This is a genomic window from Geitlerinema sp. PCC 9228 (assembly GCF_001870905.1).
Lineage (GTDB): Bacteria > Cyanobacteriota > Cyanobacteriia > Cyanobacteriales > PCC-9228 > PCC-9228.
In genome coordinates, this window is record NZ_LNDC01000094.1 from 1 (window position 1) to 57,671 (window position 57,671).

45 protein-coding genes (1 of these 45 running past the window's edge) are annotated in these 57,671 nt (G+C 49.4%); 22 read left to right on the forward strand and 23 right to left on the reverse strand.

Translation table 11 applies throughout. The annotated features are described in order from the left end of the window. Window positions 1-163 precede the first annotated feature (163 nt). The 4 genes from AS151_RS07870 (at window position 164) to AS151_RS07885 (ending at window position 2,261) form a co-directional block, all read left to right on the forward strand. Window positions 164-922, forward strand: coding sequence for a DUF561 domain-containing protein (locus tag AS151_RS07870; protein WP_071516498.1), 759 nt, complete (start codon window positions 164-166; stop codon window positions 920-922). Between the two features lie 180 nt (window positions 923-1,102). Then, window positions 1,103-1,591 carry a hypothetical protein gene (locus AS151_RS07875; protein ID WP_139240571.1) on the forward strand — a complete coding sequence of 163 codons (489 nt, stop codon included), beginning with the start codon at window positions 1,103-1,105 and terminating at the stop codon, window positions 1,589-1,591. After that, on the forward strand, window positions 1,515-1,943 hold the full coding sequence (locus AS151_RS07880; RefSeq protein ID WP_071516500.1) for an NUDIX hydrolase: 429 nt from the start codon (window positions 1,515-1,517) through the stop codon (window positions 1,941-1,943). The genes AS151_RS07875 and AS151_RS07880 overlap by 77 nt, the downstream gene beginning before the upstream one ends. A gap of 108 nt (window positions 1,944-2,051) precedes the next feature. Beyond that, window positions 2,052-2,261 carry a hypothetical protein gene (locus tag AS151_RS07885; protein WP_071516501.1) on the forward strand — a complete coding sequence of 70 codons (210 nt, stop codon included), beginning with the start codon at window positions 2,052-2,054 and terminating at the stop codon, window positions 2,259-2,261. Window positions 2,262-2,382: 121 nt separating this feature from the next. On the opposite strand, the gene AS151_RS07890 is transcribed toward AS151_RS07885, so the two are convergent. From AS151_RS07890 to AS151_RS07910, 5 genes are all read right to left on the reverse strand, one after another. Beyond that, window positions 2,383-3,582 carry a succinate--CoA ligase subunit beta gene (locus tag AS151_RS07890; RefSeq protein WP_071516502.1) on the reverse strand — a complete coding sequence of 400 codons (1,200 nt, stop codon included), beginning with the start codon at window positions 3,580-3,582 and terminating at the stop codon, window positions 2,383-2,385. 121 nt (window positions 3,583-3,703) lie between these two features. Continuing rightward, window positions 3,704-5,047: a sodium-dependent transporter gene (locus tag AS151_RS07895; RefSeq protein WP_071516503.1), complete on the reverse strand. Its 1,344-nt coding sequence runs from the start codon at window positions 5,045-5,047 to the stop codon at window positions 3,704-3,706. A 158-nt stretch (window positions 5,048-5,205) separates the two neighbouring features. Then, window positions 5,206-5,916 (reverse strand): TrkA family potassium uptake protein, encoded by a 711-nt coding sequence (locus AS151_RS07900; RefSeq protein WP_071516592.1) that lies wholly within the window; start codon window positions 5,914-5,916, stop codon window positions 5,206-5,208. Window positions 5,917-5,949: 33 nt separating this feature from the next. Then, on the reverse strand, window positions 5,950-7,311 hold the full coding sequence (locus AS151_RS07905; RefSeq protein ID WP_071516504.1) for a TrkH family potassium uptake protein: 1,362 nt from the start codon (window positions 7,309-7,311) through the stop codon (window positions 5,950-5,952). Between the two features lie 66 nt (window positions 7,312-7,377). Further along, entirely contained in the window at window positions 7,378-8,043 is a 666-nt protein-coding gene (locus AS151_RS07910; RefSeq protein WP_071516593.1) for a TenA family protein, read from the reverse strand. Window positions 8,044-8,150: 107 nt separating this feature from the next. Here AS151_RS07910 and AS151_RS07915 point away from each other — a divergent pair, with 107 nt between their 5' ends. Further along, window positions 8,151-9,002 carry a methyltransferase domain-containing protein gene (locus tag AS151_RS07915; protein WP_071516505.1) on the forward strand — a complete coding sequence of 284 codons (852 nt, stop codon included), beginning with the start codon at window positions 8,151-8,153 and terminating at the stop codon, window positions 9,000-9,002. A 39-nt stretch (window positions 9,003-9,041) separates the two neighbouring features. Continuing rightward, a complete protein-coding gene (locus tag AS151_RS07920) occupies window positions 9,042-9,977 on the forward strand; it encodes a homogentisate phytyltransferase (RefSeq protein ID WP_071516506.1) in 936 nt (311 codons plus the stop codon). Here the strand turns inward: AS151_RS07920 and AS151_RS07925 are convergent. The 3 genes from AS151_RS07925 to AS151_RS07935 all read right to left on the reverse strand — a co-directional run bounded on the left by AS151_RS07925 (window position 9,974) and on the right by AS151_RS07935 (window position 16,437). Next, window positions 9,974-12,757 (reverse strand): PAS domain S-box protein, encoded by a 2,784-nt coding sequence (locus AS151_RS07925; RefSeq protein WP_071516507.1) that lies wholly within the window; start codon window positions 12,755-12,757, stop codon window positions 9,974-9,976. The two genes, AS151_RS07920 and AS151_RS07925, sit on opposite strands and share 4 nt — an antisense overlap. Before the next feature lie 432 nt (window positions 12,758-13,189). Next, the gene (locus tag AS151_RS07930; protein ID WP_071516508.1) at window positions 13,190-14,929 is read right to left on the reverse strand and encodes a hypothetical protein; all 1,740 of its coding nucleotides are present in this window, start codon (window positions 14,927-14,929) and stop codon (window positions 13,190-13,192) included. Between the two features lie 74 nt (window positions 14,930-15,003). Then, window positions 15,004-16,437, reverse strand: coding sequence for an MFS transporter (locus AS151_RS07935; RefSeq protein WP_139240572.1), 1,434 nt, complete (start codon window positions 16,435-16,437; stop codon window positions 15,004-15,006). Window positions 16,438-16,517: 80 nt separating this feature from the next. On the opposite strand from AS151_RS07935, the gene AS151_RS07945 reads away from it, so the two are divergent. After that, complete coding sequence (locus AS151_RS07945) at window positions 16,518-17,717, forward strand: DUF4336 domain-containing protein (RefSeq protein WP_071516511.1); 1,200 nt, start codon at window positions 16,518-16,520, stop codon at window positions 17,715-17,717. 480 nt (window positions 17,718-18,197) lie between these two features. On the opposite strand, the gene AS151_RS07950 is transcribed toward AS151_RS07945, so the two are convergent. After that, complete coding sequence (locus AS151_RS07950; protein ID WP_071516512.1) at window positions 18,198-23,135, reverse strand: choice-of-anchor I family protein; 4,938 nt, start codon at window positions 23,133-23,135, stop codon at window positions 18,198-18,200. A 286-nt stretch (window positions 23,136-23,421) separates the two neighbouring features. Between AS151_RS07950 and AS151_RS07955 the strand changes: the two genes are divergently transcribed. From AS151_RS07955 to AS151_RS07965, 3 genes are all read left to right on the forward strand, one after another. After that, the gene (locus AS151_RS07955; RefSeq protein ID WP_071516513.1) at window positions 23,422-23,940 is read left to right on the forward strand and encodes an ureidoglycolate lyase; all 519 of its coding nucleotides are present in this window, start codon (window positions 23,422-23,424) and stop codon (window positions 23,938-23,940) included. Between the two features lie 340 nt (window positions 23,941-24,280). Further along, a complete protein-coding gene (locus AS151_RS07960; RefSeq protein WP_071516514.1) occupies window positions 24,281-24,760 on the forward strand; it encodes a flavin reductase family protein in 480 nt (159 codons plus the stop codon). Window positions 24,761-24,796: 36 nt separating this feature from the next. After that, complete coding sequence (locus AS151_RS07965) at window positions 24,797-25,150, forward strand: phenylpyruvate tautomerase MIF-related protein (protein ID WP_071516515.1); 354 nt, start codon at window positions 24,797-24,799, stop codon at window positions 25,148-25,150. Here AS151_RS07965 and hrcA read toward each other — a convergent pair. Continuing rightward, window positions 25,147-26,223, reverse strand: coding sequence for a heat-inducible transcriptional repressor HrcA (hrcA, locus tag AS151_RS07970; RefSeq protein ID WP_071516516.1), 1,077 nt, complete (start codon window positions 26,221-26,223; stop codon window positions 25,147-25,149). The genes AS151_RS07965 and hrcA overlap by 4 nt on opposite strands. Window positions 26,224-26,842: 619 nt before the next feature. On the opposite strand from hrcA, the gene AS151_RS07975 reads away from it, so the two are divergent. The 7 genes from AS151_RS07975 to AS151_RS08005 all read left to right on the forward strand — a co-directional run bounded on the left by AS151_RS07975 (window position 26,843) and on the right by AS151_RS08005 (window position 37,188). Continuing rightward, window positions 26,843-28,153, forward strand: coding sequence for an FAD-dependent oxidoreductase (locus AS151_RS07975; RefSeq protein ID WP_071516517.1), 1,311 nt, complete (start codon window positions 26,843-26,845; stop codon window positions 28,151-28,153). A 152-nt stretch (window positions 28,154-28,305) separates the two neighbouring features. Further along, on the forward strand, window positions 28,306-28,602 hold the full coding sequence (locus tag AS151_RS07980; protein ID WP_071516518.1) for a metalloregulator ArsR/SmtB family transcription factor: 297 nt from the start codon (window positions 28,306-28,308) through the stop codon (window positions 28,600-28,602). A gap of 200 nt (window positions 28,603-28,802) precedes the next feature. Continuing rightward, the gene (locus tag AS151_RS07985) at window positions 28,803-30,158 is read left to right on the forward strand and encodes an efflux RND transporter periplasmic adaptor subunit (RefSeq protein WP_071516519.1); all 1,356 of its coding nucleotides are present in this window, start codon (window positions 28,803-28,805) and stop codon (window positions 30,156-30,158) included. Between the two features lie 112 nt (window positions 30,159-30,270). Continuing rightward, window positions 30,271-30,888, forward strand: coding sequence for a DUF3365 domain-containing protein (locus tag AS151_RS07990; RefSeq protein WP_071516520.1), 618 nt, complete (start codon window positions 30,271-30,273; stop codon window positions 30,886-30,888). Between the two features lie 1,237 nt (window positions 30,889-32,125). Continuing rightward, window positions 32,126-34,768: a PAS domain-containing protein gene (locus AS151_RS07995; protein WP_071516521.1), complete on the forward strand. Its 2,643-nt coding sequence runs from the start codon at window positions 32,126-32,128 to the stop codon at window positions 34,766-34,768. After that, window positions 34,765-36,273, forward strand: coding sequence for a cryptochrome/photolyase family protein (locus AS151_RS08000; protein ID WP_071516522.1), 1,509 nt, complete (start codon window positions 34,765-34,767; stop codon window positions 36,271-36,273). Before AS151_RS07995 ends, AS151_RS08000 begins: the two co-directional genes overlap by 4 nt. A 690-nt stretch (window positions 36,274-36,963) precedes the next feature. Continuing rightward, window positions 36,964-37,188 carry a DUF2811 domain-containing protein gene (locus tag AS151_RS08005; protein WP_139240573.1) on the forward strand — a complete coding sequence of 75 codons (225 nt, stop codon included), beginning with the start codon at window positions 36,964-36,966 and terminating at the stop codon, window positions 37,186-37,188. Here AS151_RS08005 and AS151_RS22030 read toward each other — a convergent pair. Next, window positions 37,173-37,343 (reverse strand): hypothetical protein, encoded by a 171-nt coding sequence (locus AS151_RS22030; RefSeq protein ID WP_170861345.1) that lies wholly within the window; start codon window positions 37,341-37,343, stop codon window positions 37,173-37,175. The two genes, AS151_RS08005 and AS151_RS22030, sit on opposite strands and share 16 nt — an antisense overlap. Window positions 37,344-37,478: 135 nt before the next feature. Here AS151_RS22030 and hemG point away from each other — a divergent pair, with 135 nt between their 5' ends. After that, window positions 37,479-38,975 (forward strand): protoporphyrinogen oxidase, encoded by a 1,497-nt coding sequence (gene hemG / locus AS151_RS08010; protein ID WP_071516524.1) that lies wholly within the window; start codon window positions 37,479-37,481, stop codon window positions 38,973-38,975. Here the strand turns inward: hemG and modA are convergent. Both modA and AS151_RS08020 read right to left on the reverse strand, forming a co-directional pair. After that, window positions 38,960-39,772, reverse strand: a complete 813-nt coding sequence (modA, locus tag AS151_RS08015) for a molybdate ABC transporter substrate-binding protein (protein WP_071516525.1) — start codon at window positions 39,770-39,772, stop codon at window positions 38,960-38,962. The two genes, hemG and modA, sit on opposite strands and share 16 nt — an antisense overlap. After that, the gene (locus AS151_RS08020) at window positions 39,769-40,512 is read right to left on the reverse strand and encodes a response regulator transcription factor (protein WP_071516526.1); all 744 of its coding nucleotides are present in this window, start codon (window positions 40,510-40,512) and stop codon (window positions 39,769-39,771) included. The genes modA and AS151_RS08020 overlap by 4 nt, the downstream gene beginning before the upstream one ends. 648 nt (window positions 40,513-41,160) lie before the next feature. On the opposite strand from AS151_RS08020, the gene AS151_RS20710 reads away from it, so the two are divergent. After that, window positions 41,161-41,340 carry a replication restart DNA helicase PriA gene (locus AS151_RS20710; protein ID WP_084639456.1) on the forward strand — a complete coding sequence of 60 codons (180 nt, stop codon included), beginning with the start codon at window positions 41,161-41,163 and terminating at the stop codon, window positions 41,338-41,340. Between the two features lie 273 nt (window positions 41,341-41,613). On the opposite strand, the gene AS151_RS08025 is transcribed toward AS151_RS20710, so the two are convergent. Further along, a complete protein-coding gene (locus AS151_RS08025; protein WP_071516527.1) occupies window positions 41,614-41,937 on the reverse strand; it encodes a 2Fe-2S iron-sulfur cluster-binding protein in 324 nt (107 codons plus the stop codon). 205 nt (window positions 41,938-42,142) lie between these two features. On the opposite strand from AS151_RS08025, the gene AS151_RS08030 reads away from it, so the two are divergent. Beyond that, window positions 42,143-42,640 (forward strand): TIGR00725 family protein, encoded by a 498-nt coding sequence (locus AS151_RS08030; RefSeq protein WP_071516528.1) that lies wholly within the window; start codon window positions 42,143-42,145, stop codon window positions 42,638-42,640. Window positions 42,641-42,678: 38 nt separating this feature from the next. On the opposite strand, the gene AS151_RS08035 is transcribed toward AS151_RS08030, so the two are convergent. From AS151_RS08035 to dusA, 5 genes are all read right to left on the reverse strand, one after another. Next, window positions 42,679-44,526: a hypothetical protein gene (locus tag AS151_RS08035; protein WP_139240574.1), complete on the reverse strand. Its 1,848-nt coding sequence runs from the start codon at window positions 44,524-44,526 to the stop codon at window positions 42,679-42,681. Window positions 44,527-44,586: 60 nt separating this feature from the next. Next, a complete protein-coding gene (locus AS151_RS08040; RefSeq protein ID WP_071516530.1) occupies window positions 44,587-44,970 on the reverse strand; it encodes a hypothetical protein in 384 nt (127 codons plus the stop codon). A gap of 232 nt (window positions 44,971-45,202) precedes the next feature. Further along, the gene (gene bchD, locus AS151_RS08045; RefSeq protein ID WP_071516594.1) at window positions 45,203-47,254 is read right to left on the reverse strand and encodes a magnesium chelatase ATPase subunit D; all 2,052 of its coding nucleotides are present in this window, start codon (window positions 47,252-47,254) and stop codon (window positions 45,203-45,205) included. A gap of 106 nt (window positions 47,255-47,360) precedes the next feature. Beyond that, window positions 47,361-48,425: a mechanosensitive ion channel family protein gene (locus AS151_RS08050; RefSeq protein WP_071516531.1), complete on the reverse strand. Its 1,065-nt coding sequence runs from the start codon at window positions 48,423-48,425 to the stop codon at window positions 47,361-47,363. Between the two features lie 101 nt (window positions 48,426-48,526). Next, window positions 48,527-49,525 carry a tRNA dihydrouridine(20/20a) synthase DusA gene (gene dusA / locus AS151_RS08055; protein ID WP_343327423.1) on the reverse strand — a complete coding sequence of 333 codons (999 nt, stop codon included), beginning with the start codon at window positions 49,523-49,525 and terminating at the stop codon, window positions 48,527-48,529. Window positions 49,526-49,618: 93 nt separating this feature from the next. On the opposite strand from dusA, the gene AS151_RS08060 reads away from it, so the two are divergent. After that, on the forward strand, window positions 49,619-50,812 hold the full coding sequence (locus AS151_RS08060) for an ArsB/NhaD family transporter (protein ID WP_071516532.1): 1,194 nt from the start codon (window positions 49,619-49,621) through the stop codon (window positions 50,810-50,812). Between the two features lie 46 nt (window positions 50,813-50,858). On the opposite strand, the gene AS151_RS08065 is transcribed toward AS151_RS08060, so the two are convergent. From AS151_RS08065 to AS151_RS08080, 3 genes are all read right to left on the reverse strand, one after another. After that, window positions 50,859-51,641 (reverse strand): TVP38/TMEM64 family protein, encoded by a 783-nt coding sequence (locus AS151_RS08065; RefSeq protein ID WP_084639457.1) that lies wholly within the window; start codon window positions 51,639-51,641, stop codon window positions 50,859-50,861. Window positions 51,642-51,965: 324 nt separating this feature from the next. Continuing rightward, a complete protein-coding gene (locus AS151_RS08070) occupies window positions 51,966-52,676 on the reverse strand; it encodes a hypothetical protein (protein WP_139240575.1) in 711 nt (236 codons plus the stop codon). A 621-nt stretch (window positions 52,677-53,297) separates the two neighbouring features. Further along, complete coding sequence (locus AS151_RS08080) at window positions 53,298-55,433, reverse strand: cation-translocating P-type ATPase (protein WP_071516535.1); 2,136 nt, start codon at window positions 55,431-55,433, stop codon at window positions 53,298-53,300. A 156-nt stretch (window positions 55,434-55,589) separates the two neighbouring features. On the opposite strand from AS151_RS08080, the gene AS151_RS08085 reads away from it, so the two are divergent. Further along, window positions 55,590-55,946, forward strand: a complete 357-nt coding sequence (locus AS151_RS08085) for a metalloregulator ArsR/SmtB family transcription factor (RefSeq protein WP_244532940.1) — start codon at window positions 55,590-55,592, stop codon at window positions 55,944-55,946. 14 nt (window positions 55,947-55,960) lie between these two features. Here AS151_RS08085 and AS151_RS08090 read toward each other — a convergent pair whose 3' ends face one another. After that, a protein-coding gene (locus AS151_RS08090; RefSeq protein ID WP_071516536.1) for an NB-ARC domain-containing protein crosses the window boundary here: on the reverse strand, window positions 55,961-57,671 show its end. It continues 1,931 nt past the right edge of the window; the window shows 1,711 of its 3,642 coding nt (coding positions 1,932-3,642); its start codon lies beyond the right edge, outside the window — the gene reads right to left on this strand; the stop codon is at window positions 55,961-55,963.

Consider the following 57,671-nt stretch of genomic DNA (forward strand, 5'->3'; position numbering starts at 1 on the left):
ATGGGGCTAAAGCCCCACGAGGCGCTTTTCCTCCCCGCGCTAAAGCGACGGGGATTCCAAGCTACCGAAAGTTTTACTTGATTTCTTGTAGGTTGAGCTACTACCAAGTTATGTGAAAATAGGTCTGTGAAGTATTGCGATCCACTTGTACCTCCAAAAAACTATGACCTGGCAACCTATCCAAGAAACCATCTTTGCCCAAGGAAATGCTCTAAAAATCATTAGCGGCTTGACCAACTTCGACCGAGAACGAGTCGCCAGAACGGTCAAAGCTGCCGAAGCCGGCGGTGCCACTTTTGTGGATATTGCCGCTGACCCAGAACTGGTCAAGCTAGCCAAAGAGCGAACCCACCTACCGGTATGCGTATCGGCTGTAGAAGCCGAAAAGTTTCCCCCAGCCGTAGCTGCCGGTGCCGATCTCATTGAAATTGGGAATTTCGATCCTTTCTACGACCGCGGCATTCGGTTTGAAGCGGAAGATGTATTGCGTCTGACCCACGAAACCCGCAAACTGCTGCCGGAAATTCCCCTTTCTGTAACTGTTCCCCACATTTTGGAACTCGACCGTCAAGTGGAACTGGCAGAAACTCTGGTAGCCGCTGGTGCCAATGTTATTCAAACAGAAGGTGGTACCAGCAGCCAACCCACCCACTCCGGCGTTATGGGATTGGTAGAAAAAGCCACGCCTACCCTAGCAGCCACCCACGCCATTTCCCATGCGGTTTCGGTCCCCGTGCTGTGTGCTTCCGGCATTTCTAGCGTCACTGCTCCTATGGCTATTGCGGCTGGGGCAGCTGGGGTTGGGGTCGGTTCTGCTGTCAATCGCCTCGATAACGAAGTTGCCGCGATCGCGCAAGTACGGAGTTTGGTAGATGCTTTGGCTACCGTGCGTCGCGTTGCGCCTGCTGGTGTGAAGCAGTAGGTTTTTGGAGAAGGTATGGGAGCATATCGAGCATGGGGGGATTAGGGCATGGGAGACATAAATAAATTGATTTTCTAATTCTCCCTATCTCCTAATTTCCTAATCTCCCACGCTCCACGCTCCCACGTTCCCCATTTCCCACACCACAATGCTTGTATACTTTTTATTGTTTTGCTAGCAATGACTAGGTCGCCTTTTTCTCTGGTTGCGGTTTCCGTGCTGCTGTTGCTGGGAATGCCGGTGGGTTGTTCTTCCAATTCACCAACGGCGACGTTGCTTTTTGATGGTAATGGTTGGCGCGATCGCGCGATCGCAATTCGTCAAGTGAATACCGAGGTCGAACTCGGGAAAGTGGTGGTGGTGCAAGGGAAAACCATCCGCCGAGTACCTTTTTTGGAAGGGGGTGCCTATCTGCTCCAGGGGAAAACAGGCAAAATTTGGGTAAGCACTTCTTCGGCGTCGTTGCCACTTGAGGGAACGCAAGTGGTGGTGCAAGGAAAGCTTGACTACCGCCAAATTACGATCGAAGGTCGGGAGATGGGGCAACGCTATTTGCGAGAAGAGAAACGGGAAGAAACAAAACAACAGACCCATGAAGCCAGATCCACCTCAAGTCGCGATCGCAATTTTGCAACAGGAAGACCGATTTTTGCTGCAACTGCGAGATGATATTCCGGAAATTGTCTATCCCGGCTACTGGGCTATGTTTGGAGGGCATTTGGAAGCCGCGGAAACCCCCGAACGTGCTTTAGTACGCGAAATTGCAGAAGAAATTGGCTATACGGTGCCTGCAAGCTATCGATTTCGCAGTTATTCCTCGGCGTCGGTCATTCGTCACGTGTTTGTCGTGCCGTTGCAGGTGGGTTTGGAAGCTTTACAGTTGCAGGAAGGGTGGGATATGGCTTTGTGGTTGCCCACAGAAATTCGCCGCGCAGAGAAATATTCCCAAGCTGCTGGGGGGATTCGCTACTTGGCACCGCCCCATCAAAAAATTTTGCTGGATTTTCTGGATTATCAGTGAATTTAGCCTTATACCATAAAAATGGCACATTTTATATCATTTTTTACATTTCTATACAAAAAACTCGCTAGGATGGATATCGAATGCAGTTAATAAACCGCAAGTTTCATGTCTGAATCCAACGTACAAGTATGTCCCGCCTGTGGCGTCCAGATTACAGGCAACGACCAAGTTTTGTTTTCCAGTGGTGCCCCAGGGAATCGGGGTCGTTTGTGGGCGCGCGTTTGCCAGTATGCCAAGAAAAGTGGTTGTATCAATCAAGACGAACAAGCCATCGGTCACATTCCAGCACAGGATTTCTACGATCCGTTGACTTAAAGGGAAAAGCGATCGCTATCGCGTGTGTCATAAGTTCCATACCCCAACCCACTTGCAACCAGGGCACTGTCTGGTTGCTTTTTTTTATGGTTAGGTAGTTGATATGGCAACAGCGATCGCTTTATTGTTGGCCTTGTGTGACTTTTTCGCGTTCCCTAGAAAGATCGACAGCGGTGGCGACAGCTCGATCCAAATTTTCCCAAATTTCTATATTTCCTTGGGCTAAAATTTCCTGGGCTCGTTGGTAGTTTCTCCCTGCCAAACGCACCACCAACTTAGGAAATGTTGGAGCGTTCCCTACCTGGTTGACATAGTTCAAAATCCCCTGTGCCAGCACATCGCAACCAACCACCGTTGCCAGCAAGTTAACAAATAATACCTCAATAGTGCGATCGCCCGCGAGCGCCTCTAAAGCCTTGGTAACCCGATAAGCAATCTCTTCCGCTGCCAAAGATTGAATGTACAAATCTTCCAAATCCAGAATGCTTGCCGGTTTCCCCTGAGCTTGGTAAAGTAAATCCAACGTACTCATACACAACCCCGCACCGCAGCACAAAACCCCAATATTGCCAGCTTCGATTTGTTCCAAGCGAATAGACTGCAAAGCATTTGCCGTAGAATTGTTGGTAACCGCGCGGATAATACCCGTGCGATCGGGGATGCTGGCCACCATATCCAATAAATCTGGATGTCGGGGCAACGCATGGTCGTTAACCGTTACCTTGCCATCAAGAGCCATCACCTCGCCACCGTCGGCACTAATGCCCAAGGGATTAATTTCCACCAGATCCAAATCCTTCTGCTCGAACAGCACGTACATTTTTTCCACAATATTGCTGACCGCCAGCATCATTTCCCCGGTCAATCCCATTTGCAGAGCCAATCGTCTGGCATAAAACGGGGAAAACGTATCTTCCACCAACACTTGCTGCATGCAAACGCCGGATTCCTCCACATCCACGCCACCCTGTGCCGACCCCAACAGCAAAGGTCGGCAGGAACCGCGGTCTACCACTATGCATAGGTAAAATTCTGCCCTGGCATTGTATTTGGCTTCTGCCAACAACACGGAAGGATATTCCTGGCGGATGGGTAAGCGGAAAATGGTTTGGGCTGCCGCCGCTGCATCGATGGTATTGTTGGCGAATTTAATGCCACCCGCTTTGCCGCGACCTCCCGAACGCACCTGCGATTTCAGCACTATAGGATAGGGGATTTGCAACTGCTTGATATCGCCTGGGTGTTTGACAATCTGCGACGGTAGAACGGGGATATCCACTTGGCGGAACAGTTCTTTGGCTTGGTATTCTAAAAGTTCCATAGTGTTTGCTTAAGTAGTGCTGCCCTAGACAACAAAATCGATCGACATAAAGGGAAAAATCTGGAGCGTTGGGAGATGGGGAGTTGCACTTGTTGTAGCACGAGACGGCGGCGTTTGGCTGTTAAGAAGTTATCAATTTGTATCCGATTGCTCCTAAAATCGCTAAAGGGGCGATCGCGCGGTTGCACCACAAAATAACTGCGGAGAAAGTTTTCTCGCTGCCGGTTTTCATAACCATTTCAATGGCACGCTTGCCCAAAACCCAGCCAAAGAATAGGGCAATCAAGGTGCCTCCCAAAGGTAACAAAGCTTGGGAAGTAATCGTGTCCAACAAATCGAAAATGGTCAACCCACCGACTTTGACATTTGACAGTACGTTGAATGAAAGGGCACTAAAAACTCCCAAAATCGCGATCGCCATGCCGCAAATAATGGCTGTATAGGTGCGGTTTTTGTTGTGGGTTTCTTCCCAATACGCCACCACCACTTCCAACAGCGAGACTGCCGAAGTTAATGCTGCAAAAGCTACCAGCAAAAAGAATGCGATCGCAATGAACGTTCCCCCCGGAATTTGGGCAAACAACACCGGCAGAGTTTTAAACATTAACTCCGGACCCGCTTGTGGATCCACACCATGGGAAAAGACAATGGAAAATATAACCAAGCCACTCACCAAGGCGATGACCGTATCCATCACCGCCACAGTCAAAGCCGTTCGCGGCAAACTTTCATTCTTATCGAGGTAGCTACCGTAGGTCAACATGGCACCCATTCCCAAACTGAGGGTAAAGAAAGCATGACCCATGGCTTCCAAAACGCCATCGACGGTTAGTTGGCTGGTATCCCAAGAAAATAAAAATCCCAACGCTTGGTTAAACCCGCTTAGAAAGAAGCTATAAATCAGCAATCCCAGCAAAATCAGCGAGAGAATAGGCATTAAAATTTTGGTCCAGCGTTCGATGCCTTTTTTCACGCCATTGGCAACAATCCCCGTGGTCAGCACCATAAACGCAAAATGCCAAAAAAGCACTCGAAAAGGGCTGGCAAACAGCGTATCCAAATAGCTTTTAATTTCTTCGCCGGAACGGGTGGCAAATTGATTGAGTAGCGCCCGCACTTCAAAATCTAAAATCCATCCCCCCACGACGCTGTAAAAGGATAAAATTAAAAAGGCACTGACCAGCCCCATCCAGCCAGCAATGCGCCAGGGAGTGCGGTGGCGGTGTAGAACTTCAAAGGATTGCACGACATTTTTTTGGGATTGTTGACCCACAAACAGTTCCCCGATCAAAACTGGAAATCCAATGATGGCGATGCATGCCAAATATACCAATACAAAAGCACCACCACCGTTGGTTCCCGCAATGTAGGGGAACTTCCATAAATTTCCCAATCCAATAGCAGAACCGCTCGCCGCCAACACAAAAGCCAGGCGGTTGGTCCAATGCGCTCTATTTTGCATCATACGACGTAGTTTCTATAGGAAGATCGTTCTTTGTACCGCTAACAGCCAGCGATGGCAATAATGATGATAAATATCAATATAACAAGAGGTCTCCAATTCTGTACATTCTGCTTGTCGCCAAGCGATCGCCTGGCAGGGAGGGTCGGGAGGCTTTGGTTTTATGTTACTTTTGACAGTCGCTCGATATCTTTATTGGCACCAATGACGACAATGTTCATGCCTTTTCGTAGCTGTTTTTCGGCAGGTGGATTGATTTCAAATTTATTTTCTCCCTCCTCCTGATTGACCGCAACCACGTTCAAACCGTAGCGATTGCGCAGTTCCAACTCGGCAATGGTTTTGCCATCAAATTTTTTAGGTACGTGTACTTCCACAATACTGTGGTCGGGGTCGAGGTCAAACCGTTCCAGGATACGCGGTTTGCTGAGGGCTCTTGCCAGTTCGCATCCCATTTCCCGCTCTGGAAAGACTACCCGATCGGCACCTACTCTTTGCAGTAGCTTCACGTGAATATCGGAAGAAGCTTTCGCCACCACAAAGGGCACTTTGGCTTCTTTGAGGTTTAAAGTGGTGATAATGCTTTCTTCAATATATCTGCCAATGGCAACGATAGCGGTTTGAAATTCCAATACCCCTGCTTCTTTGAGGGCAGAGGTATCGGTAGCGTCTAACTGTACCACATGGGAGGCGATCGCGCTGGCTAAAGCCCGATCGACCTTTTTGCGATCGCTATCGGCGGCTAGCACTTCGTATCCCAGGTTGTGTAGGGTAGAACACACCGCCCAGCCAAAACGCCCCAGTCCAATTAAAGCAAATTGCTGGCTCTGCGATCGAATATTGCGAAATAAGCTTAAAGAAGATAGGTTCACGGCAAACATCCACCATGTAGGAAACCAACGGCTTTATCCTACCAATAAATTTTCCTCTGGATACTGTAGCAAACTACGCTTGGCGGGTTCGACAATCGCTGAAATCAAAAGCAAAACGCCCACCCGCCCGACAAACATCGTTGCAGTAATCACAAGTTTACCAAAAACGGATAAAGACGAGGTAATCCCCAAGGAAAGTCCCACAGTGCCGAAAGCAGAAACCACTTCAAATAATATATTGGTCAGTTCTAACGTGCGATCGCTGATGCTGAGCAAAAAGGTAGCTGCGATCGCTACGACCAAAGAACAAACCAACACGCCCACACTCTTTAAAATAATCTCCTGGGGAATTTTCCGTTGGTGGCAAAGAACGTAGTTGCGCCCCCGCAAAACCGACCGCGTCGCACTAAACAAAACCCGTAGGGTCGTGGTTTTGATACCACCCCCCGTTCCCCCCGGGCTTGCCCCCAAAAACATAAACACAATGGCTATCAAAATCGCCGTCTCGCTCAATTGAGAAATATCAATGGTATTAAAACCAGCGGTTCTGGTGGTTACCGATTGAAACCAAGCGCCCATCAGTTTTTCGGGAAACGACCAGCTCCCCAAAGTAGCGGGATTGTTCCATTCTGTAATTAAAAATAACACGCTTCCCGTCGCCAACAAATACAGCGTCATTCTGGTAACAATTTTAAAATGCAGAGAAAACAAAAATCGTTCCGTATTTTCCCCGACAATTCCTTGTTTCCAAAAGCGTTGGCACGTAGCCCACAACCATAAAAAAATCTCCATTATCACTTGATACCCCAACCCACCAAACACAATCAAAATTGAGGTAATCGCATTCAAAGGCAGCGATCGCGCATACCCCATCAAACTATCGGCAAACGTACTAAACCCCGCATTGTTAAACGCACTAATACTGTGAAAAATCGCCAACCACCAGCTTTGCTGCGACGGAAAATCCTGACGAAAAACTGGCAGCAACACGGCCACCCCCATCGCTTCAAAAAACAGAGTCACGCCAATAATCGATAAAATCAGCTTCCGCAACCCCGCCAACCCCGGCGTATCCAACGTTTTCTGAATGGCAACCTTATCCCGCAGCCGAAACTGACGACCCAACAGCAACAACAAAAACGTGGTCGCCGTCATATATCCCAACCCCCCCACCTGAATTAAAATCAAAATCACCAATTGCCCCCAAAACGAGAAATAATCTCCCGTATCCACCACCACCAATCCCGTTACGCAAGTTGCTGAAGTCGCCGTAAACAAAGCATCCACCGGATGGGTCCAATCCCCCGTTTGACTCGCAAAAGGCATCGCCAGCAAAATGGTACCGATGCCAATAACCGTAAGAAACCCCAAGCCAACTGTTCTCGATACGTTCATTTTTCTAACTTTAATTGGTTCCAACCGTAGATATAAGCGCAACCGAGCGTGGGAAAACAAACAAACTTATATCTTGCCCTCTTCCCCTTTTTCCGACGAAAATTGCACCTCCCACGCCGCCTGGAAAAAGTCACGTTCGCAGAGCATGGCATAGCGATACGCCGAACCTACCGCCTCCGTAGCATCCGCAGAACAACCGTAGCGATCGACCAACTGTTCCAATCGAGCGACCAAAGGCGTAAATTCCTCACAACTGTAGGTTTCGATCCAGTCGCGGTAGTCGTGTTGGGGAACACCATGGGCTGCCAATTGCTGCCCCAGGTAATTGTACAACTTCATACAGGGTGCCATCGCCGCTGCTGTGACGCCGGCACTGCTACTCCAAGCAGTGGCTTGCAAAAAATCTGTATAGCGTCGGGTGGCTGGGGCTGGAGTGACCGTTTGCAGGTCAATTTCCCACTGTTGGGCATAGTTTTGATGCAATTGCAACTCTGCCAATACGCCGCCGGCTAGTTGGTGAAAGGTTTCAAAACCTTCCCAATCCGGAGAACGCACCCCTGCCAAACAGTAGGCTCTGGCAAAGGATTTGAGAAAAAAGGCATCTTGGGCGACATAAAAGGCAAAACAGGCTTTGGGTAAGTCTCCTTTGCCAATTCCTTGCACGAAAGGATGATTCAAACATGCTTGAATAAGGTCGTTGTTGTCTTGCCAGAGTTGTTGGGATAAAGTCATGGTATTTCCGGCTGGTGGAATCGACGAAGATGGTTTATCTTGCATTGTTAGAGATAATGAAAATTTTGGCAAATTGCCTCGCTGTAGATAGCTATCGATGAAAAAATATGACCGATACCACCCTCAACCAGCAAATTCAACAGTTTTACGATGCTTCTAGCCGTTTGTGGGAAAATGTGTGGGGAGAACATATGCACCACGGCTACTACGGAACCCGCGGCGAAATCCGCAAACCCCGGCGGCAGGCACAAATCGATCTCATCGATGCCCTTTTGCAGTGGTCGCAGGTACAATCTCCCCAGAATATTTTAGATGTGGGATGTGGCATTGGGGGCAGTACCCTGGATTTGTCTGCTCGCTACAACGCCAAGGCAACGGGAATTACTCTGTCTCCAGTGCAGGCAAATCGTGCCATAGAGCGATCGCAAATGGCGGGATTGAGCGAGCAGTGCCAATTTCAAGTGGTGGATGCCATGTCAATGCCGTTTGCTGACGATACCTTCGATCTGGTTTGGTCGTTGGAAAGCGGCGAACACATGAGCGACAAAGCCCAGTTTTTGCGGGAATGCCACCGGGTTTGTTCTCCTGGAGGTACCATTTTACTGGCGACCTGGTGCCATCGACCCACAGATGCCTATAGCGGCGAACTCACCCCTTCAGAAAAACGGCATTTGGAAGCAATTTATCGGGTTTATCATCTGCCGGGGGTGATTTCCCTACCGGAATACAAAGCCATTGCCGAGGAAATTGGCTGCAAAAATATTCGCACGGCGGATTGGTCGGCGGCGGTGGCACCGTTTTGGGATGTGGTGGTGGCATCGGCGTTGGATCCGGCGGTTTTGTGGGCGTTGTTGTGGGCAGGCGAGGAAACTTGGCAGGCGGCTGGGGCACTGCCGTTGATGCAGAAGGGATACGATCGCGGTTTGATTCGTTTTGGTTTGCTTTATGCTGAAAAATAATGGGATACAATCAACGGATGCTGCTCGATTTGTAGATTTATGAGCCTATCTTCTGTCAAAACAACTCCCTGGTGGTTGTCTTTTTGGAAGTTTTCCCGACCGCACACGATTATTGGTACCAGTTTGAGTGTGGTGGCTTTGTATGTCATTTGTGCTGGTGCCAGCGGTGAAGGTGTCTTGGTATATGGCTGGCGGCATTTCCCGGTTTTGTTGGGGGCGTGGCTAGCTTGTTTGTGCGGTAATATCTATATTGTGGGATTGAACCAACTGCAAGATGTGGAAATTGACCGGGTGAACAAACCCCATTTGCCTTTGGCGGCGGCGGAGTTTTCTCTTGCCCAGGGGCGATGGATTGTTGCGATCGCAGGAATTTTGGCGATCGCGACCGCGGCTTGGCAGGGCGTTTGGTTGCTGGCAACGGTGGGAATTAGTTTGATGGTTGGTACGGCTTATTCCCTACCGCCGGTGCGACTGAAGCGATTTCCATTTTGGGCGTCTGTTTGTATTTTTAGCGTGCGCGGCGTTATTGTCAATTTGGGGTTGTTTCTGCACTTTCACCAGGGATTTCCGGTGTTACCGCCGGTATGGTTGCTGACGTTTTTTATTTTGGTGTATACGTTTGCCATTGCTATTTTTAAAGATATTCCCGACACTGAAGGCGATCGCCAATACCATATTGCCACCTATAGTCTGCGTTTGGGGGCGGAAAGGGTCTTTGAACTGGCACGTTGGGCGATCGGTTTTTGCTATTTGAGCGTTATTGTGGCTGGCGGGTTCTTTTTGCCTGGTGTTAATCCCTGGGTGGCGGCGGTTTCCCACGCGGCGGTGTGGGCGTTTTTTTGGTGGCGTAGCAGCCAGGTGGATTTGGCTGACAAAGCGGCTGTGACTCGGTTTTACCAGTTTATTTGGAAGCTGTTTTATGTGGAATATATTTTATTTCCGGTGGTGAGTTTGCCGGTGTTTGCCGTTGCCTAATGGTTTTCCGGTGGGTTGTCTGTCGTGGCAACTGTGCGGTTGCGACCTTGTTCTTTGGCGGCATACAAACAGCGGTCAGCTTCGGCAATGAGGGTGTTGGATGCTTCCCCTGGCTGGGGAATGGTGGCGGCAACTCCCAAACTGAGGGTAATGCGATCGCTGATGGGAGAACTTTTGTGTACCACGTGCAACTGAAATAGATTTTGTTGCAGATTATTTGCAATTACTTGCGCCCCCGATCGATGGGTGTTGGGAAGCAGAATAACAAATTCCTCACCGCCGTAGCGAGCAGCTAAATCGGCAGGGCGGCGTATGGTTTTTTCTAGAAGTTTGGCGACCTGTTTGAGGCAGTCGTCTCCTGCCAAATGACCGTAGGTGTCGTTGTACTGTTTGAAAAAGTCAATATCGCATAAAATGAGGGCAATGGGAACCTGCTCCCGCTGCGATCGCTGCCATTCCCGTTGGAAATAGTATTGAAAGTATCTACGGTTGGCAATACCGGTCAAACCATCGGCGGCGGCTTGGCGTTTGAGCTTGCGATTGGAAGCTTTTAGTTCTTCGTATAAGTGAGATTGTTGGGTAGCAATCCCCACTTGTCTGGCAAGGCGCGTGAGAAAATGAACATCCAATGGATCCCATTGTCGGCTGCGATCGCATTCTTGGGCAGCCAGCAATCCCCAAAACTGCTGCCCTTGGAAAATGGGCAAAACTATGGTAGCTCGCACGTTTATAGATTCCAGCAACGCTCGGTAACAAGGATGTATGTGACTGGCTTCTCGGTCTTCTACTATGGAAGCACGGTCGGCTTCCCGTACGCGACAGGAAGCATTGACCAAACACATATCTCGGATGGTGGTGCCCAAAATCGAAGGGCATGCCTCGGCAACGGATTCGCGAATGACAGTGCCTTCCCCTTCTATTTCCAGGCGGTAAACCACCACGCGATCGCAGCACAAAAACTGCCTGGCTTCTTCTACAGTGGTTTCCAGAATATCTTCCAAATTTAGGGATTGATGCAACTGTTGGGTAATGCGAGATAGAGATTGTTCTTGTTTAGCTTGCTGCAATAGTGCCAGTTCTGCTTGTTTGCGGCTGGTAATATCCAGCATTACCCCTTGCAAGAACAAAGGATTTCCTTCGTTGTCGGTTACCACTCGCGCGCGATCGCGTACCCAAATCGTCTTCCCTGCCGAGGTCACCAGGCGATATTCGCTCACAAAGCCTTTTCCTAATTTTTGCATTTGATGGAGATTGACAAGCACCTCTTCTCGGTCATCGGGATGAAGCAAATCCACCCACAAATTCGGATTTTGCTGCCATTGTTCGGGGCTATACCCCAGCATTGCTTCTATTTCCGGGCTGATATAGGTGGTGGTAATGTTGCGGTCGAGATGGGCACGGTAAATCGCCGCTGGCATCTGTTCCACCAACAGCCGATACTTTTGCTCGGAAGCTTTCATGGCTTCTTCAGCTTCTTTGCGATCGGTGATATCGATGGCAACGTCAAACAGACGGGCAGGTTTGCCAAAATCATCAAACTCAATTTCGGCTCTAGTTTTTAAATAGCGGATATTTCCATTAGGCTGTATGAGGCGGAAAGCAATGGAAAGCGGGTCGCCAAAACACAAAGTACGTTCCAAGGTAGCGCGATATCGGTCTCGGTCTTCGGGATGAATCATGCCTACAATGTCTTCGTAGCTGGGAACGCCTTGGTTGGGATCGAGACCAAAAATCTGAAAAATGGGTTCCGACCAAGTAACTTTTTGCGACCCCACTTCAAACTCCCAATCGCCAATATGGGCAATTTGTTGGGATTGCAGCAATTTTTGCATGGTTTGGCGTAGGCTGGTTTCGATTTGTTTGCGATCGCTAATATCTTCAGCAATGTAGCAAAATCGCTGGTATTTTGTGCCTTCAGCAAGAATGGGCGATACGGTAACCGACAGGTGGCGCATTTCACCGTTGCGGGGATGTTGGTATTCAAAACGAACGGGTTGCTGGCGACGTTGGCTTTCTCGATAGTGTTGCTGCCACAACGCTTGAATGTCAGTAGGCACTCGTAACTCGCTGGCATGGCGGTTTTTCAACTCGGCGGGGGAAATTCGAAAAAACTGGGCAGTGGCGGCGTTATCCCAGATATGGTGAATGTCGTCTTCGGTTACCTCCACAATGCCCATCATCATGGAGGTACTATTGTAAAAACTCCGCAATGCTGATTCCCGTTCTACCAGGGTGGCTTCCAATCTTTTGGCAGGGGTTAAATCCTCGACAATCGCGATCGCGGCTTCTATCGTACCATCGGCGTGGCGTACGGGGGTAGCCGTTACATGCACCCAAACGCTACGACCATCCTGATGGAGGAGGCGTTGTTCGCCGGTGGCTTGCTCGATTTCCCCTTGTAGCAGGGATGACAGCGTTGCTTGACTGGATACCGCCTCATGGGGATGGGTCATGTCTGCAATGGTTTTGTTGGGCAATTGTTCCTGGGAATATCCGATTAACGCGCAAAATTTTTGGTTGGCATATCGGCAATATCCATCCAACCCAATTTCGACAATGCCCACGACATCTTGTTGAAAAATGGCTTGCAACCGCGGTTGCTGCCACGATGACGATGACAGGCTGCTTTGGTAGGTGGCAAGTTCGGTTTCTATCGCTGCCAATTGCCGTTGCAGTTGGTGGTATTGCGCCTCTAAAGCGGCTTGGCGAGATGCTGGTGGGGGGATTTCATTGGCTGAAGGCAATTCGTGCGAATGTTGGTTATCCTTTTGATGTGACATTATCCAATCAGACTCAATCGAGCAATTTCTGCGAGTCAATTTCCCTTTACATATTGTTTGGTTGTTTATAAGTTTTTATTGCTGCTTGTTGCTGCCGCTATGCAGGCGCTATTTTAAAATGACTTTTTATTTTGCTTGGTTTTTAGGTTGTTCTCAGGATGGAGAGGGGTTGGTGTTTGGATAGCACTTGATGTTTGCGAGTTGCTTTCGATTGAGGGCAAAAAAGGATGAACTTTTTGGCTACCACCCATTCAAAACCAATATTTCTGATTGGTTTGCACCATCGATGTAGGGAAAGTGGGATTTTTTTCAAGTTCGCAGGTGGAAGTCTCCCAGACACTCTTATCTGTTTGCTTTTTCTAGCCTAGCTTATTTCTGCACAAGATGGCTACAAAGCTTTGCGTTTTGGGCGTTTTGCATCTGCTACTCAACCTAGCGATCGCTTCTGCCTTCGGGATGGAAAATTTTATTTAAAAACTTTAAAGTAATGGCGTAGGTCGGCTTCACTCCTAGCTGCCCCAAACTTCCCGATGCCAGTGTGCTACCGGAAACCAGGGGGTTGTCGGAAGCGTAGTAAGCGTAGCGTAGGGTCAGATTTTCATCAATACTGCGGCGAATTTTGGCGGCGGCTTGGATGGCTTTCTGCATGTGCGCCCCTTCCATTTCTAAACCAATGGCGTTCCAAGAAGATTCCTTGAAATACCTGAGAATATCCGCATTTTGCAAAGAAGTACCCAAAACGGTAATCAGGGCACCTTTGTAGACGGGCAATCCCGTGTCAGCAAAATCTTCTGGTTGCAGGTCGTTTTCAAAGGGATAGTTATCCGCAGTGCCCTCAAACAGGTGGGCGGTGGGAATCATTAAATCTCCTTTTTCCCCTACCAACGTGCCGGCTTTCCCCATCACTGAAATCGAGCCCAGATTCAAATTGTTTGCTTCCGTACCGGTTTTGTAGGGTTTGAGTAGTTCGTCGAAGATTTCAAAAGCTTGCTCGCCAAAGGCATAGTCCATGACCAACAGCACAGGTTTTTCGTTCTCTACATACTCGCGGTCGATTTGAATTTCTGGACTGAGCCAATCGATGGGGAGAAAAGCTGTATCGAATAGCTGCACCTGAATATTTGTACCAGCGCGATCGGGGAGATAGTGCATGCCGTGGCGGTGGGCAAACTCCCAAACTTCTTGGTTGAGGTCTTGGTTTTCTGGCAAGCTCAACTCCCGGGCTATTTCTTCAATGGTGCGCGGACCCATTTTGGGTTTTAACGCTGGGAAGGCAAACAGGGTATTGAGAATGCTGTGCAAGTTGGCACTGATAATGTGCAGGGGGCGTTCCCACAGGTGGTTGGCGAGTAAGAATTCTTTTACTTCACCAGCCCATTTTTCCCCGTGAATGTGATGCCCGATGCGTTCCCGTAAGGCTGGACTAAAGGAAATTTGGCGATCGCCTTGGTTTTGATTTTCTTCCATGGCCAAACGCCCCAGCCAGTAGATAATATGAAAGAATCCATTGTTGCTGGAACCTTCTTCTTGAAAGCGTTCGTAGGCTTGTACTGTTTCTGCGTAAGTACGCCCCAGTAGGGTACTGGCGTAGGAAAATGCTCGTTCGCGCACTTCTTGGGTTTCCACTTGGGAATATTGGGCGCGATCGCCGTTCATTTGCTTGGTGACAATTTCTGCCAATTTTACCCATTCTTGGGTGGGCTGGTCTTCCTCCAGGGCATGTTCGCAGATTTTATCCGCTTCCACGTACATAAACGTCAAATGCGTTAGGATATCGTAAATTTCGCTGCGACCCCTGGTTACTTCCACCAGCATGGTTTCGTCGTCGATGCGGTAGCAGTTGCGGCGGCGTTTGGCGGGAAGAATTTTCTCAAACCCAGAATCCCCGTAGCCTTCGGCAGCTACTAACTTTACAAAGCGACACATTTCAATGCCCCGGGGAAGGCGATCGATGACATACGCCAAACCGTTCAGTTCCACTTTTTCTGGGTCGGCAATAGAACCGTAAATTTCCGGTTGCAAAGCCAGCAAGGCTTGTTTGAGGGCGCTTCCCGAAACACCATCGGGTTTGTAGTAGCCGCGAATAAACAGATGGCGCATTATAACATAAATGCGTTCGATGGCGGCGCGGGATTCTTGGGCCCGGGTGCGGGGTTGAATAGAAATTGTCATAGCAGCTTGGCAGAGGTAGCGGCAGATGCTTGTATTTAAACAAATCTTGCCCCCCAGGACAAACGATCGTACCGTTATTTGCTCGGGTTGGCTGCTGTCGCCACGGGTTTTTCCACCATCTGCGATCGAGTTGCCAAAGCGATCGCGCTAATCAACAGTAGGATACCACTTGCCAGGGCGTAGGTGCCACTACCGCCGACCCATTTAACTGCGGTTTGGCTAGCAAACGGCGATAGAAATTCACCGATATAAAAAGCCGTGGTCAAACCACCCAAAGCACGACCGCGAATATCCGCAGGTACCGTTTCCGACAACCAAACTTTAGAGTTGGGAAATAGCATACCAAATCCCAAGCCACTAATGGACAAACCGCTAATAATCATCCAGTAGTTGGGGGCAAAAGCAACAATAGCGTGACCGACCGCACCAACGGCAAAAGCGACTGTCAGGATATTGGCAAATCCCAGGCGTATTCTAATTTTGCCATACACCAGGGAAATGGCCGCTTGGGAAAGGGTCATGGTGGCAATGGCAATGCCGCTGCGCGAAGCTGGCAGATCGAACCCTTCCCGCAGGTAAAAAGGCATTTGCACCGGGGTGAGATAGTATAAAAACATATGCAGCATTTCCACCCCGTAAATAATTGCCAGGATGCGTATTGGCCAGGGCGATGGTTGCTGGCTGGCGCGGCGAGCGTGGGGTTCGCCTTCTTTTGGCTGCTGGGTGGATGGTTCGTACAGCCACAAGATCATGAATGGTACCAGCAGCACGGGAACGAGATACAACAAGAAAGGCAGCCGCCAACCAATATCGGCGAGGAAACCGCTGATGGCAAGCAGGAAAACGCCGGTGGTACCGATGGTGGTTGACTGCCATCCCATGAGGTTGGAACGAGTGCGGTCTTGGTAGTAGTCGGCGATGAGGGTGGTGACGCTGGTAATGCTACAAGCAATGGCGAATCCCAAGACAACGCGGCTAGCAAGTAATGTCCAAATATCGTCCAACACAAAACCAGCACCGCCTGCCAAACCGGCAATGATGGTGGTAGCAACGAGCAAGGGTTTGCGACCGATACGATCGATGAGTTGCCCGGAAAGCAAACCACCGGCAATAATGGAAATGGCAGGCATGGTTAGCACCAGGCGCACCCAATATTCTACGTTTTTCACCTCGGCGAAGTAGTCTTGCATGGCTGGCAACGCCGGTGCGATGGCGGCACTGGGAAAGATAATGGTGGTGCTGGTTAGCAGTAGGGTGGCTTTGACTTTCCAAGAATTAATGAGGGGCTCAGACATGGGGGCTGTGGGAAGATGGTCTGCAAGCGGAGCAATTGCGATCCTTTTTTCCACGGTATTAAGATTTTTTAATAACGACAACCTGCTTGGGTCGCGATCGCCGGTGGAAATAGCAGCGATCGCCTTTGCTAAGGGGGGTTTGGGGAGGATGGAAGAGAATTTTGACCGGTGGTTTGGGCGGTAACCTTTTGCAGTGGCCAAGAAATGGGGCATAATGAAAAGCTAGATACAACCCATTGGGTATATCTATACGCCATTGAAGGGACTCACCTACCGATATCTGCTCGTCTGCCATGGATAGTAACGCCACCCGCGATCGCATTTGGCGGTATTGGTTCACCGTACCGATTTATCCCTATGGTCGGCGACGTACCATTCGCCAAGAAGTTATACCGGCAAAAATTTGGACCTTCGACCAGCTACAGGGGATTTTCTACGTCGTCGTTCCCGTACGCATGACGGTGGTGAGGCTGGAAGCGGGCGGATTGTTGGTTTACGCCCCCGTAGCCCCCACAAAAGAATGCTTGCGCCTAATGAATGAGTTGGTGGAAGCTTACGGTCCAGTGAAATATATTATTTTACCAACGGTTTCCGGTATCGAACATAAGGCATTTGTGGGACCATTTGCCCGGAAATTTCCCCAAGCGCAAGTCTTTGTTGCCCCCGACCAATGGAGTTTTCCCATCGATTTGCCGTTAAGTTGGTTGGGATTGCCAGGCAGGCGCACGCAACAATTGCCGGAAAATAGCGCCGATACCCCCTTTGCCGATGAGTTTGATTATGCGAGATTGGGACCAATTCAGCTGGGATTGGGTCCATTTGAGGAAGTAGCTTTTTTCTGCAAGCAAACTCGTACGTTGTTGGTCACCGATGCCGTTCTCTCCATTCCCGAAAACCCACCAGAAATTCTGCAACAGGAACCCTATCCCCTGCTATTTCACGCCAGAGAAACCGCTTTAGAGCCTATTGAAGACACGCCGGCCAATCGCCGCAAAGGATGGCAGCGGGTATCTTTATTTGCTTTTTATTTTAGCCCTCGCTGTTTGGATACTATTCCCTGGTCGCAAGCGTTCCAAGAAGCCAAAACGGCACCCGACCGTTCCAAGCAAGCCTATTTCGGCTTGTATCCGTTCCGCTGGCAATCGGACTGGCAGCGATCGTTTGCTGCTTTGCGTCAGGGAGGCCGGCTATTGGTTGCTCCCATTTTACAAACTTTAATCCTCAATCGCGACCCTAAAACGGTTTTGGATTGGGCGGATAAGGTCGCCAGTTGGGATTTTCAAAGGTTAATTCCCTGTCATTTTGACGCGCCCGTTGCCACCACACCAAGAGCGTTTCGTGAGGCGTTTGTCTTTTTAGAAGGTCAGCTAGCGCCTGGGGAGGTTTTTGCGAACAAGGGACGTTCTTTACCGAAAGAAGATTTGGCGTTATTGGAAAATATCGATCGCAGTTTGACTCGCCGGGGAATTACGCCACCTCGGAAGCATTCCTAGATAGAGATGATATATAAGGATAATGACAGTTAAAGTAAAAACTACCCAAGTTAAGGTTGCCATACCAATCTTATTATCCTAGAAAAAATAAGAAAATTCTACCATCTCCTTCGGAGGTCTGATACCATTTCTGAAAAACAACGATTGTCTGGAATTTTTCAATTGCCCTGGTAGGGGCGCTCACGCGTTGCGCCCCTACTCACGCGTTGCGCCCCTACAAAAATGCCTCTATTATCTCTTGCATATTATTAAGGAAATGGTATGATACGAAATCCGACGTACATACACCCACGAAAATGTAGGGGTCGTGCCCCCGTGCTTACCCCGACAAGAAAGCAGTTACGGGGAGTTTCTCCTACAGCAAGATTGTGGTTTCCCTAGGTTGGATTTGGATGGATTTCAATCGCAATTCTTTGATAAAAAAAGCGATCGCTCGGTAAGTAAAAAGCGATCGCTCTATTTCAAAAATGTTACGAACTTTTAGAGAAGGGCACCAGCCTCATTAAGATCGCTATCTAACAACGTAGCCGACGAACCATCTGCCGCCAACGGATCCAAATCCGAACCGCTAACGCTTGTAGCAGGAGCCCCAAAAATACTTTCAAAACGGGAAGCCATTACCTGCAACTCGGAATTCGACGACATGTCTACAATCGGATCGGAGAAATCTTCACTGCTGCCAACAGCATTCAAATCCTCAGCCGTGGCATCGTCTCCCACCAAATCCGGTAGTGCCAAATCCACATCTTCGCCACTGCGTGCTACAAAACCAGCATCAAAAATGGTGTCGCCACGAACCGAGAGATTTTGAATGCGGGTATCCTCCGCCGGTGCCGTTTCTGCATTGGTAAACGTACCGATCTCTTGCAGATATTGTGCTAGAGCTTCCTGTTCCGCTGTTTCCAAATCCACGCGATCGGTATTGGCAAAATCTGGGAACGGATAGCTGTCGCCACCATCGGCAAGGAAACCCAGGGTTACCATGCGGAATGTACGTGATGGATCGCCTACCACTTCGCCGTTTTGCACCACAGCATCGCTCACCGTGCCGTCTGGGTTGAGAACCGCCAGCGACTGCACGCGAGAACCCGCCGGTTGGCTGGGGTCAAAGCTAAATACCATGCCGCTCACCTGCGGGAAACGACCCGGCGTCACTCCTGGGGCAGTTTCCGAAACACCGTTTTCGATAACTTGTTTGAGTTCCTCTGCTGTTACCGTCAGCAAGCTCAAATCGTTGTTAAATCGCAAGCTGTTTTCAATATCTAACTGGGAAATTTCCCCTTCTTCTTTCCCGGAAACCGGGTTCGCTTGCGGGGGAACCGTTTGCCCCGCATCGCCAATTACCTCACCAATGGGGGCACGGATACCGCCACCATTTTTTAAGGAAATTTGTACGGCAGGATCGGCTTGCTGGGCAACAAACAAGTTCGCATCTGCCGTGAGATTACCCAAGTTGGTTTCTTCGGTACGTACTTGCGAGCGACGACCGTCGAGAAAAACCGTGGTTTCTCCAAAAACTTGTTGGTCTTTGGCGGTTACCACCCCTTCTACAGCATCCGTCAGCGTTCGTACTTGCGCGCCTTTGGTACCGGGGGCAAATGGGTCTTGCCCGGGTGCCACGCTATTCCAAACATCGGTAACGCCTTGGGTATCCGTAGCAAACGCACCGCTTTCTTCGGGGGTTATGCTTTCGGGAATCAGAACGCCGTTAGCATCGAAATCGGCAACCAAACGCCCCACGTAGGAGTATTCGCCGTCAGTACTGACAATGGCAACCGGTTCGCCATCCGCGTTTTGGGTAATAACCGGATAGGGCACATCTGCTTCGTCGCCGGAACGCAAGCGATCGCTTTCATCGGCAGAAATCGTATCCGACCCCCCCGCGATCGCGATATCAACCCCTTGCAACAAGGGCATCAATTGCTCTTCCAACTGGAATTGCTGCAAGTGGGTGACGGTAATAATCTTATTTACCCCTTGGTCTTCCAACTGGTTAATGGTAGGTTGCAGAACCGCTGCCAACGCAGCCATGTTATTGCTTTCTGCTCCTTTCACATCGACATCGCCTGGAGAAGAAATGCTTTCCACAAGGGGCGTTGTGGCACCCACTACCCCAAATTGGTGACCGCCGCGTTCGATAATGGTCGCTGGTGCAATTTTGGGAGCAGCCGCCGCCGCTTCTAAATTGGACAAAGGAGAATTAAATTCCGTACTGGGCAAAATGAGATCGCTAGTTACCCCCGATAGTCCATCGTTGGAGAAGTTCAAGTTAGCACTTAAATACGGAAAGTCAGCCCCCAACCAAGCAGCTGTATCCAGCGTACCATCTTCATCGCTATCTTCCACATCGGCAGTAATGATATCTTCCACCGCACTGGTGCTGTTATCAAACTCGTGGTTGCCAAACGCTGATGCATCAAACCCAATAATATTCATGGCCGTAATATCAGCGCGTCCGGGGGCTGGTTCGGCGTTAGGATTGCCCAGCAAATTCTGGAACGTACTCTCCAGGGAATCATCCCCTGCTGCCGAGAAAAAGGGACCGGGAATGTAATTATCCCCAGCCGACACCGTAATCGAAGGAATGCCCTTGCTAGCCGCATCCGCTTCCAGACCTTCGACAACCGCCGCAAAATTGGGGGCATCCTCAATGGCATCCACACCACCTTCCAGGTCGGAAGCGTGGAGAATTTGTAGAGAAGCTGCTGGGGCAGGGTTAATTTCGTAAACCGTAGTGCTGCCGCTGACTTCGTTGCCAACTGCCAGCAATGGTTTGTCAATGGGACTTTCATCGGCGGCAATAAACTTCATGCCTTCCGGTCCCAAATCCCCTGCCGTTCCGGCTTCTGGGTCGCCGCTAAAATCGCGGGGATTAATGTACTGGATGGGTTCGGGTACCGCCGGATTGGTAATGTCGTATACCACAATGCCGCCGATGCGTTCCAATCCCACAAAAGCATAAGTGCGATCGCCAATGACGCCGGTGGTGAGAGCTTCCGGTTCCGCTCCTTTGTCATCCGAGCGGCTATCAAAAGTATTTTCGTCGTTATCGGAATTGAAGAAATCGGGAAAACTCGATGCCGTAATCCTGGCTAAATCATCGCTGCTATCGAAAATCAAATTGCCATATTCATCCCAAATGGCAAAGGAACGACCGCCAAAGGAGAAAATTTGGTCGTAATCCCCATCGCCATCGACATCGCCGTTGGCATTGGTGACCGTCAACGCCCCCAAATTCTCTGGCTGTTGCAGAGTTTCGGCATTGGGAAACGCTTCCGGATCCAGATTCAAATCGGCAACGCTGGTTTCCTCGCTGAAAGTATCGTAATCCCGAGCATCCCCCTCATTGGCACCGATAACGAAGGTTTCTCCGTTAACCTCAAACGTATCGATGGCATCCGGTTGGTACATACCAAAGATGGGATGGTTTTGCAGGTTAATTTCCCCATCTTCATTGCTGGCATCCAACTGGTTGCCTTCCAAGAACTCGGAGTTCAAAATGCCCATGCGAATGGCAGCCGTATCCGGATTTTGGGCAAAATCGTTATCGTTGAGAATCGCTAGCGTTGAGGCATCGGCACCGTCGGGAACAATTGCAAGACCTTCGGGTTTATCGCTGGGGAGGTATCCCGCTGAAGGCAGGTTGAGAACTTCCGTTTTGCTGACGGGTTGAATACCAGCTTGCTGCAGTTGGTCGGGGGTGTGTTGTTCTAGGGTCAGCCCCGGAATTGGGCTAATGGGGTCGGTGAGGAGATTGGTAGCTCCTTCTGTGTCGATTTGATAGATAGGTTTGCGGCTGGTGAAATTGGTGCCCGAATCCCGTTCTACTACGAAGAACTTGCCATCCCCGGCATAAACCGCATCGCCAATTTTATCGACGTTGCCTTCGCTAAATTCAGGTTTTTCCAGTAAGTAGACATGCTCGGCTACGGGTTCGCCGGTGGCAGGGTCGATGCCCAGCATCCGAATGACCTGGGAATTGTCCGATGCCTCGCGGTTGGGATTTTCCAGAGGGGTTTGGATGAAGGCGTACAGAATGCCGTCGTCGCTGTCAAAGGAGACTGCTTCAAAACCCCGGTTGGCACGGCGGCTGCCGTAGACCTCTGGCAAGGTTTCGCTGCCAAAGGTTCCCTGACCGTTGGGGTCTGTGCCTTCCGGAACGAAACGATTTTTCAAAACGCCGTCGGGACCAAACTGGTAAATGGAAGGACGGTATTCATCTACCATCCAAAAATCCCCGCCAGGTCCGCGAACGATGCCTTCCAAATCGGCACCAAGGGGATCGAAGGGGAGTTCCTGGAAGCTATCGCCCACTTGTTGGAACGGCTGTTCGTCAACGCCAGGAAGGTTGGGCAAACCGGTGATGGGGGTGTTACCGTCGGATTTGGTCAGAGGAATTTGACCGACAACGTTCACTTGACCACTGCTGGGGTTCAACTCTAGCTGTACTACGCGGGGCTGGTAGTCGGGTAGTAAAAACAGACGTTCCTCTTCACCGTCGCCGTCTACGTCTTGGGTGCCGGCATCGGGACCGCGATCGGGAACGGTCCAAAACTGGAAGTTTCCGGTTTCGGGATTGACGCCGCTGAAGGAAAGTCCCGATAATCCCCCTAGCTGAAAGGTTTCTCCATCGGCAGTGGTTCCTAAGGGGGGCAAGTTGGTAACGTCAAATTGAGACAGTAGGGTGTCGCCCCGTAGGTGCTCTTTAACGCCGAAGGGTAGTACGTCTAAAACTGTTGCGGTATTTAGGTCTACCACAGCCATGGCGTTGTTTTCTTGCAGGGAAATGTAAGCACGGCTGCTGTCGGCGGTGGGAGCGATGTATTCTGGTTCCAAATCTTGGGCAACGCTGGCATTGGGACCAAAAATACGTACGCCCCGGTTGCGTAAGGCTTCGGCTTTCCCGTTGAAGGGGGCAAAAGAAGCGGTGGCGACGTTCCCCTGGGTCAGGTTATCCACACCATTGGAAACGTCGATGATGCTTACTGAACCTTCTGGGTCGTTGGTGTAGTCGTCGCTGGGTTCCCCTTCGTTGGCTACCAAGACTTTATTACCGTCGGGGGTGAAGGTGACCATGTCAGGTAAGGATCCAACGGTGACGCTGTTGAGGACGTTGCCGTCGGTATCGAAGAAAACTACGCTGCCTGGGGCTTGTGGGTCTTGGTTTTCTACGGCTGTGGCGACGATACCTTCGTATACGTCTACGCTGTTGACACCGGCACCAAAAGCACTGACATCAATGGCAGCGGTTCTGGTGGGGTTGCTAGGATCGGCGATATCGAGGATATCAACGGTGGCACTGTTGGAATTGACAACAAAGAGGCGTTGGGAATTGGGGTCGTGGGCAACGATTTCGGCTGCCCCTTCGTCAAAGATTCCTGTGGTAAATCTACCAAGGGGATTGAGCTGTATGGCCATAGATGGGCACTCCTCACCAGAAGATATCGGTTTTTTGCATGAATTTTCCAATTGCTTCACACCTTACTCGGTGAGGTTGTAGCGATACACTATCGGGTTGTTAAGAGCAGATTAATTTTCTGTTAAGACAGCCTGGAAAGAAAAAAGTATGGGCAAATTTCTATATAATGATAAATTTACGTTTGATAAGGATAGCTTGAGATAACATAATTTTTCCAGCTACATACGATTTAGCTGGTGTGGATATACCCTAAAAACGAACAGCTGTCTTCAAGGAGCTAAACTGGTGAGTACGTCGCACACGATAAAACAAATTCCGGCAACTTGGGTAACGCGGGATAATTTTTTGCCTTTTGGTCAGGCAATTTTTCCGATGGCTGATGACAAACCTTTCGATCGCGAAGATGCCCAGTTGTGTCTCGATCGCGGTACGCCTCGATTTTATATTATGCGTCTGTCAAAATGTGGGTGCCGTTTCCACACTATTACCCGCCACAGCCAATGCACCCAGTGTTTGGGGTCTTTGCAGGGGAAAGATTGGTATATTGCAGTAGCCCCGCCTAGCGATAAAGATTATCCGGAGATTGAAAAAATGGCGGCTTTTCGCGTTCCGGGGAATTGTTTTATTAAGTTGGGATTGGGCACTTGGCATGCGGGACCGCTCCTCGAGCATGAGGAAGTGAATTTTTATAACTTAGAATTGAGCGATACGAATCTTCGCGATCGCTTTACCTACGATTTCTACAACCAGGATAATTTGGCGTTTGAAATTGTTTCTCCGCCGGAGGTTGCCGTTCATACGTAGCATCGGGGCGTCGGGGCATCGGGGCGTCGGGGCATCGGGGCGTCGGGGCATCGGGGCGTCGGGGCATCGGGGCGTCGGGGCGTCGGGGCATCGGGGCATCGGGGCGTCGGAGCATCGGGGCGTCGGAGCATCGGGGCGTCGGAGCATCGGAGAAAACAACCAATTATATCTCCCAAGCTCACGCTCGGTAAGCTCCCACGCTCCCACGCTCGGTAAGCTCCCACGCTCCCACGCTCGGTAAGCTCCCACGCTCCAGCTGTTGCACTTCTAGACCTAGTTTTGGGGTCGGTGCCCTTGCTACACTACAAAACATTAGCGATGTTTTGGAGGTACATACTCCTTGTTAGACGAACAGGCGAAGAAAACCATACTCCGGAAAATTCCCCACGGCTTGTATATCTGTGGGGTTCGAGATGGCGAGGAAATGAACGGTTTCACCGCTAGTTGGGTGATGCAGGCTTCTTTCCAGCCTCCTCTGGTGGTCAACTGTGTGAATACCAAATCCGGTTCCCACCAGAAAATTAAAAACAGTGGTGTCTTTTCCTTAACTTTTTTGGAAGCCGGACAAAAAGAAGTGGCTCAGAAGTTCTTTAAACCCCAACAGCGGGTGGGCAACAAGTTCGCCGATATGGAATTTTACGAAGGAGAAACGGGATGTCCGATTATTTCCGATTCTCTGGGATATGTGGAATGCCGCGTGGTCGGTAGCGTGGAACATGGCGACCATACGGTGTTTGTTGGCGAGGTGATTGCCGCTGGTTTGCATCGCGATGGCGAACCGCTACTGTTGGAAAGTACAGGATGGCAGTATGGCGGCTAAAATAACTCGTGGATTGGCTTGTTAAGGAGGAACGAGATGCCTTTACTAAAAGTTCAAACCTCAGCTCAGGTTGGCGATCGCGCTAAGGTAGAAGCCATGCTGAAGGAACTATCGTCGAGCTTGGCTAGCCACATCGGCAAACCGGAATCGTTTGTGATGACCTCTTTTGAAGATGAAGTTCCCATGACCTTTGCGGGAACCACAGACCCGGCTTGCTATCTGGAAGTTAAAAGTGTGGGTAGTATGAAACCCGACCAAACTCAAGCTATGAGCCAGGATTTTTGCGATCGCGTGGAAAACCAACTCGGCGTGGCCAAAAATCGCGTCTATATTGAATTTGCAGACGCTCAAGGCTACATGTGGGGCTGGAACGGTTCCACCCTAGGTTAGGAGAAAATGGAGGAAAAATAATCCGCCGTTGACTCTACCATGGCGATCGCGTCTTCGTAACGCATGCGCGTAGGTCCGAGAAAACAAACGCTCCCTACGGGCAAATTCCCTTGGCGATAGGTACTGGAAATCAACGTACAGTTGCGGATCGGTTCTAAAGGATTTTCCGAACCGATCCGAATATTGACCCGTTTGTCTTGGCTGTCGGTTTCTGGTAGCTCGTAAATCAACGGCCACAGCAGGTCTTGCTCGTCTTCGAGCAAATGCAGCAAGGCTTGCAACTGCTGCAGTTCGGAAAATTCTGGATGCCGCAACACTTCCGACACCCCACCCACTAACATCCGCGTTACCGGGGGGTTGTACAAACGATGGGAAAGTTCCGCCAGCAAATTTTTTAAAGAATTTCCATATCGTTGAAATTCCCGGTCGAGTTCGCTCCAATCCAACTCCGGTAAGTTATTCAACGGTTGCCCCCGCAGTTGGCTGTTCAAAAAGTTGGAGAGAATCTCCAGTTCCCTGTCTACAGTCTCGGCGTTGGGAATTTCTTCTTCCGGGGCAACGGGTAAATCCACCAGCGTAGATTGCGTATCGTAGGAGTCAGTGACCACGACCAACATGGCTCGCTGCGGTCCCACTTGTACCAACTGCAAGTGACGCAAGCAAGCGGTTTGTCCGTGGGGCATGGTGATGAGGGTAATGTAACCGCTGAGGGTGGAAAGAATTTGGGCAGCGCCCTGTAAAACTGCTTCAAAATCCCTTTCCGACCAGTTGAGTTTTTGCGAAAGCAGGGTTTCTACCTGACGTTTGGTCTGTTCGGCGGCTGGTTGCAGCAGTTGGTCTACGTACACGCGATATCCCCAGTCGGAGGGAACGCGCCCGGCGGAGGTGTGGGGTTGGTACAGCAAGCCGGCTTTCTCTAGCAAGGAAAAAGCATGGCGGATGGTTGCCGGACTAACGCTTAAGTTGTATTCGTTGGCAATGGCTTTGGAACCTACCGGTTCTGCTGTGGCTACGTAATGCTGTACAGTAGCCCAGAGAACGTGTTGTTGTCGGTCGTTCAGTTGCACGGTCATAGATACTTTGAAGAAAGGTTTTACCTAAAAGAAGAAATTTAAAAGGTTTTATCAAATGTTTGGTTGACAAGTAGCTGCTGGTATGACGTTTGGGAATGACCAAAGGAGGGCCCTCCCCCACAACGCACAAGCGATCGCGAACTACCCAATGATGGGGACACTGGCACCTAAGCTAGTATCTACTATATCGTGGCTGTATTTTTAGTTATACAATAACAAACTGGCGAGCTTCTGTGACTGGAGTGGCTAGCGCCTTTACTGCTGTTTGTGCCTCGCTAGCGGTATGCTAGCATAGAAGCATAGAAACGCTCTTATAGCTATATAAAGATAAAAAACGCACCCAAAAGCCAGCTTATTTCCCATTTCGCCTCGGGAAATTGTAGAAAATGCGAATAACCAGAAATTTCGGCGTTTTTCAAGCTGGTAGCTTTCCCGCTTTCATTCCTGCTCGATTGTACAGATATTTTGGTTTTTCCCAGCAAGTTTTTGGGAGACTTGCTTTTATAACTATTTAGTTTTATAGTATAATAAAGGTATCAAACGAACGTTGCTTTGGTACCAGCAACCCTCAAAAAAATACCGCTTGCCGAATCAAACATAGTAAAGAGGATATAGAATCATGGCACACGTTGCAGTTATTGGCGCTGGATTGGCGGGATTGCCAACTGCCTACGAGCTAAGGCATATTCTACCTCGCCAACACCGCGTTACCCTGATCTCCGACAAACCCAACTTCACCTTTACCCCATCGCTGCCCTGGGTAGCCTTCGACCTGACCCCATTAGAGCGGGTCCAGCTTGACGTAGGCAAATTGCTGAAAGGGCGCAACATCGACTGGATCCACGGCAAAGTCAACCACATCGATCCAGAAAACAAAACCCTCGTCGCCGGAGAACAAACCCTGGAATATGACTACGTGGTCGTAGCCACCGGTCCGGAACTTGCCACCGATGCCATTGCCGGTTTGGGTCCCGAAAACGGCTACACCCAGTCGGTGTGTAACCCCCACCATGCCTTAATGGCGAAGGAAGCTTGGCAGAAATTCTTACAAGACCCCGGTCCCTTGGTTGTGGGTGCCGTTCCGGGAGCGAGCTGTTTTGGACCGGCTTACGAATTTGCCTTGCTGGCAGACTACGTTTTGCGCCGTAAGGGTATGCGCGATCGCGTGCCCATCACCTTTGTTACCCCAGAACCCTACGTCGGACATTTGGGCATTGGCGGCATGGCCAACTCCGCCGAACTAGTCACCGACCTGTTAGAAAACAAAGGCATTCGCGTTCTGCCCAATACCGCCGTCAAAGAAATCCACCCCGAACACATGGACCTCGACAGTGGCGAGCAGTTGCCCTTTAAATATGCCATGCTGCTGCCGCCGTTCCGGGGACCAGCCTTTCTGCGGGAAGCTCCCGAACTCACCAACCCCAAAGGATTCGTACCGGTTACCAACACCTACCAGCATCCCAAATACGAATCCGTCTACAGTGCCGGCGTCATTGTGGAAATCAACCCACCCGAAAAAACCCCGCTGCCGGTGGGCGTTCCCAAAACCGGACAAATGACCGAAGCCATGGGCATGGCAGCCGCCCACAACATTGCCATCAAACTGGGCGTCAGCAAAGCCAAACCTGTGCAACCCACCCTAGAAGCCATTTGCATTGCCGACTTTGGTGATACCGGCATTGTGTTCGTCGCCGACCCAGTACTGCCCGATCCTAAAACGGGCACACGCCGGCGCGCCATTACCAAACGCGGCAAATGGGTCAGCTGGTCGAAAACCGCCTTTGAAACCTTCTTCCTCAGCAAGATGCGGTTCGGTTTGGCCGTACCCTGGTTCGAGCGTTGGGGCTTGCGGTTTATGGGCTTGTCGCTGGTAGAACCTTTAGACACCACTCGGGAAACCGGCAACCAGGCATTCGCCTCAAAAAGCTAAAATCAAGATTTTTTGAATTTGGGATAGAGGCTAGGGACTAGGGAATAGAGATGGAAATGGCAGATACCGAGTTGGCTCGGCTGTCCGTCTCTACTCTCTATTGCCTATTCTCTACTCCCAACCAATCAAGTTACCTCTACAGGTGAATGCGTATGGATCTTGCTCTTGAACCCCACGAACTGGAAAATTTGGCCAATCGGTTCAAAATCTTGAGCGAACCGAGTCGCCTCCAAATCCTGTCTGCTATTTGCAACGGCGAATGTAAAGTACAAGAAATTTGCGATCGCACTGGCTTATCCCAAGCCAACGTATCCAAACACTTACATTTGCTCAAAAATGCCGGTGTGGTGGCTTGTCGCCGCGTGGGGGTATGCCGGTACTACCGAGTGATCGACCCGGATTTGCTCACTTTATGCATGAGAGCCCGCCAAAAGTCACAACCTTCCTAGCCTTCTTAAATTAAGCGGCTGCCAGCTCCCATTCGCGCTGGAAAACCAAACGAATGGAGAAGGGACAGGAGTTGGGGAATTCCCACATCCTGTGCCACCAAAGGACAAATGACCAACAATCTTCACAAATTCTAAATATCCGAATCGCAGTTCGTAGCTACCACGTATCGTAGCGGCGCTGACATAAAGAGGAAGTAATCATGAGTAGTTCTTTACTACACCCATTTAACGGACAGAATATCTGGCGGCAAAGCCCCAAAATCGGGGCAGTCACGCTAATGACCTTGCTCGCTGTAGGCGGCGGTTGGTGGTGGTTTGCTAGCAGCCTACGTACGCCAGCCAACTCCAACCAAGTCGTTGCCCAAGAAGAACCAGAAACTATCTCCGTGGAAACCGGGGAAGTTACCGTCGATAAAACGGTGCAACAGCGCGTTCTCACCGGAAGCGTAGAAGCGGTGGATAGCGTGACACTCAGCAGTCGCGTTACCGGTAGGATCGAACAGCTCAATGTCGATGAGGGGGATTTGGTGAACGCCGGTGATTTGATTGCTAATGTTGATGTCGAGAGCATTCAAGCAAGGCAAAATCAGGCTCAGGCTGGTATCTCTCAAGCCCAATCAGCGGTTTCTATGGCACAGTTTACCAAACTAACCGCCCAATCCCAGAAAAACGAAGCCCAAGCGAAACTGGAAGAGTCTAGAGCCAAACTGCAAGAGGCACAAGCAGATTTGGAAGATGCCAAACTCGACCAGCGACGGATGCAAAATTTGGCCAGCCAGGGGGTGGTTAGTCAAGACCGCCTGGATAATGCCAATACCCGCGTCGAGATGACCCAAGCGCGGATCGAACAAATTAAGGCTAATATGGAGCAAGCGAAATCTGCCATTGACCAGGCAGATGCTCAAATGCAACAAGCCCAAGCTCAGGTCGAACAAGCTCAAGCTCAGGTACAAGCAGCCCGAGCTGAGGTGGAACGAACCCAAGCCGATTTGGATTACGGTCGCGTGGTGGCTCCTTTTGATGGTGTGATTACCAAAAAACACGCTGCTGTTGGTTCTATGGTGGGCGAGTTTTTAGCACAGCCCATTGTTACCATTGAAAGGAGCGATCGCTTGTGGTTTACCGTGCAAGTTCCCGAATCTCTCATCGATAGCATTCGGGTTGGTCAAAATATCGACGTACAAATTGATGCCATTAACGATACGGTGGCTGGTACGGTAGACCAGATCGTTTCTTCCGCCGACCCCAACTCTCGCAGTTTCCAGGCGAAAATTACCATCGAACCCACACAAAATGTGATTCCGGGTATGTTCGGTCGCATCCGGCTACAAAAATCGGGAGATATTGAGACTTTGGTGGTTCCCCAAGCGGCGGTTGTAGAACGTTTGGGCATTACTGGGGTATACCAGGTAGTGGATGGAAAAGCACAGTTCACTAAAATTACTCCTGGGGCTGAAGAAGAAGGAAAAGTGGAAGTATTCTCCGGTCTGGAAAAAGGCGATCGCGTGGTTCTCAATCCGCCAGAAAAAATCAAAGACGGTATGCTAGTCAGATAGATGATGCAACCGAACCTGGTGGGTGGGTTTTCTACCTATACAAGTTTATGTTTATTGAGTAATGTAGTCTACGACCAACCCAGTGCCGCCTAGTACTACCAACGAGGTGACTATGTTTGCATCTTTTATCCGCCTGCTGTTCGTACTATCCGCCGCCTTTTTCCTGTGGTTGGGTTCGCCTGCTGCGATACAAGCCCAAACCCAAACCCCTCCCAATCCCGAAGAAATTGGCAATATTGCCCGGGAAATAGAAGCTCTCGACCAAATGCGCTCTCAGTTGGCTTCTACTATTGAAGATATGGAAGGTAAGCCCACCATGCAGACCATGAAAGAAGTCTGCGCGCCGGTGGGCAAACGTGCCAAGCAACTGAGCCAAGAAAATATCTGGAATGTCAAGCAAGTTGCGGATAAATACCGCAATCCCAACCACGCTCCGGCTACCCCAGAAGCGCAAGAGGCGCTCGATGCTTTTCGCCAGAACCCGAACTTAATTTCTTACTGGCAAAAAGAAGAGCTGCATGGAGAACCCGGTTTGCGCTACTATCGTCGCATTAATGTCGAACCGGCTTGTTTGGCTTGCCACGGCGATGCTGAATCTCGTCCCGATTTCGTGAAAAAAGGATATCCTGAAGATTTAGCCTTCAATTTTGAAGTAGGCGATTTGCGCGGTATGTATGCAGTGTTCTTGCCTGAAGACGTACAAGCAGGATTGCAAGAGGCTGTGAAGTAATATCTACAAGCAACTAACTCTATCAATCAATAGAGAAATTTAGAGTTTGCTGGGTGGGCAGTCGAGGTGCCCGCCCCTTTTGATCCCCTAGGGGGAAAAGGGAAAAACACGAGAAGTTTTCGCCTTAGCCTGGGGGCTTTATCGGGTTTTTGCAGTACGGATTTGGCATTAATTATTCAGTTGAATTATTCAGTACCAAAAAAAATTTACCGCCCTATAGACAAAAAAGTTGGGATGAGGTATAATAGGTAATACATAGGGCGAGGGGACTCGCTGTAAAGAAGGGGGAGTTGAATGGGACACTCTAACCCAAACATCTAACCTGCTCGAAAATATTTTTATTATTTTTGCCCTGCCTAGATGTTTGAGCAAAGGAACCTCAACCAGAACCTTCCCCTCCGCTAGGGGGTTTGAAAAATTTTCCTTTTTGATGAGAAAAAAAGAAATGAGGGAAAATTGGCTTCCTAGCTAAGCCAGAATTGTTATGTTTAAATCATACCAAGCTCGTCCCGTTTTGTCAAGTTTTTCCTGTCCCATCCGGCGAGGGGATAAGGAAGTAGCGCGTCGAAAACCTTCTCAACGGAAAAAGCCTCCTCCAGCCAGAACCAGATTCTTCTGGTAGGGATCTGCTTGTACGGAAAATAGCGATCGCTGCCACAGCCAAGTAGACAAATCAATTAGAATGCCCTATAATAGATGGTACATAGGGCGAGGGCACTCGCTGTAAAAAAGGGGGAGTTGAATGGGACACTCCAACCCAAACATCTAACCTGCTCGAAAATATTTTTATTATTTTTGCCCTGCCTAGATGTTTGAGCGAAACGTCTGCAAAAAACTGCTGTTTCCCCGAACGGGCAGGGAGGAAAAAATTTTCCTTTGCACCAAGGTTCTATAAAATTGCCTATATACCATTTACTATACCACAATAAACAACTTTTATCAAGAGTTCTAGCAACTGTCAGCCCCAGATTTGGTGCCAGATATGGAAACCAGACAACGATATTGCCGTAAATATACGGATGCTAGGGGACAAAAGCAGCAACCATAATGAATAACAATTGAAGTGTCAGAATAGTTGGGAAAAGAATCAACTAGGAGGGGATGGTTATTGGCAATGGTGGGAAACGAACAAAAGCGGCGAAAAATTGTCGCACCCATTCTCCACCGCCAGACATTCTACCTTCTACCTGTCAGGCATATCCCCAACTCTGGTTGAGGAAACAATTCAAACGTAGCTATGGTCGAACCATCATCCCAGCAAGAGCAAGCAAGATGGCGGCAGTTCCTAGCTGCCAGTCCTGCTGTTATTTATAGCATGGATACCAATCCACCGCATGGGCTGAACTTTGTCAGCGAAAATATCGCTTCTAAATTAGGATATAACGTAGAAGAATGCCTGCAAGACCCCCATTTCTGGTATCAAAGTATCCACCCAGAAGATTTTCCCCAAGTGGTTGGTAGCTGGAATGGGGAAATACCACCGCAAACGCCTATCAAAGCCAAAAGCGGAACGCAGGCATATCGCTTGCGCCGGCGCGACGGTTCTTATTGTTGGATTCGCGATGAATGGCAGACGATAGAAAACGAAACTGGCACTCCCTCGGAAATTATTGGTTCTTGGCTGCCACTGGAATGCTCTTGGGAAATGCCAGAAACCTGTCAGGATTGTTCCAAGTTTCCCACCGCAGGCAAATTTTTCCAACTTTCCTTGGATTTATTTTGCGTTTTAAATTTCCAAGGGGTGTTTTTGCAAGTCAACCCAGCGGTAACGAGAATCCTGGGATATCAGCCGGAAGAATTTTGCCAGAAAGCACTACCAGAGTTGGTTCATCCCGATGATTGGGAAGAAACCAACAACAAAGGTAAGGAACTGTTGGAAACGGAAAAGCTGACTACCTTTGAAAATCGCTACCGGCATGTTGATGGCAGTTACCGGTGGCTGTCTTGGAGTGCGATCGCGGTACCGGAAGAACAAGTTATCTACGCCATTGCAAGAGATATTACCAAAGATAAGGAAGTGGAACAAGCCAAAGACCGACTGGAAGCGTTGGTAGAAGCCACCACGGACTTTGTAGGGATTTCCGATCCTGCCGGACATCCCTATTATATCAATACAGCGGGACGGCGCATGTTGGGATTGTCACCAGAAGAAGATATCACCCAACAGCATATCAGCGACTACTACGCACCCCAAGTACGGCAAACAGCGTTTGAAAGTGCCATTCCCATTGCCGAACAGCAGCAAGTCTGGCATGGGGAAAGTGAATTTGTCGATCGCTACGGCAATATTATTCCGGTATCGCAAGTAATTACCGCCCACAAAGACCGGCAAGGGAATATTGAATTTTATGCTACCATAGCGCGGGATATTCGCGATCGCAAAACCATTGAAAATTCCCTGCGGTGGCAAGAAGAACAGTTGCGTAAAAAAGCACAAAAAGAAGCACTTTTAAATCGCATCACCAATCAAATCCGCCAATCCCTTGACTTAGATACGGTTTTAGAAACTGCCGTTCGCTCCGTTCGCCATCTCTTGCAAGTCGATCGCTGCGGTTTTCTTTGGTACGAACCGGGAAATGGCGAGAATTTGCCAGTTTGGAACTGTGTCAAAGAAGCGAAATCTCCAGAAAAGGGCAGTAATCTGGGCATCTACCCGGCTAGTGGGGATAATTTTCTGACTCAAAAATGCCTTCATTTGGAAGTGGTGCAAGTAGACGATACCAACCAACTGGAAGCCGAACTGACGCTATCAGCGCAAAAAATGCTGAAACGCTGGCACATGCGAGCGTTTCTTGCCGTACCCACCATCACCCAGCAAGGGGAAATTGGTATTATTGGGTGCATTCAGGAAGACAAACCGCGAAGTTGGCAAGTTTGGGAAACAGAAATTTTGCTATCGGTGTGCGATTGTTTGAACATTGCGATTTCCCAAGCCACCCTTTACCAAAAAAGCCAAGAATCGGCCAAAGTTGCTTCCCAACACGCCTTGCAACTGGAACATACCCTCAACGAACTGCAACGTACCCAAACCCAACTAATCCACAACGAAAAAATGGCTGGTTTGGGACAGCTTGTGGCGGGAATTGCTCACGAAATCAACAATCCCGTTAATTTTATCTACGGCAACATTACGCATGCTCAGGAATATACCAGCGAACTGATTAATTGGTTGCAGCACTACCAAAAGCTTGACTGGGAAAATGCCCTACCCGAGGGAGACTTGGCTGGAAGCGATTTGAATTTTATTATCGATGATTTTCCCAAATTGATTCACTCTATGCAAGTGGGGGCAGAACGAATTCGGGATATTGTGCGATCGCTGCGTACTTTTTCGCGCCTCGACGAAGCCTACTGGAAAGAAGTAGACTTGCACGAAGGGTTGGAAAGTACCCTCACCATTTTACACCACCGCCTCACGGAAAAATGCGATCGCCCGGAAATTGAGATCGTACGCAACTATGGAGATTTGCCTGCCATCGGCTGCTATGCCAACCAACTCAACCAAGTATTTGTCAACCTACTCACCAACAGCATCGATGCTTTGGAAACTGCCTACCAGAAAAACCAAAAAGATAGCTTGCAAATCGATATTATTACCCGTTTAGCTGACGATTGGGTGGAAATCGAACTGGCAGATAACGGCATGGGAATGACAGAAGCAGTACAAAAACACCTATTCGATCCCTTTTTCACCACCAAACCAGTGGGGAAAGGAACGGGATTGGGATTGTCGATTGCCTATCAAATTATCACCGAACTGCACCAAGGAGAATTACAATATTCTTCATCTGTAGGAGAGGGCACCACATTTACCATTCGGATTCCCCTTCAGCAACAGCCCCACCATAACCCAAACAACAACGAATCTTCCCCATCATGACTACTGGTATTTGGATATTGGGTGACCAACTGCATCCCCAACAAACCGCACTCGCTACTCACTGGCACAACCGCCATCGGGTATCAGTTATTTTTATCGAATCTTTAGAGTACGCACAACAGCGTCCCTATCACCAGCAAAAGCTAATTTTCATTTGGTCGGCTATGCGGCATTTTGCTGCCGAACTCCGCCAGCAAGGTTGGTCGGTCAGTTATTTTCCAGCAGCTGCTTGTTTTTTCGACCCTCTATCTCATTGGATTGAGGAAAATCAAATTAGCGAAATCTGGATGATGGCCCCTAGCGATCGCTCTTTTGCAGAAGCAATTTACCAATTTCCCCTTCCTTGTAAAATTATATTTACCGAAAATAATAACTTTTTATGGAGTCGCGAAGAATTTACCCAATGGCAAAAAGGGGGTAAACGTTGGCTCATGGAAGATTTTTACCGTCAAGGTAGGCGTAAATTCCAGATTTTAATGGCAAGCGATCGCCCAGTTGGCGGAACTTGGAACTTAGACAAAGAAAACCGTCGCCCTCCCAAAAAAGGAGAATCTTTACAAACACCGACTCCTTTAAGATTTATCCCTGACGAAATCACCCAATCGGTTATCGAACAAGTGAAGCACTTGCCTTTTCCCACCTACGGTTGGGCGGAACCGTTTGGCTGGGGGGTAACCAGAGAACAGGCATTGCAGGTACGCGATCGCTTTGTACGGGAAATTTTACCAACATTTGGTCCTTACCAGGATGCCATGGTAACGGGGGAACCGACAATGTGGCATTCTTTGCTTTCAGTTTATTTAAATATTGGCTTGCTGCAGCCGCTGGAAGTGATTCGTGCTGCCGAAGAAGCTTACTACGAGCGAGATTTGCCTTTAAACAGCGTTGAGGGATTTATCCGACAAATTTTGGGCTGGCGGGAATACATGCAAGGAATTTATCAAACGTGGAATAGAGATTTTGCGACCATGAATTGGTTTCAACATACGCATCCTTTGCCGGATTTTTTCTGGGACAGCCAAAAAACGGAAATGAATTGTTTGCGAGAGGTTCTGCAACAGGTAGAGAAAACGGGATACGCCCATCACATCCAGCGATTGATGGTTTTGGCTAATTTTGCCCTGATTGCTGGATGCTCTCCTCAGGAGGTCAAAAATTGGTTTCACGCTGCTTTTATCGATGCCTACGATTGGGTAATGCAGACCAACGTGATGGGGATGGGGTTGTTTGCTGATGGCGGCGCGATCGCATCCAAACCCTATGCCGCCTCGGCCAATTATATAAATAAAATGAGCGATTATTGTCGGGGGTGCCAGTACAATCCGAAAAAGCGCATCGGTGAAGATGCTTGCCCTTTCAACTACCTATATTGGAACTTTTTGGAACGCCACCAAGAAAAATTGCGATCGCTGCATCGCATGGGAATGGTTCTCAAAAATCTCCACCGCATGTCCGAGTCGGAACGGGTTGCCATCCGCCAGCAAGCAGCGGAATTTCTCTCATAGGGGGAGTTTTAGCTATATTAGCCAGGTCCCAACCGGAAATTTACAATTCTTTACAATTGTTCTTCTTTTCCCCAAAGATTCCACAGGTTTTCCACAGGTTCCGCCGTTGTTTTCCACAAGTTTGCCTCCGTTTTCCCCAAGGTAGACAGACGGGATCGGCATTTTTGGTCTGGTTGTGGATTTTGCCGACGGCCATAGGAAACACCCTATTTTTGTTAATTTATGTAACGCTTTGAGGACTAAAATCCCCATAACTGCGTTGCTTCTCCCCAGGGAGATACCATCTTGACGGCATTTCTTTACAATTTGCAACATTGACAACCCCACCCCCAGATAGCGCACAATAAATCGTCAACGCACGCAAATCCCCAAAGCTTCAAGGCGTCTCAAGCGCCCGTTGGAGCGGTATTCGCGCGGATGGGGAAAATGTTGCTTTCGCCAAAGGAGCGACGGAAAAAACCGGAAAACGCTTCGCGAATAGCTATTCGCTATCCTTTTGTGGGAAGAAAGATGCCTGCAGGATCGTTTCCTACAGTTCCCAACAGACACCGGTTGCTCCTTCGTCGAATGTCTGGCAGCGATGGTCCAATAGGTCGGTACCTTGGCTGCCATCGCTAGGATTTGGCGGAGCGAACCATTGGCTTGCGATGAAGTTATCCCAACCCCAAGCGGGTCTTTGATATGTAAGGAGTGCTTATGAAAGTCAGCATCCTGGCCGAAATCCCTGAAGAGCTGCACGAATCTCTAACCGCCTATTTAGAAAACCATCCCGATTGGGACCAAGACCGCGTGTTTGCTGCGGCGCTCTCTCTGTTTTTACTTCAAAATGGCGATAGCGATACTTCCGAAACTTCCCAAAACCAACGTCAGGCAGCGCGGGTGTATCTAGAAGCTCTGTTTCAACGTTCGGCGTAACTGGTTTTCTGGTATTCTAGTAGGGGCAGGCCTGCTGGGCTGTCCCTGCCATCGCCAGCAGTTGGATGGTAGATAGAAACGGCATCAGTGAATACGTTCTGTTCGATTTCTACCATCCATTGTTTTTGGTTGATAAATAGCTGGGAAAGTGCCATGCAGTCAACACCCCCGGCTGAAGCGCGGGGGCTTTATGCCTCCAGCTTCAGGTAGCTGACCAGCCCTTCGCCCTGTGGGGCTACGTTTTGAGGGTGAGAAAAAGCAGTTCCAGGAAAAGGGAAGACAGAAAAATCATGAATGCCATTGCGGAAAATGGAAACGAGGCAAACGAAGCATCGCCTGTATGGGTAGATACCTTAATTGTGGGTGGTGGTATAAGCGGATTGAGCGTGGCTCATGCTTTGGTCAACTGCGATCGCTCGGTGGACAATATTTTACTGGCGGAAAGCCAACCTCGGGTGGGAGGCAGCGTAACCAGTGCTTCGAGTGAGGGATTTTTGTACGAAGAAGGTCCCAATAGTTTTTCGCCCACACCCGAACTGCTGCAACTTGCTGTGGATGTCGGTTTGAAAGATGAGTTGATTTTGGCTGACCGCCGCTTGCCGCGCTACGTTTACTGGCAAGGAAGATTGATTGCACTGCCGAACAGTCCGCCCAGTGCCGTTACTTCCCCTATTTTAAGTCCTGTGGGCAAACTACGGGCGCTGTTGGGGGCATTGGGATTTGTACCGCCCCACGTGACCAGCGAACCGGAAAGCGTTTCCGATTTTATCCGCCGCCACCTGGGACCTGAAGTCTTGCAAAAATTGGTGGAACCGTTTACTTCTGGGGTATATGCTGGTAACCCCGACGAACTGGAAGCGGCTTCTGCTTTTGCCCGGATAGCACGTTTGGAAAAAGTTGGGGGCAGCTTGGTAGCGGGAGCTATTTTATCGCGGCGTCAGGCACCAACGCAGAAAAAAAACCGCGATCGCAATTTGCCAAAAACGCAACGCGGGCAGTTAGGTTCCTTTCAACGGGGCTTGCAGTCTTTGCCGGAAGCCATTGCCGGAAAATTGGGTTCGCGAGTGCGGGTGAACTGGCAGGCAAAAAGCATCGGTAAAACGGAAGGTGGCAATTATTTGGTGGAATTTGCTACCCCGCAGGGGCACCAACAGGTAGAAGCGCGATCGCTGGTTTTGGCAACACCGGCTTACGTAACAGCCAACTTGCTCAAATCCTACCCCCATGTCAATTCCCAGCAGCAACAAGCCATCCAAGCCTTGGAAAGCATTCCCTACCCGCCCGTAGCTTGTGTGGTTTTAGGCTATCCCAGCAGTGCGTTTAAAAAACAACCCTTACATGGATTTGGCAATTTGATTCCTCGGGGTCAGGGCATTCGCACTTTGGGCACCATTTGGGGCTCTAGTCTGTTTCCGGGGAGGGCACCGGAAGGTTGGGAATTGCTGCTGAATTTTATTGGCGGCACCACCGATCCAGAAATTGCGAACTTGGATCAAGAACAAATTGCCCAACTGGTACATCGGGATTTGTGCCAGACCCTGCTGCGGGAAGACAAACAACCAAAAGTACTACAGGTTCACTTGTGGAAACAGGCCATCCCTCAGTATACTATCGGTCACGGGAGTCGGCTGGCAGCCATTGATGCGGGGGTGCGATCGCTACCGGGGTTGTTTTTGTGCAGCAACTACAGCGATGGAGTCGCCATGGGCGATTGTGCCCGACGCGGCTACGAACTGGCACCACGGGTGGCTGAGTATTTGCAACCGGGATCCTATAAATTCGTTTGAGTAAGAAAACCGTAATTCTGTAAAATTTCTTGCCCCTGGGAACTGGTGACAAAATCAATAAAGGTTTGGGCAGCTTCCGGGTTTTGACTTTGCTCAATAATAGCAATGGGATATTCGATATCTCCAGATTGCTGCGGGGCAATCCTCACCGCTACTTCCAGATTGGGGGCGATAGCGGCATCGGTGGCGTAAACAATGCCCACCGGTGCGTTGCCCTGTTCCACATAGGTAAGCACCTGGCGCACGTTTTCCCCAAAAACCAATTTTTGGGCATCGCTGAGGGGTTGGTAGAGATTCACCGATTCTAAAGCAGCTTTGCCATAAGTCCCAGCAGGCACGGTGGCAGGGTTGCCGATGGCGATTCGTTGGATACTGTCGTTCTCTAAATCGGTGAGTTCGTCGATGTTAAGGTCGCTGTTGGCAGTGGCAACGACAACCACTTGATTGCGGGCAAAGCGTTGCCGGCTACCGGCAAGCAACAGGTTTTGTGCTTCCAGTGCATCCATTTGTTGGTTGGCAGCACTGGCAAACACATCCGTGGGAGATCCTTGTTCGATTTGACGCTGTAGGGTACCAGAAGCAGCGAAATTAAAATCAACGGTAATGTGGGGATGGTTGGTTGCAAAGCTTTCACCAACTTCGGTAAAAGCATCGCTTAAGGAGGCCGCCGCCGCTACAATAATCTGGGTTTGACCGTTTTGGTTGGGGGAAGCACAAGCAACCAGCAACCAACCGCAGCTTCCCAAAAGTAAGCTCCTCGCCATGTTCTTGAGGAACACATTGTAGGGTTGATTCATGTTTTTTTGTCTGTCGTATCGGTATCGGTCTCAGTATTGGTATTGCTCGTATCTGGTGCTTCAAATTTATACCCTACCCCCCGTACGGTCTGTATAAAAGATGGCGATTTTTCATCGGGTTCGATTTTGCGTCGGATTTGACCGACATGTACGTCTACAACCCGCGGTTCCCCTACGTAGTCGTAGTTCCAAACTTCTTGAATTAACTCCGAACGCCGCCAGACGCGACCTGGGGTTTTGGCAAGAAAATACAGCAGGTCGAATTCTAGGGCGGTTAAGTTAAGCAGTTTGCCGTCGAGGGTAACTTCGCGGCGGGCGGGGTCAATGGCAAGATTGCTATAAACAAGGGGCGTTTCTTCGGTAGGAGCAACGCTGCGTTGGCGTTTGAGAATGGCTCCCACTCTAGCTCCTAGCTCCATCAAGCTAAAAGGTTTGGTGATGTAGTCGTCTGCTCCCTGAGCAAATCCCCGAATTTTATCTGCTTCGTCGGTACGGCTGGTTAACATGAGCACGAAGACGCCGGTTTGACGCTGCATTTCCTGGCAAAGTTCGTAGCCGCTAATGTCGGGTAGGTTTAAATCTAGGATGACCAAATCGGGGTTGATTTTATGAAAGATTTCCATGGCAGTTTTGCCATCTTCGGCAGACTCCATTTGATAGTTTTGTCTGCTCAAGAAGCGATGAATTAAATTCCGAACTGCCGGATCGTCGTCAACGACAAGGATCTTCTCAGGAGCCATGGCTAAAGTATAGCTAACGGAAGTGGTGGGTGGTTCGCATCAAGATCGAACAAGGCACAAGGGGAGGGTTGGATAAGTTTCCTAGGGGAGCCGGTCTGTAGGGAAACCAGTACCAGCTTTTACCATGCTAGGAAGCAACCACCAACTGTCAAGGGCGAAATGCTCTGAAAATAAGAGATTCCGCAATTTCCTACCCCAACGTCGGGCCAAGCCTGGCAACGCATGGATAGGACTCCAGCTTTAGTCATTATGCCATTCGACCTCTACCATACCAGAAATTGCTTTATCGAACTTTAATATAACGTTCTGCGACCCTCGTGATTTCTTCTACGTAGTTTAGGGAATGGTTCGGTGTTATCAGAAAAAATCCGGAGACTCTCGGCGATCGCTTCTGGTTTCTAGAAGTGCTTTTCTAACCAAAAAAGCGGGATAAAAATCTAAAGAAAATATAAAGAATCCAAAAAAAATGACTGGGGATCGATTATTACGATATGCGATCGCCATCCCAAACCATCTTGAATCTAATTAGAGAAAAAACTATAATTAATTAGAAAGCAGACAATTTTTGGTCTTGCTTTTCCAGAAAACAAAATCCGTTCTTTGATAATTTTTTTTGAGTTGTCTGGCCAAATATGAAGAGGTTTTAAGATGGATCGTCTCATTTACCTGCTGCCTTGCCCGAACTGCGGCAACCACGCTCACCGCCACCATATCCTTGACAGACAGCTAACCCGTACCCAGTGCCCGGTTTGCGATTACTTGCTGGTGACTTGTACGCGCACTGGTAAAGTTGTCGAGGCGTATGCACCTGGGATTGCGGCTCGTTAATTGGAGAAAGGAATTTTGATACCAAATCCGATGTACATAAACCTACAAAAACGCTTGTGCTGAGCCTGCCGAAGCATAGGGGTAGTGCCCTTCTCCCCCTACGAAAGCCAGGGGGGGTTGCTTCTACAGAAGAATTGTGGTTCTCCCATGTCGGATTTGGTATAAGAAACAGGATGCATCTGGTTTGCTCTCGAAAAAACAGGTGTTGGCCAACCAGAAAAGGAAGTTACGGTTAGCCAACACCGAATCTCTCCGCCAATCTATAAAGTTTTCTCAATCAGGTTGTTTGAACTGACGTTCGTAGACCTCGTCTTCTTTTTCCGATTCTACTTTTAAGTCGGAACGGGGATAGGCTACGCATAGCAAGACGTAGCCTTCTTCCTTCAAATCGCTTCCCAACCCCATAGCATCTTCTTGATCGACGCTACCAGAGCCGGTAATTTTGGCGGCGCAGGTGGTACAAACACCAGAAGTACAAGAACTGGGCAGGTCAATACCCGCTTCGTAGGCGGCAGACAGGATATACTTATCCTCTGGAACTTGTAAGTGATAGCTTTGTCCCTGGTGAACGATTTCTACGTTGTAGGTTTCTGTCATAAAAATTCTGCGTAGTTCCCGTGCAGTGAGTTATTGTACCTTAGTGCTGTTGGAATGGGATGGGTAGATACCGAGTTTGCAGGTATGGAAGTACCCAACAAAGGCACTCAGGGCAAGGGGGAGGGTGGGTGGGAACACGATCTGCTCCCTCTTTCCCCTATTTCAACAGCAAATTAAGTTTTATCTTCAATTGTCGGAAAACGTTATGAGAAAAACTGTCATCGGGGTTATGGGTCCTGGAAACGGGGCAACGACGGATAATTTAGAAAGTGCCTACGAACTGGGCAAATATATTGCTCAAGAAGGCTGGATCTTGCTAACCGGCGGTCGTAATGTCGGAGTAATGGATGCTGCCAGCCGCGGTGCGAAGGAAGCCAATGGGATCGCTATAGGCATTCTGCCGGATGAAAGCGAAGGTGGCGTTTCGGAAGCGGTGGATATTGCGATTTTTACCGGCATGGGGAATGCTCGCAACAATATTAACGTACTGTCTTCCCATGCAATTGTGGCTTGCGGGATTGGTACGGGTACCACTTCGGAAATTGCCCTGGCGCTCAAAGCTGACAAACCTGTTATTTTACTCAATAAGGACGAAACCTGCCGCTTTTTTTTCCAGAAACTTTCTAAAGAACGAATGGCGATCGCGGAAACGCCAGAACATGCCATTGAGGTGACCAAACGGTTTTTAGCGGCTTCTAGATAACCATTTCTGTCAAAATCGGGGTCGTGTTGGATCGGGTATCAATCCTGGGACCACTGGGGTTGCGTTAAGGTTGAGCGCAATTGCCATTGACCTAGTTGGGGATGTTCTACGGTTAGTTTTCCGCTGTTGAGGGGTTGGCGAACGTAGGGACTATCCAATACAGCACGGGGAATCGGGTAGGGTTGACCGTTGACATGCCCCCGATCGCTTGTATAGGTCATTTCCAAACGATCGCCGTTCAATCCTGTATATTCTAGCTTGCCTTGACTTTGCCAATCGCGATCGCTGACTGTTGTACCATCCAGTGCCTGTTTTAATTGGGCGAATGTAGAATAATCCCGAACCGAGGCAATATCGGTAATCCATGCCGTACGCTTTCCTTGCGCTACCAAGGCTTGATAGTCCTCGTGTTCGGAGGATACTGGATTGTTCAAACGAACAGTATCGCCCCAAGGTCGCGCGCACAGCCAGATATTTTCAATTTGCCATACGTACCAATCGCCGTATTGCTGCGGTTCGCCATAGCGGTTGGGAAGGACTAAATGCGATCGCGCCGGAACCCCCGCTTCCAGGTCTTCTTGGTTTAGAATGGATTGGTACATGACAGCACTACGTCCTTGCAAATAGCGATCGCCGGGACTGCTGCCTTTTGCCATGGGAGAATGATAGGTTCCCCCCAAACTCACCACGGCGTTGTTCTGATTTTCGCGATCGCGCACCACCAATTTATAAGTCGCATACTGAGCATTAATCGTCCCTTTCACGCGATAGGACTTTTTCGGATTAACTAACGTTGCCAAACTATAATCTTCAGTTACGTAAAACCGTTCCCAAAACCGATTATCTTGGTGATAGCTGTAATAACTTGGATGGCTAGCTTCCAGTAAAAACGGCAATTTTACTTGTTTGCGTGCCAATGCCTTTAAATGCGGCGGTGGTCGGTAAGAACTCAACGCTGCGGGCAAGGCTAGCCGTGCATATTGCGACTTCATTTGACGGGCGATCGCTTCTGCATCGGTACCATCTCCCCACCACATCCAGGCTACAGCTGCCGCGCCACTATTCCAAGTTTCGCGATCGAACCCACGACTTTCCGCACCACCCACCGTTCCCCAACTGAAACGCAACGCCAAATTGGTAGCAAACCAATCCAAAGCAGCTTTGGCAAGTTCTTTCCGTTCGGGGGTTTCGGCAAAATCGTATAAGTTAAGCAAGGCACCGATACTGTAACCGTAATATACGGAAGAGTGAAATTCTCCCTGTCCGATGGTGAGTAACTTTTGCAACTCGGTGCGGACCCAGGCTTCCAGGGTTGCTGGTGTGGCAGGGTCTTCATTGGGGAAATTGCTGCCATCCATCAGCGCCAATCCCGATAGCCGCTGCATGTACATGTGGTTTTCCGTTCCCGTTTCCAGCCACTCAAACACGCGCGGACGTTGCATCATTTGGCGGTAGATGGCTTTTATATCCTCTGGCATGCGATCGCGAAATAGGAAAAACAGGCGAATATCGAGATAGCTGCGAAAGTGATACAAATCCGATTTATCTTCTTCTAGATTGCGGAGAATTTGCCAAATTTTAGACTCGTCTGTATCTTCCAAACTCAGCCGCGCCACCATAACCGGAAGCAAATATTTGTGCGGGTCGCCAATATCCACCCGCCGCCACCAGCGGTCCAATTCTTCTAAATCCAAATCTGCCAACTGTTTGCGAATGGCGAGGCTGCGGGCTTCAAACGCCTCCTCTGAGGCGCGATCGCGTTGCAGCGCTACATTGGGAAATAAAGAGACTGGCGATGGTATATCTGCCACGGTAGCACATGCGGCGGTTATCGCCACCAATATTGCCGTTGCGATCGCCAATCCTCTAGCAGTCCATCGTCCCATCAGATTTTTCCTCACTCCGCAACCAATCTTATTTCAATCTATACGAACGGCAAATTGTTTCTACCACAACCATCGGTAAAATCCGTAGGGGGCAGTAGCAATAACCACCAATACCAACAACCACAACCGTCCTTTCAAAATATTGTAATCTGCCAAAAGTTTTTCCCAGGAATGTTTGGCGACATAACGACCAAATAGGAATTCAAATGCTACCGTCATCACCAGCCACATGCCGCCAATCGCGATCGCTTGTGGGATAGAAACAGGAGGAACAAAATAGACCAAAGTGCCTATATACAGAGAAAACAGCAAAATTCCCGAAATTGTAGAAATCTGATGGGCTGTTAATTCTTTCACATGCTTGCCGTACCAGGTTTCGCGAACTCCTGCGTTGGCAATTGCGATCGCTATCATGGGAAACCAGCCGAGAAAATAGATCCACATGGTAGTTCTTCTCCCAAAAAAATATTGTTTGGGTCAGGGGTGGGCGGTGCCTACCCTACTTTGGTTAGGATTTTATGTCCGCATGGTAGTTGCTCTCTCAAAAAAAACCTGGTTTGGGTCAGGGGTGGGCGGTTCCCACCCTACTTTGGTTAGGATTTCATGTCCGCATGGTAGTTGCTCTCCCAAAAAATATTGTTTGGGTCAGGGGTGGGCGGTTCCCACCCTACTTTGGTTAGGATTTTATGTCCGCGATCGCACCTTGGGCGACCGAAGCAATGGTTTGATCGGTGGCTTTGGGCAGGTGATAGTAATTGCCACCGGCTTTGTGCGCTAACTCTTTGGCAAATCCGGTGGAAACAAACTTATTCTCCGTATCGATAACCAACAGTTGCATGTTCAAACCGCCAATTTTGGCAGCCAAATCCAACAATTCCTCTTTGATATTGGGTTTTTCGTCTTCGGGCATGGGTTCGCCCAGCGATCGCGACAAAGGAATATTCCCCCGACCGTCGGTAATCGCCACAATCGCCACTTGTCCCACATCGCCGGATTGACGGGCATTCATCCCCACGCGCACTGCTTGGGTTAAACCGTGGGCCAAAGGCGAACCACCGCCGCAGGGCAATTTTTCCAAACGCCGCCGCGCCGTCGTAATGGAACGAGTGGGGGGCAGCAACACTTCCGCTTGTTCGCCACGGAACGGAATCAGCGCCACTTGGTCGCGGTTTTGATACGCCTCATTCAAAAGACGAATCACCGCCCCTTTGGCTGACTGCATGCGATTCAATGCCATGGAACCGGAAGCATCCACCAAGAAAACCACCAACGCACTAGCGCGACGGGCCAAGCGTTTGGCGCGCAAATCTCCCGATTCCACAACCACGCGCCGGTGGGGATAGCGTTCGCGTCTGGCTTTTTGATAGGGCGCGGCTGCCCGCAACGTAGCATCCACAGCTACCCGCAACACTTCCCCTGTAGGCATCACCGGCTTCACGTAACGACCCCGGTCTTGGGAGAAAATCAAACTGCGCTTGCCAGAACTGCCCTGACGTTGCTGCGCCATTTGCGAGAAATACAGCGTATCCGGGTCTAGCATCACCCCTTCCGGATCGAACACAAACTCTTCCGGAATTTCCGGTTGTTCCGGCTGTTCTTCGCTTTCCTCTCCCTCTTGTTCTTGTTCTTCGTTTTGCGGTTCCTGTTCGTCTTCGTTTTGTTGGTCGTCCTCGTTTTCCTGTTGGTCTTGGTCTTCGTCGTTGGATTCCGGTGGCGGCGGTGGGGGTTCTGGGGGTTGTTGCTGGATAACATTTGACCGGGGCACGATAACCAATTCTACCGCCCGGCGCAAATCATCCGCATTCACTTGCGATCGCCCATCTAAAGCCGCCGAAGCTTTGGCCACCCGCACCGCAAACAACTCAGCGCGATGTCCTTGGACGGCCCCGCGTACCGCTTCTTCAACCAAATATTGCACCTGTTCGCCAGAAATGGTGACTTCTTTCAACCATTCCCGCGCCAGAATAATTTGGGTTTTTAAACTATCAATATCTTCTTCGTACTGCTGGAGGAAAGATTGCGGCGAATTGGAATAATTTATCGCTTGGTCAACCGCTTGCACCCGCTGGTCGATTCCCAAAACCCCGTCGGCGGATAAAGTAATGGCAATGCGATCGAGCAAATGGTCTCGCAGCGGACCTTCGTCGGGGTTGTAAGTCGCAATAAACAGGGGTTGGCAGGGATGCTGGAAACTAATTCCTTCCCGTTCGATTTGGTTGCGACCTTCCGTAAGGACGTTTAGCAGCAAATTGGCAATTTGGTCGTCGAGAAGATTAATTTCATCAATATACAAAACCCCGCGATGGGCCTTAGCCAGCAAACCGGGTTGAAAAATCGTATCTCCCTGCTGCACGGATTTTTCCACATCCACCGACCCTAGCAGCCGGTCTTCGGTGGTTCCCAAAGGAATTTGCACGAACGGCGTAGGAATTACTTCGGTGGGAACTTCGCTAGCCTCGCCGTATTGCGCCAGGGTATCGTCATCCCAATCCCACATGTTGTGGGGGTCGCAGTTGCTAATGGAATTTTTAACGACTTCAATGGGGGGAATGAGAGAATGAATTGCCCTCGCCATGACGGATTTTGCCGTTCCCCGCCTGCCGGAAATGGCAATACCTCCCAATCCCGGATCGACGGCGGCTAGCAACAAGGCAAATTTAATGGCATCTTGTCCGACAATAGCAGCTAGGGGAAATGTATTGGCTTGGGTACTGGTAGAAACTGTCATAAATTTGGGTAGGCAATCGCTCGATAGAAATATGGTTTGGATGGGTTGGTCTTTTACGCTCACTGTAAAATGGAATTGCCAACAATTTTAACGAATTGGCGTTTTTTTAGGTATCTTCCGGACGGTTGAGATACAGCACTTGGGTGGGATAGGCAAATTCGATGCCGCGTTTTTCCAGTTCTTCTTTGAGTTCAAAATTAATGGCTTGCTGGATGTCCATATATTGTCTGTAGTCGTTGCTGGTAACGTAATAGACAATTTCGTAATTTAAACTAAAATCGCCGTAGGATGCAAAATGCGCGCGATCGAAAATAGCCCCCTCCTGTTTTTCTATTATAGACTGAATTAGGGTGGGCATTTCCTGCAACTGTTCGCTTCTAGTTTCGTAGGTGACGCCGATTTGAAAGCAAATACGACGTTGGTCCATACGTTTGTAGTTGCGGACTCGGGAACTGGTTAAATCCTGATTGGAAAATACCAGCTCTTCACCGCTCAAACTGCGAAGGCGGGTACTTTTGATACCGACTCTTTCAATGGTACCGGCGTAGTCGCCAATAATGATAAAATCGCCAATTTCAAAGGGGCGATCGAAAATAATGGAAAGGTAGCTAAACAGGTCTTCTAAAACCCCTCGCGATGCCAAGGCAATGGCAACACCGCCAACTCCCAAACCAGCAACGATCGCGCTAATATTTAATCCAATGTTATCCAACAGGAAAATGACCCCAATGGACCAAACCACCACGCGAATGGCGGGTAGCAGGGATTGAACGGTACGTTCTCTGGCTTCTTCGCTACGTCGCCGCAGTTGGTAGCGCAAAATTTGGGCAATGGCGAGGGTAATAAACCCCATAACAAAAAATGTAGCCAAAGCAATACAAAGGATGGTAATGCCTTGGTTTAAAACGGGGTAGAGGGTTAACCCTTGAACGCTGAGATAGAGAACCCCCACATACAGCAGTGGAATAATGGTTCTATCAAAAATTTGAATGATTAAATTATCCCAGTTGGTGTTGGTTTGGCTTGCCCAATTTTTCAGGCGCGTAGCAATAACATTTTTGAATATTAAAACCACAAGTAAGCCAACCACCCAGGTGGCTACCACCGAAAGGTAATCGGCTACCGTATTCTGCCAAAATGTTTGCTGAAGGAACTCCTGAAAAGTCTGCATAGTTGGTGGAAATATTTACCGGATTGTAACCAGGGTCATGATACCGAAGGATGGAGTTCCCGTCAGGTACTTGACAAATGTTGCTTTATATGGTATGCATTCTATGCTGGCGAGGCAGCCATCATTTCCAGGGGATACTGCAAAGCGGCTTCCATCACTTGGGAATCGGCATCCGGTCGGCAGGCATGTTCGGTTAGATATCTTCTCCAGGCGCGACTTCCCGGCTGACCGGAGAACAATTGCAGCATGTGGCGGCTAATTTTGTGCAATTTTACGCCTCTAGACACCCAATGGTCGATATAGTCGTACATGGAACGGACAATTTCGGCGCGGGTGGTGGGAACGGTTTCTTCGCCAAAGAAATCCCGGTCTACAGTAGCAAACAAATAGGGATTGTCGTAGGCAGCGCGACCAATCATTGCCGCATCCACCAGTTGCAAGTGTTCCCGAACTTGTTCTAAAGTTTTGATGCCGCCGTTGATTTCCACATACAAATGGGGAAATTCCTGTTTGAGGCGATAGATATCTTGGTATCGTAGCGGTGGTACGTTGCGATTTTCCGCCGGGTTCAGACCTTGCAACCAAGCGCATCTGGCATGAACGGTGAAATGCCGGCAACCAGCAGCAGCGACGATGCGTACAAAGTTGCGCATATCTTCGTAGCGATTTAGGTTATCGATGCCAATGCGATGTTTGACCGTAACTGGAATGTCGGCTGCCTGGCGCATGGCTTCCACACAACGGGCCACAGTATCGGGTTCGGCCATCAAACAAGCGCCAAAGTTGCCGTTTTGCACGCGATCGCTGGGACAACCAATATTTAAATTAATTTCATCATAACCCCAATCGGCAGCAATTTTGGCACATTCGGCCAGTTCTTGGGGAGAATCGCCGCCAACTTGCAACGCCAGGGGTTTTTCTTCGGGGGAATATCCCAACAATTTTTGGCGATCGCCATTCAACACGGCTGCCGTTACCACCATTTCCGTGTACAGTAGCGTATGGCGGGTAATTTGGCGCATAAAATACCGATAGTGGCGATCGGTACGGTCCATCATCGGCGCAATGCTAAGAAATGGCCGGTGTTCGCTTGCAGGAATTTGATGGTTGGTTTCCCAAGTCGATATCGTACCTGTCACGATGGATTCCTATAACTCGAACAAACGACAACAAATTGGCGAACGTAGCAAAAGATGAAACTTACAGCAGCGATCGCACTTCATTTGGTGGTTTTGGTGGCCCTTTGGTGGCGTCCCAAGAGATTTGGCGTAGGCACCATTGCCATTATAGGCGCTTTAGTACCTTTATTGCTGGGATTGGTAAGTTGGAACGACCCCATTTTATCCCAGTGGATGTTTCGAGACACCGTACTGGTGCTGGTTATTGTAATCCTGCTGGTGCATTTGTTGCAAACCATGGGATTGTTTGACTGGCTGGCGGTGAAAATTTTATCGCGGGTTCGCCAGTTGCGGGTTTTGTTTTTTACCAGCATTGTTGCTGTGAGTTTGGCGGCATTGCTATTTACCGACAATGGCGCGATTGTCTTGCTAACACCGCTGTTGGCTGCCCTATCGCGTATCGGCAAATGGCCTTCTACTACCACCCTAGCATTTGCCATCTCTTGGTTGATAATGGCTGCCATCGCCAGTGCGATCGCACCTTTTTCCCATCCCGTTAGCCGCTACACTCTCCAAACCTTCCGCATCGATACCGGGGAGTATATCTTGGTTATGTTTCCCATTGTCATGGTAGCTGCAATTGTGGCTACGTTTGTTTTGTGGTGGTCGTTTTACCAACAAATCCCCCCACGTCGCATTTCTCCCCTATCGCCACGGGAAATTCCCTCACAACCAACCTCGCCATTTTCTTTCTCATCTTTGCGAAAAACCCCTTGGCAGGTGTTGCTGTTTGCCTGGGGTATGTATTTGGCAGGGATTGGTTTGGGAAATGCGGGATTGGAGATAGGATTGCAAAAAGCGATCGCTGGTTTGAGCAATTGGGGAGTAGCGATCGTGAGTTGGGGAACGGGATTTTTAGCAGCGATTGTTTCTTCTCTCAGCAATCACTTACCGGCGATTGTGGTACAAACCAATGCGATTCGGGATATGGAAGCGATCGCACCTACGTCTGCAGGAATGACAGCTCTGCAAGCAACAGCCATTTATGCTACCATCCTCGGCTGTACCATTGGCGCGAAATTGGTTCCCATTGGCAGTTTATCAACGCTGTTCTGGCTGCATTACTTATCGCAAGCCGGCATTCGCATTACCTGGGCTCAGTATACCAGGCTTTGTTTGCCAATTGTCTTGCCTACCTTATTTGTAGCACTGCTAATTTTATTGTTGTGGGTTCCGTGGTTATTTGACATTCAAATGCCCACAGTTTAATGAACTTCCATTTCTCCCAATCTCCCACGCTCCCACGCTCCCACCCTCAACGTCCTTGCCAATACTTACGGGCAAAAGCTGGCAAACAAGACAGCAAAGCTAACAGAGATAAGGCAATCAGGAAAGGCAACCACTCCCCTTGTTGAAAAGCATCGATACCGGTAACACCAATCCAAGTATAAGCCACGATGCCAGGAATAATGCCAAAGAAGGTGCCAATGGTATAATCAATGCTAGAAATGGGCGTTAAGCCAAATAGAAAATTTACGACATTGAACGGGGATATGGGGGCAAAGCGAACTGCCAAAATAAACCGCAAGGGCGATCGCTTGACGGCTTCTCGAAATACTGCTAATCTACGATGGCGCGCAAACCGACGTTCTGCCCAATCGTGGAATAAATAACGCGCGATCCAAAAGGCACCCACTGCTCCCACGGTAGCACCAATCGCGGATAGCAAAGACCCCCAAAACAACCCAAAAACGGCACCACCCGCTACGGTTAGAACTGTACCGGGAACGCCAAATACAGTTGCGATCGCATGAAGGATAATAAAAAAAGTAGCAGCACAGGGAAAACAGTTCAACTGGTGCAACCAACTGGCGAGGAAGTCGTAGTTAAATAAGTTTTTCAGAGGGGTTAGCCAAAATAATAGCAAACCGGCAAGAAAAGCGATCGCAATGAGCCAAACCAAACGCGATCGTGATAAGGAAAATTGTTTTCCCAGGGATTGGCGGCGACTTGGAGAAGCAGAGTTGGTCGCTGTTGGCTTGTTGCTATGGGAAGAACATTCCCGATCCTTGCGGTGAGAGGCAAAACGGTGGTTCATGCGACATCTGGTAAGGATTGGCTGCTATATGTCTGGTTCCTATTTTCCAGAAGTTCCATGATGTCTGTCTAAATGCTAGATAAAATTTTGCTGAGAAAGGCGCGATCGCTTGTACTTATTTTAGAGTGAACATTTACCCAAATAACTGCGCCAACCGCGTCACCAACAGGGAAGTTCCCACATCCGCTACTACCGCCGCAATCAACCCGGCAATGCCAACACTTGCCAACAGCAAAAACACCCCTTTGGTAACCAGCGAGAAAATAATATTCTGACGAATTCTACCGCCTGGCGAGAAAGCGCGATCGCCTTGCTTAGTTTTTCCTACCGGCTTATCAATCTCCGTTGCCCATTAATATAAACCTTTGCATTTGCTGGTTGGGTAATTTCGATCTGCGGAAGTTCCCCGTACACTCGAAAACCATCCACACCACCATCAACTTCCCCAATAGCTGTATTATCGCGAACAGTATCGTTGGATTGCGCTGTAACTCTGAAATTTTCGAGCTGTCCTTCAACCTGTTCTAACCTGCCCCCATTCTTAAGAGTATAACTTGTCAGACCAGGAATATCATGGCTATCAATAATGATGGTATGGCTGTACCCTTCCTCCGTGTAACCCGGCTTAACATATACTCTAGCATTTGCTGGTTGGCTAAGCTCGATTTGGGGACGTTCGCCGTAAGCTCGAAAACCATCCACGCCACCACTAACTTCCCCAATAGCTGTATTACCGCGAACAGTATCGTTAGATTGAGCTGTAACCCGGTAATTATCCAGCTTTCCCTCAATCTGCTCCAACATGCCACCATTTTTGATAGTGTAGCTGGTTTTACCGGAAATGTTGTGACTATCGATAATGATGGTGTATACGCTACTAGACTGCGCAATCTTAGATGCTACTTCCCTTGTAGTTATTGATTCTTCAACATGAGAACTTTCTGTTTTGAAAGTAGATACTTCCGTGGAGAAAATGCCAAACGGCAAGATAGCAAGTAAAACTCCCATGGATAGGAAATGAGTTGTATAAATCATCTTTTTCTTCTTTAAAGAGACGACAAATGGGCTGTATATCACGTATTTTTATAGACGTTGTAGGTGGTATTTGGTTTGTTTGCACCTTGGCTATTTTACGATAGAGCTAGTTTCCAAACCGAACCAAGTCCTGCTTACGTCTCTACCAAGATTCTAACAGTATGCTACGGAAAAGCATTCTTGATAAGTACATTATATAACTTGCTTATACCATTTCTGAAAAACAACGATTGTCTGGAATTCCTCAATTGCCCTGGTAGGGGCGCTCACGCGTTGCGCCCCTACTCACGCGTTGCGCCCCTACAAAAATCCCCCAATTATTCCTTGCAGATTTTTAAGGAAATGGTATTATTGTGTTGGAAACAAAATTGCCAACATAATAGCTGAACTTCTGGTGAGTAGGGAATTGGGAGATTCTTGTACTGAAATTTCTCCAGAAAGCGAATTTTGGCTTTTTATTGACCTAAATGGCTTACTACACCAGGCGTTCATAGGTTTAATTTTGCAGAAGATTTCTCCTGATATGATAGAATGGGGGCAAATTCTTGCAAGATACAATCAGTTACTGGAAGATCTGGAAAATTCAAGGCAATCGTTCTTTTTAGAAAATCGTATCACTCTTTAACGAGAACGAACCCCAAACAAACGCATCCCATTCAACGTCACCAACAGCGAAGTACCCACATCTGCTACTACCGCTGCAATCAACCCGGCAATGCCAACACTTGCCAACAGCAAAAACACCCCTTTGGTAACCAGCGAGAAAATAATATTCTGACGAATTGTCGCTACCGCCTGGCGAGAAAGCGCGATCGCGTAATCCAACTGCCGCAAATCGTCACCCACCAACACAATATCCGCCGTCTCCAACGCCAAATCGTTGCGACCGATCGCAAAACTCACATCCGCAGCCGCCAGCGCCGGCGCATCGTTAATCCCATCGCCAACCATACCAATCGTATCTTGTTGCTGGCGCAATTCCTTAATTTCCGTTAGCTTATCCGGAGGCAGCAGTTCGGCGCGATATTCCTTCATCCCCACATCAGCGGCAATTTGTTGGGCAACCGACCAGCGATCGCCCGTTAGCATCACCAAACGTTCGATTCCCGTTCGTTGCAACCGATGGATGGCTTCTTTGGCTTCCACTCGCAAAGGATCGGCTAGCGCGATCGCCCCTAGCAACGTATCCGAAGTACCCACAAAAACCACCGTTTGCCCGGCATCCCGCCACGAAGCTTCCTCAGATGGTAAAGAAATGCCATACGCTGCCAGCAGGCGGTGGTTGCCTACCCAAACCTGACCCACATCGAGTTCGCCAGCAATCCCCAACCCTGGCCATACATTCACATTTTGGGGAGACTGCAAAACCAGGTTCTCTTCCTGACTGCGTTCCAAAATAGCACGGGCAAAGGGATGTTCGGAGGTTTGTTCCAAACTTGCTGCTAGAGATAGGATTTGTTCGGCGGTGGTATCTCCCAAAACATAAACTTGCTGTACCGAAGGACTGCCTTGCGTCAGGGTTCCGGTTTTATCAAAAGCCAAAGCTTGCATTTGCCCTGCCATTTCCAAGCCGTGACCGCCTTTAAACAAAACCCCCGCTTTGGTAGCAGCGCCAATAGCACTCACAATGGAAACTGGTGTAGAAATCACCAAAGCACAAGGACAAGCAATTACTAACAATACCAAAGCTCGATACACCCATTCGGTGAGGGGTTGGGCGAACAGCAACGGGGGAACGATCGCGATCGCGATCGCGGTGCCAATGACGGCAGGCGTATAAATGGCGGCAAATTTATCTACCCACTGCTGGGCGGGCGCGCGGCTGGCTTGGGCGCTTTCCACCAAACGGACAATTTTGGCTAAGGTGGTATCTTCGCAAGTGCGCGTCACTTCTACTTCTAGATATCCCGCCTGGTTCAAAGTTCCGCCAAAGATTTCATCGCCAATCGACTTATCTGCTGGTACCGATTCGCCAGTAATCGCTGACTCGTCTATAGAACTGGTCCCGGAAACCACCGTACCATCCAAAGCAATGCGCTGTCCCGGACGTACCAACAAGCGATCGCCTGCGACAATTTCTTCGATCTGCAGTTCGACTTCTTCCTCACCCCGACGAACGGTAGCGGTGGTGGGAGTGAGTGCCATCAAATCCTGAATGGCGCGGCGGGTTCTGCCCAGGGCAAAGCTTTGCAAGTTGGTTCCCAGAGAAAACAGAAAGACCACCATCACGCCTTCCACCCACTCGCCTAAAATGACTGCCCCCACAGCAGATACGGTCATCAGCAAATTCATATCCGCTTTGCCGGATTTCAAAGCAATCCAACCAGCGCGCGCCACACGCCAACCAGCGGTGACGATGCTGATGCTGTAAAATATCTGCCATATCCAAGCATCCAACCCAGCCAACTGCGCCCAACCGCCTAACAAAAATCCCAAACCAGCCAGCAACAGTTCCTGACCGCGACGGGTGAACAGCCAAAATTGCCAGACAGAGGGCGATTTGGTAGAAGTTGCTGCCGGCGTAGTGGCGGCGGTTTTGAAGCGATAGCCCAAGGCTTCTACGCGCTGGCGAATTTCGGTTTCTGTGGTTTCTTCGCTGTTGTAAGCTACTTCCAGCTTGCTGTTGCTAAAAGAAACTGTAGCTTTGCGAATTCCGCTAGCCCCATCCAAATGAGATTGGATGGTTTGGGCGCAGTTGGGACAATCCATCCCTTCCACTTGGGCTTGTAATGTTTTGAGTGTAGGGTTCGATTGCATAGGGCAACCTCAATCGGTGGATGGCGCTGGATAACGTACCAGCTAATATTAGTATATACTGATATCAGTATTTGCTGATATGTTAACAAAACCTAACGCTACAGGCAAGGGATTTTTTCGAGAAATTGTTAATTTTTGAGGTAGAATAAAGAGGGAATGATTATCATTATTTTTATGCTAGCGGCAGACAAACATACATCCGATGACATGGTGGGGGTGAAGGCGAAGCTGTTTCGCGGCTTGGCGGATACGTCGCGACTGGCGATTTTGCTGGCTTTGCGCGATCGCCCCCTCAGCGTCAGCGAACTGGTTGCCACCACCGGTTTGACCCAATCCAACGTTTCCAATCACCTTGCCTGTTTGCGCGGTTGCAATTTGGTAATCACCGAACGGCAAGGACGATATGTGGTATACAGATTGAGCGACGAACGGGTGGCAGAATTTTTAGACATGGCCGATGACTTGCTGGCGAATGTGGCTTTGGGGGTCCAACAGTGCCCTCACACTAGCTAATCATGGTTGCAAATTCAGACCACCGCGCCTAAGGTTTGCAACGTCGCAATCGTCGCTGGGGTGATGCCGCGAACCCCAGTTAGCTTCATGCCTTCGTAAAGGCGTTTGGCGATTAACACTTGGATGCATTCTCCGGTTTTCACGCGCCAAATACGGACGGTTTGGTCTTGAGAACCAGATGCCAGAAAGTCTCCGTTGGGATGGAAGGCAACGGCAGAAACCAAGTGAGAATGTCCGACGCAAACGCGATCGCACTCACCGATAACCGTATTCCAAATTCTCACCGTGCGATCGTGAGCTGCACTAGCCAACCACCGACCGTCTGGGGAAAAGGCAACCGCAAACACCCAGTTGGTATGTCCGATGTAGGTTTGCAAGCATTCTCCCGTAGTTATATCCCACAGTTTGATAGTTCGATCGGTACTGCAACTAGCAAGTCGTTTGCCATCGGGATGAAAAGCAACCCCCCAAATCCGGCTGGTATGCCCTTGTAAAGTTTTCCAGCAACGACCGGAATCTACCTCCCACAATTGAATCTTTTGGTCAACGCCACAACTCGCCAAAAGCTCTCCATGGGGATGAAAGGCAACGCCCAGAAGTTTTTTGCTGTGTCCGGTGAGGGTTTGCAAGCATTGTCCCGTACGCATATCCCAAAGTTTTACCGTACAATCGGCACTGACACTGGCTAAAATCTGTCCTTGGGGATGAAAAGCCACCGCATCGATCCAATCCGCGTGACCTTGCAAGACTTGAAAGCACGTCCCGGTTCTAACTTGCCACAGGCGAATCGAGGAATCCGTACTGCCGCTAGCGAGAATTTCCCCGTCGGGACTGAAAGCCAAGGAATAGATAAAATCGGTATGTCCTTGCAAAGTTTGCCAGCATTCTCCTGCTGGCCAGTGCCACAGCCGGATACTTTTGTCGTTGCTGCCGCTGGCGAGAAGATCGCCAACTTGCATCTCGTCGTTCGAGGATTCTTGAGGACAAAACGCCACGGGAAGCGCCCAATCGGTGTGTCCGTACCAAGTTTTCAAACACTGTCCCTTTTGATAGTCCCACAAGCGTAAGGTTTGGTCCAAACTAACACAGGCAAGGGTGCGGTCGTCGGCGCAAATGGCAACGCAGCAGACTTCGTTGCTTTGTCCGCAGAGGGTTTTGAGGCAGGTAGAACTGTAGCGGTCCCAAAATTTAACCGTGCGATCGCCGCTGCCGCTGACAATGGTATCTCCTGCGGGATTGAACGCCACAGAATAAATAATATCTTGATGTCCCGTATAGGTTTGCAAACAGGTTCCGCTTTGGCAGTCCCACAGTTTGATGGTAAAATCGTTACCGGCACTGGCTAATACATCCCCATCGGGACCAAACGCGATCGCGCGAACCCATCCCATTTCATCTGTCAAACTCCTGATACAAATGCCCCCGCTAGCATCCCAAAACTTAATTGTGCCATCGGCGCTGCTGCTAGCAATGAAACGACCCTCGGGAGAAAAAGCGACAGAACTCACCCAATTGCTGTGACCGCTGAGGGTTTGCAAGCAGCGACCATCGCGAACGTGCCAAATTTTCACCGTGCGATCGCCGCTGGCACTGGCTAGCTTTTCCCCATCAGGGCTATAAGCCACCGCAAAAACCTCGTGTGCGTGTCCGACCAGCGTTTTAATACAAACACCATCCCCAACATTCCAAATTTTAATGGTTTCGTCGGCACCGCAACTGGCGAAA

What these genes read in the sequence shown, in the direction of transcription:
- modA (WP_071516525.1), bottom strand. Translation starts at nt 39,772, where the DNA reads ATGAATCAACCCTACAATGTGTTCCTCAAGAACATGGCGAGGAGCTTA.
- AS151_RS07975 (WP_071516517.1), top strand. Translation starts at nt 26,843, where the DNA reads ATGGCACACGTTGCAGTTATTGGCGCTGGATTGGCGGGATTGCCAACT.
- AS151_RS07965 (WP_071516515.1), top strand. Translation starts at nt 24,797, where the DNA reads ATGCCTTTACTAAAAGTTCAAACCTCAGCTCAGGTTGGCGATCGCGCT.
- AS151_RS08050 (WP_071516531.1), bottom strand. Translation starts at nt 48,425, where the DNA reads ATGCAGACTTTTCAGGAGTTCCTTCAGCAAACATTTTGGCAGAATACG.
- AS151_RS07870 (WP_071516498.1), top strand. Translation starts at nt 164, where the DNA reads ATGACCTGGCAACCTATCCAAGAAACCATCTTTGCCCAAGGAAATGCT.
- AS151_RS07895 (WP_071516503.1), bottom strand. Translation starts at nt 5,047, where the DNA reads ATGATGCAAAATAGAGCGCATTGGACCAACCGCCTGGCTTTTGTGTTG.
- AS151_RS07985 (WP_071516519.1), top strand. Translation starts at nt 28,803, where the DNA reads ATGAGTAGTTCTTTACTACACCCATTTAACGGACAGAATATCTGGCGG.
- AS151_RS08030 (WP_071516528.1), top strand. Translation starts at nt 42,143, where the DNA reads ATGAGAAAAACTGTCATCGGGGTTATGGGTCCTGGAAACGGGGCAACG.
- AS151_RS08035 (WP_139240574.1), bottom strand. Translation starts at nt 44,526, where the DNA reads ATGGGACGATGGACTGCTAGAGGATTGGCGATCGCAACGGCAATATTG.
- AS151_RS07930 (WP_071516508.1), bottom strand. Translation starts at nt 14,929, where the DNA reads ATGACAATTTCTATTCAACCCCGCACCCGGGCCCAAGAATCCCGCGCC.
- AS151_RS07925 (WP_071516507.1), bottom strand. Translation starts at nt 12,757, where the DNA reads ATGTCACATCAAAAGGATAACCAACATTCGCACGAATTGCCTTCAGCC.
- AS151_RS07915 (WP_071516505.1), top strand. Translation starts at nt 8,151, where the DNA reads ATGACCGATACCACCCTCAACCAGCAAATTCAACAGTTTTACGATGCT.
- AS151_RS07875 (WP_139240571.1), top strand. Translation starts at nt 1,103, where the DNA reads ATGACTAGGTCGCCTTTTTCTCTGGTTGCGGTTTCCGTGCTGCTGTTG.
- hemG (WP_071516524.1), top strand. Translation starts at nt 37,479, where the DNA reads ATGAATGCCATTGCGGAAAATGGAAACGAGGCAAACGAAGCATCGCCT.
- AS151_RS07935 (WP_139240572.1), bottom strand. Translation starts at nt 16,437, where the DNA reads ATGCCCCATTTCTTGGCCACTGCAAAAGGTTACCGCCCAAACCACCGG.
- hrcA (WP_071516516.1), bottom strand. Translation starts at nt 26,223, where the DNA reads ATGACCGTGCAACTGAACGACCGACAACAACACGTTCTCTGGGCTACT.
- AS151_RS08065 (WP_084639457.1), bottom strand. Translation starts at nt 51,641, where the DNA reads ATGAACCACCGTTTTGCCTCTCACCGCAAGGATCGGGAATGTTCTTCC.
- AS151_RS08000 (WP_071516522.1), top strand. Translation starts at nt 34,765, where the DNA reads ATGACTACTGGTATTTGGATATTGGGTGACCAACTGCATCCCCAACAA.
- bchD (WP_071516594.1), bottom strand. Translation starts at nt 47,254, where the DNA reads ATGACAGTTTCTACCAGTACCCAAGCCAATACATTTCCCCTAGCTGCT.
- AS151_RS08080 (WP_071516535.1), bottom strand. Translation starts at nt 55,433, where the DNA reads ATGCAATCGAACCCTACACTCAAAACATTACAAGCCCAAGTGGAAGGG.
- AS151_RS08085 (WP_244532940.1), top strand. Translation starts at nt 55,590, where the DNA reads ATGATTATCATTATTTTTATGCTAGCGGCAGACAAACATACATCCGAT.
- AS151_RS22030 (WP_170861345.1), bottom strand. Translation starts at nt 37,343, where the DNA reads ATGGCACTTTCCCAGCTATTTATCAACCAAAAACAATGGATGGTAGAA.
- AS151_RS08025 (WP_071516527.1), bottom strand. Translation starts at nt 41,937, where the DNA reads ATGACAGAAACCTACAACGTAGAAATCGTTCACCAGGGACAAAGCTAT.
- AS151_RS08020 (WP_071516526.1), bottom strand. Translation starts at nt 40,512, where the DNA reads ATGGCTCCTGAGAAGATCCTTGTCGTTGACGACGATCCGGCAGTTCGG.
- AS151_RS07990 (WP_071516520.1), top strand. Translation starts at nt 30,271, where the DNA reads ATGTTTGCATCTTTTATCCGCCTGCTGTTCGTACTATCCGCCGCCTTT.
- AS151_RS07945 (WP_071516511.1), top strand. Translation starts at nt 16,518, where the DNA reads ATGGATAGTAACGCCACCCGCGATCGCATTTGGCGGTATTGGTTCACC.
- AS151_RS20710 (WP_084639456.1), top strand. Translation starts at nt 41,161, where the DNA reads ATGGATCGTCTCATTTACCTGCTGCCTTGCCCGAACTGCGGCAACCAC.
- AS151_RS07890 (WP_071516502.1), bottom strand. Translation starts at nt 3,582, where the DNA reads ATGGAACTTTTAGAATACCAAGCCAAAGAACTGTTCCGCCAAGTGGAT.
- AS151_RS07910 (WP_071516593.1), bottom strand. Translation starts at nt 8,043, where the DNA reads ATGACTTTATCCCAACAACTCTGGCAAGACAACAACGACCTTATTCAA.
- AS151_RS07950 (WP_071516512.1), bottom strand. Translation starts at nt 23,135, where the DNA reads ATGGCCATACAGCTCAATCCCCTTGGTAGATTTACCACAGGAATCTTT.
- AS151_RS07885 (WP_071516501.1), top strand. Translation starts at nt 2,052, where the DNA reads ATGTCTGAATCCAACGTACAAGTATGTCCCGCCTGTGGCGTCCAGATT.
- AS151_RS08060 (WP_071516532.1), top strand. Translation starts at nt 49,619, where the DNA reads ATGAAACTTACAGCAGCGATCGCACTTCATTTGGTGGTTTTGGTGGCC.
- AS151_RS08040 (WP_071516530.1), bottom strand. Translation starts at nt 44,970, where the DNA reads ATGTGGATCTATTTTCTCGGCTGGTTTCCCATGATAGCGATCGCAATT.
- AS151_RS07995 (WP_071516521.1), top strand. Translation starts at nt 32,126, where the DNA reads ATGGTCGAACCATCATCCCAGCAAGAGCAAGCAAGATGGCGGCAGTTC.
- AS151_RS07880 (WP_071516500.1), top strand. Translation starts at nt 1,515, where the DNA reads ATGAAGCCAGATCCACCTCAAGTCGCGATCGCAATTTTGCAACAGGAA.
- AS151_RS07920 (WP_071516506.1), top strand. Translation starts at nt 9,042, where the DNA reads ATGAGCCTATCTTCTGTCAAAACAACTCCCTGGTGGTTGTCTTTTTGG.
- AS151_RS07980 (WP_071516518.1), top strand. Translation starts at nt 28,306, where the DNA reads ATGGATCTTGCTCTTGAACCCCACGAACTGGAAAATTTGGCCAATCGG.
- AS151_RS08070 (WP_139240575.1), bottom strand. Translation starts at nt 52,676, where the DNA reads ATGATTTATACAACTCATTTCCTATCCATGGGAGTTTTACTTGCTATC.
- AS151_RS07905 (WP_071516504.1), bottom strand. Translation starts at nt 7,311, where the DNA reads ATGAACGTATCGAGAACAGTTGGCTTGGGGTTTCTTACGGTTATTGGC.